Origin of the sequence: Streptomyces sp. NPDC060027 (genome assembly GCF_042737005.1) — a bacterium.
Classification (GTDB): domain Bacteria; phylum Actinomycetota; class Actinomycetes; order Streptomycetales; family Streptomycetaceae; genus Streptomyces.
On sequence record NZ_JBHWVI010000024.1, the window covers coordinates 1 to 57671 of the forward strand.

A 57671-nucleotide genomic window follows, 5' to 3' on the forward strand; every position below is an offset into this window, starting at 1 on the left:
CAGTTCGTGAACCGATCCGTCAGGGCTGCGCGGTGAGTGCGAAGCTCTGCGCGGCCGATCCGTCACAGGCGCGCTGGGTGAGCTGCACGCTGTTCGCCGCGGAGGCCGCCGCGCTCAGGCACTTGCCGCTGTGCCGGGCGGTGAAGTGGTAACGCCCGCCGCTCTCCTTCACCGGCTGCCACTGCTGGTTCTGCCCGCCCGACCAACTCCACAGCTGCAAGGGCGCGTTGTCGGCCGTCGAGCGGTCGGTGACATCGACGACCCGCTGCGGATCCGGGCGGAGCGTGATCCGTGTGTAGCCGCTGTCCGTCGAGCGGAACTGGAACTGCTGAGCCTGCGTGCCGTTGCACGCGTACTGCTGGACCGCGGTGCCGTTCGCGGTGCCGGCCGCACGGGCGTCCACGCAGGTGCCGTTGCCGGAGTCGGCCAGCGAGTACCACGTGGTCTCGGAGATCGGATCCGCCGGTGGCACCGGCGTGCCCGCCCCGCCGAGCCACTTCAGCCCGTCCAGCAGGAACCGGTTCTGTGTCGCACTGGTGAACGTCGACGACAGTGTGGTGTTCGTCGCGTAGTCCATCGCGTTGTGACCGAAGTTCGCGTACAGCATGCGGTACTTCGCGTTGGTCCACAGAATCGGGTAGTAGCCGCTGTACCAGGTCTGTGCGGGGTCCGTGCCCAGCGGGAAGCTGCTGGGGTCGATCGAGGCGAGAATCCGGATGTCCGGGTTCTGCCGCAGGTCGTTGGACCAGCTGTACCACTCGCTGACCGACGAGGTGAACGTCGTCGGCAGGTTCGCGGTGGAGGGGTGCGTCCGGTCCTCCACCTTCAGGACGGCGGTGGTCGGCCCCCAGGTGTTGGAACGGAAGTTCCCCGTGCCGAGGAACTGGTTGTGGTACCAGGGCCAGTTCTGCGCCTCGGTGGTGAACGCCGAGACATGGAAGCCCAGCCAGCCGCCGCCGGCGCGCATGTACTGCTCGAAACCGGCGCGTTGGGCCGCGCTCTGCGGCAGGTCGTCGAGGAACAGGACGACCTGGTACGCGTTCACGCCGCCGTTGCTGAGCAGGTCCCAGTTGTTGCTGGCCGTGTAGGTGAAGCCGTTCGCCGCGGCCTGCTGGGGGAACCAGTCGTTGGCCTCGTGGACGAAGCTGATGTGGGCGGCGTCCCAGGTGCCGTTGTAGAGGGCGAGCACCTTGAAGGGGGCCGCCGTGGTGCTCGCCCGCGCGGCCGGCGGTGACGCGAGGCCGAGCAGGGTCGCCAGCAGGACGAGGACCCCGAGGATCCCGCGTGCCGGACCGGATCTGCTGATGCGCATCGGACGCTCCTTCCCGTACGGGTCAGGGATAGCTGACGAGATTGGCGACATTGGTCGAGGAGTTGGACGGCCCGCCCCGGTCGTTGATCACGTGCCGGATGGTTCCCGTGCCGCCCAGGGAGACCGTCACCATGTCCTTGAAGCGCACGTTCGCGTTGCTGGGCGCCTCGATGGCGTGCTCGGCGGCGACGGAGGAGTTGACGTTGAAGTAGCAGTAGCTGCCGAAGCCGTACACCTGATGACTCGTCACGGAGGCCGCGACCTTGTAGGCGGCGTAGCCCTGCGTCGAGCCGTTCATCCACGCGGCCTGGTTCGGCGGGTCGTAGGGCATCTCGTTCTGGTAGAAGTACGTGCGGCCGCCGTTGCCGTTCCAGATGGTCTGGTGCTTCTGATAGTGCTCGACGAACAGGCCGTACATGGTCACGTCGTCACCGTTCACCACGAGCCCGGTGTCGGCCGTGTTGCTCGTCCAGCCGACTCCGCTGCCGTGGTCCGCGCGCCACAGCCACAGATGGTCGCCGATGACGTCGTCACTGTTGATCGTCAGACTGGTGGTGGCCTTTCCGACGCCCGCGCCGCCGATGCGGAAGAAGACGTCGTGCAGGGAGCTCGGATCGGCGCTGTGGTCCGCGGAGGAGCCGCTCGGCCCCATCTCCAGCAACTGCGCGGAGTTGGTGGTGCCCGCGTCGATCAGCAGCCCGGCGAGCCGTACGCCGTTCACATCGGCGACCGTCATGGCGGTGATGCCGTTGTCGGGGACGATCGTGGCGAGACCGAGGCCCAGCACCACCGTGTCGGCCCTGGTGACCTTGAGCGTCTGGTCCAGGTGGTAGACACCCGGCGTCACGAGCAGGTTCTTGCCCTGGGCCAGTGCGTCGTTCAGCTGCGCCGCCGTCGCGCCGGGCTTCACCACGAAGAAGTCGGAGAGTGGCAGGGACGTGCCCGCCGGAGTCCCCGAACTCCAGCTTGTACCAGATGAGTTGGTGCGCACGGACGGCACGAACACCTTCCAGGCGCCCGCCGTGTCGACGTACAGGAAGGGCTTCTCGCGGGACACCGGTGTCTGGTCCACCGTCGTGTACGGCGGGCTCGGGAACCTGTTCGCGGGGGCGTTCCGCGCGCCGACGAACACCATGTTCCAGTTGGAGCCCGCCCAGTTCGACCACTCGGTGTTCCGCGACAGCCACTGCTGCTGCGAACCGGAGTTGACCTGACCGTCGATCTTCGTGTCGGCCATGTAGCCGCCGCTGGACCAGCCGCCGTCGTCCAGCGCCAGGTTGCCGCGCAGATGCATCCGCCGGTACGGCGCGGCCTGCGACACCGCCCACCGGTCCGAGCCGGAGGTGGGAGTCACCGACAGGTTCTCCGCCGAACGCCAGAAGTTCTGGGTCGCGTTGCCCTGGAACCAGTCCGCCTCGGTGTGCACCGCGCCCCGGATCGTGACGTCGTCGGGGGACAGGCCGAGACCCGCCACCTGGGTGTAGAAGCCGACGTTCGCGTTGGCGCTGTAGGTGCCGGGCTTGAAGAGGAAGGCCTTGCGGGCGGTGCCGAACTGGTTGGTCTCCTGCTGGGAGAAGGCCGAGTCGAGGCTGCTCTGGATGGTGGCGGCCGGGGTCGAGGGGTCGAAGACGGTGACGTTGGGGCCCAGGTCCGGTGTGCCGGGCGGCTGTTGGGTGTCCACCGCGTTGACGTGGAAGGACTGGGCCGCCGTGCCGTTGCAGGTGTACTGGTGGAGCTGCACGCTGTCGGCGGTGGAGGCGCTCGGCACGTCGAGGCACTTGCCACTGTTGCGGTTCACGAAGTGGTAGGCCCCGCCGGTCTCCGCCACGGCCTGCCACTGCTGATTGGCGCCGCCGCCGTAGGCCCACAGCTGCACCAGCGCGTCGTCCGCGGTCGAGACGTCGGTGACGTCCCAGGCCTTCGTGGCGTCGGCCCGGTTGTCGACCTGGGAGTAGCCGCTCGACGTGGCGGCGAACTGCCACTGCTGGGCCTGGCTGCCGTTGCAGGCGTACTGCTGGACCGCCGTGCCGTTCGCGGTGCCGGCCGCGCGCGCATCGACGCACTTGCCGCTGCCCGCGTTGACGACGGTGGACCAGCCGGTCGGCACCGCGGCCGCCTGCGCGACCGCGCCGTTCCGGGCGACCGCGTCCTGCGAGGCGAGGGTCAGGCCCGACACCGTTGTCGCCACGAGGGCGGTGACCGTCAGCAATCTGAAGGTCCGGTGGCGACCGGACCTTCTTCCGGATCGGGGCAGGGGGAATCTGGACATGGGGGACACTCCTGCATGGGTGGGGGTTCATGTCTGTGAATGGCGAATGCATTCATGGAGTCGTGGTGATCGGTGAACCTAAAGGTCTGCACCAAAGTCGTCAAGATGTGAAACAAGGAACGCTTTGAAATCGGCTGACAGCGCGAGGAGTTGAACGTCCGGAGGGCGTGCTGTCCGCTGAACTCGGCCGTGTGGAAGGGGCGTTCATCGGCGCGGCGCGGTGGAGCTCGGCGTCGGCATGGTCGCCGGACCGGCCGGGCGACCCGCGCGGGGATCACGACGACGTGCGCCTTCGTCCGCGGCGGAACGCGGTTCACTTCTTGAATGGTGCGTCATGTGCGGTGTGCCGGGGCGAAGTTGCCACGGATCGGTGGTCTGTGGAGGGGATCGTCCCGTGGGAAGGTTCGGCCGTCCCGGCCCTCCGTGGCGCTCTGCCGGACCGCCCCTTCGGATGTGTGGTTCCTTACAAGGCGGTGACATGACGGCGAACCCCACCCACCTCACCCGCATCTCAGGGCACTCTGGTCCCGGGCCGGTGACTCCTGTGGCGGAGCCGCAGCGAACTCCACCGGCCACCGCGCCGACCGGCACCGCCGGTTCGTGTCCCGCGGCAAGGGAAGCGGCTGCCGCGGAACAGCGCCCCGGAGCACCTCCGGGGCGCCGTGCGTGTTCTCGCGGTGCCCGGTGCCCGGTGTGCCGTGCCCTTGTACCGCTAGTCCGTGGTCGTGCCCCGGCGTTCGGATTCGAAGCGGACGAGGGCGGCCTGCACCCGGTCCAGAATCGTCTCGGCGTCGGCCGTCGCGTCGACCCTCAGCCCGGGTTCGTCGTCGAGCAACGGCTGGAGGGTGTCGTACTGGGACTCGAGCAGTCCCTCGGGCATGAAGTGGCCGGAGCGGTGCGTGATGCGCCGGCGGGCGATCTCGCGGTCGAGGTCCAGGTGCACGAACCACACGCCGGGCCCGGCCGCACGCAGCAGCTCCCGGTAGGGGAGTTTGAGGGCCGAGCAGGAGACGACCGCGCTCCGCCGGGACCGGCTCGTGTCGCGGATCCAGTTCGCGAGCGTGTGCAGCCACGGTTCGCGGTCGGCGTCGTCGAGCGGCAGGCCCGCGCTCATCCTGGCGATGTTCCGCGGTGGGTGGAAGTCGTCGCCCTCCACGAAGGGCACATTGAGACGCTGGGCGAGCTTCGTCCCGAGCGTGCTCTTGCCGGACGCCGAGACGCCCATGACGACCACGATCGTCGGTGCGCTCCCGGGTGATGACATGCGGCGTCTCCTGGATCGGTCCGGCAGGACGTGGGTGGCCCTCGCCGGAATCCTGGGGGGAGCCCCGGGACGTCGGGCTCACGCGGCGGCGCGGTTCCCGCGGAATGCACCCGGATGGGTGCGCCGCGACGGAGGCCGGTGCCGCCCCTCGCCGTGGGCCCGTGCCCTGGCGGCCGAAGTGCCGCCGGGGCGGATCCCTGTTGAGATGCCTCCATGAGTGGTGTGGAGCGCCCGCCCGGCGGGCGGACGGCGAGGAGTCTGCTTCCCTACCGGCCGGCACAACTCGGTGCGGCCTCCGGAGCGGGGACGGAGTTCTGGGACGGAACCGGCGGACCCCCGCATCAAGACGTCCTCGACTCGGTGGAGTTCTTCGTCGTTCCCTACGGTCTGACGTCGGTGTCCGTGCCGCTGCTGCGGCGCATGCCCCGGCTGCGGGTGGTGCAGAGCCTGTCGGCGGGTGTCGACGACCTCGTGCCGCACATCCCGGCGGGTGTGACGCTCTGCAACGCCGGAGGTGTGCACGACGCCAGCACGGCGGAACTCGCCCTCACCCTGACGCTGGCGTCGCTGCGCGGTGTCCCCGGCTTCGTACGGGCGCAGGACGACGGGACCTGGCAGAGCGGCTATTTTCCCTCGCTGGCCGACCGGACGGTCCTGATCTGCGGCTACGGCTCCATCGGCCAGGCCGTGGAGGAACGGCTCGCGGGCTTCGAGTGCGAGGTCGTACGGGTCGCCCGAACCGCCCGACCGGGGCCGCGCGGGCCGGTGCGCTCCATCGCCGAACTCCCCGGTCTCCTGCCCGGCGCCGACGTCGTCGTGCTCACCCTTCCGCTCACGGAGAGGACCCGGCGTCTGGTGGACGCCGAGTTCCTCGCCGCGTTGAAGGACGGTGCCCTGCTCGTCAACGTGGCGCGGGGCGCCGTCGTGGACACCGGCGCCCTGGTGGCGGAGCTGGAGCGCGGACGGCTGGCGGCGGCCCTCGACGTGACGGACCCCGAGCCGCTGCCCGAGGGACATCCGCTGTGGCGGACCCCGAACACATTGATCACCCCTCATGTCGGGGGCAACTCGTCGGCGTTCCCGCCGCGCGCGCTGAGCCTGGTCAGGGCTCAACTGCTCCGCCATCTCGCGGGGGAGGACCTGGTGAACGTGATCCTCCCGCCTTCGTCGTGAGGCGCGCTCGCGCCGCGGGGCACCGGGCGCCGTGCGGTTGCTCCGCCCGGGGGACCCGGCTACTTCCAACGGCCGAGCGAGGCGAGTCCGCCCTCGCCGACCCCGGGCCGGAGTGCTTGCCTCGGTGCGGGGCCTGCGGACCCGAAGCCGACGTGGTCGCGGCGGGCAGTTCCCGGCAGAGGCCCCGACACCGGCGTCGTGCCGAGCGGGCATGCGCGGGGTGAGTCGGCAGGCCGGCGGCACGTCCGGTCCCGGCGACGGCGCACCGACGAATGGGAGACGGCAGTGACCTCAGGCGTGGACACGGGTGGGCAGCTTGCGGCGCTGCCGCTGCTGCGGGGCCAGAAGGCCCTGGTGACCGGGGCGAACTCCGGAATCGGACTGGCGACGGCGATCGCGCTGGGCCGGGCGGGCGCCGACGTCGTCGTCAACTACGTCGTCGGGCAGGAGGCGGCCGAGGACGTGGTCCGGCAGATCCAGGGCTTCGGCGTACGGGCCTTCGCCCATGAGGCGGACGTGTCCGACGAGGGCCAGGTCGTCGGGATGTTCGCGCGCATGCTGGAGGAGTTCGGCACGATCGACATCCTGGTGGCCAACGCCGGCCTGCAACGGGACGCGTCGGTGACGGAGATGACCCTCGCGCAGTGGCACAAGGTCATCGACGTGAACCTCACCGGTCAGTTCCTGTGCGCGAGGGAGGCCACCAAGGAGTTCCTGCGGCGCGGTGTCGTGCCGGAGGTCTCCCGCTCGGCCGGAAAGATCGTCTGCATGAGTTCCGTGCACCAGATCATTCCGTGGTCCGGCCACCTGAACTACGCCGCGTCCAAGGGCGGCGTCCTGATGCTCATGCAGACGCTCGCCCAGGAGCTGGGACCCCACGGGATCCGGGTCAACGCGGTCGCGCCCGGCGCCATCAAGACCCCGATCAACCGCAGTGCCTGGGAGACACCCGAGGCCGAGCAGGAACTCCTGCGGCTGATCCCGTACCGCAGGGTCGGTGAACCCCAGGACATCGCCGCCGCGGTGACGGTGCTGGCCTCCGACCTCATGGACTACGTGGTGGGCACGACCCTGTTCGTCGACGGCGGGATGACGCTCTTCCCCGGCTTCGCCACCGGTGGCTGAGACGGTGACGTCCGCGCTCACGTCACCTCGGTGCCCGGCACCGCCTACCGTCGGCACCAGCCAATGAGGCCCGCATGAACAAGACATTCACCCTCCTGGCGGGCACTCCCGACCAACTGCTGCCCGCGCGCGAGATGATGGCCTTCACCCTGGCCTCCCACATCATCCTCGTGCCGCTGGGCGTGGCCCTGCCGTTCATCACCCTGGTGATGCACCATCGCGCCCTGCGCAAGAACGACCCGGTCGCCCTGCTGCTCGCCCGCCGCTGGTCGGCGGTCATGGCGGTGCAGTTCGCCGTCGGCATCGTGACCGGCACCGTGCTGTCGTTCGAGTTCGGGCTGCTGTGGCCGAAGATGATGGGCACCTGGGGAGACGTCTTCGGTCTCGGATTCGGGGTGGAGGCCTGGGCGTTCTTCCTGGAAGCGGTCCTGATCGCCATCTACCTCTACGGGTGGCGCCGCCTCCCGGCCTGGCCGCACTTCTGGCTCGCCACACCGCTGCCGCTCGCCGCGCTGATGGGTGCCTTCGGCATCATCGGCGCGAACTCGTGGATGAACACCCCGCAGGGCTTCACCCTGGACTCCCAGGGCAGGCCCACGAACGTCGACGTCCGCTCCGCCGTGTTCACGCCGATGTTCGGCCCCCAGTACTGGCACTTCGTCGTCGCGATGTTCCTCACGGCGGGCTATGTGGTGGCCGGGGTCTATGCGGTCGGCTGGCTGCGCGGGCGGCGGGACCGGTATCACCGGCTCGGGTTCTGCGTGCCGTTCACCGTCGCGGCGATCCTCACGCCCGTGCAGTTCTTCCTCGGTGACAACATCGCCCGGCAGGTCTACCAGAAGCAGCCGGTGAAGTTCGCCGCCGCCGAACTGGTCTGGAAGACCGATACGCACGTTCCCGAGTACCTCTTCGGCCGGCTGCATCCCGACGGGACCGTCACGGGGGGCATCAAAATCCCCCAGCTGGACTCGATCCTCGCGGGCGGCAGCCCGGGCACCAAGGTCACGGGGCTCACCTCGGTGCCGGCCGAGAACCGTCCCACCCCGACGCAGGCGACCATCGTGCACTGGACCTTCGACATCATGGCCGGCATCGGCACCGCGCTGATCCTCCTCGCGCTCTGGTACGGCTGGTGCTGGCTGCGGCGCCGTGACCTGCCCCGGTCGCCCTGGTTCTTCCGGTGCGCGGCGATCGCCGGAGTGGCCAGCGTGGTGACGGTCGAATGCGGCTGGATCACCACCGAGGTGGGCCGCCAGCCCTGGATCGTCTACCAGCACATGCGGGTCTCCGAGGCGGTCACGCCCACCGCGGCCAGCTCGCTGTGGACGATGTTCGGCATCGTGGTGGTCGTCTACGTCCTCATGTTCGGCACGTTCCTGGGCGTCGTACTGAAGATGAGCAGACGCTGGCGTCTGGCGGGCGCGAGCCCCGTCGGCGCGACCGGACACGAGCCGGAGGCCGACACACCCTACGGGCCCCGCCGGGAGAAGGTCGACGCGACGCGTGGCGCCTCCGCGTCACCGGAGTCCGGGCCGCCACCGGAGTCCGGGCCGCGGCCGGAGCCGGGAGACCCGCGATGACCGCCACGGTGGCCGCCTGGATCCTGCTGGTGGCGACGGCCGCCTACGCCTGTGGTGGCGGCGTCGACTACGGGGCCGGGTTCTGGGACCTGGTCGCCGGCGGCACCAAGCGGGGCAGACGGCCGCGCGGGCTGATCGACGACGCGATGGAGCCGGTCTGGGAGGTCAACAACGTCTGGCTGATCTTCGTCTTCGTCCTCATGTGGACCGGCTTCCCGGTCTTCTTCGAGACGGTGTTCAGCGCGATGTGGCTGCCGCTGGCCCTGGCGGCTGTCGGCATGGTGCTGCGCGGAGCGGGGTTCGCCCTGCGCAAACCCACCCACCGGCTGGCCCAGCGCCGGATCTTCGGAGCCGTCTTCGCCGTCGCCTCGCTGCTGACCCCGTTCTTCCTGGGCGCCGCGGTCGGCGGTGTGGCCTCCGGCCGCGCCGCCCCGGGCACCACCGCCTCCTCCGACGTGTGGGCCGGTCCGACCTCCGTCGTCGCCGGTCTCCTCGCCGTCGCGGCCACGGCGTTCCTCGGGGCCGTCTTCCTCACCGCGGACGCCCGCCGTTTCGACGCCCCGGACATGATCGTGTACTTCCGGCGGCGCGCCTGGTGCGGCCTCGCCGCCGTCGGAGTCCTGGCCCTGATCGGTCTCGACGTGACGCGCGAGCACACCACGTACGTCTACCACGGCCTGACCCACGGCCTGGGGTTGCTGCTGGTGATCCTCTCGGCGGTGGCGGCGGCGGCCACCGCGTGGCTGGTCGCCGGACGCTTCGCGGGCTGGGCCCGGTTCACCTCGGTGGGCGCCGTCGCCCTGGTGATCGCCGCGTGGGGCGCCGCCCAGCGGCCCTACCTGATCCCCACGTCCCTCACGGTCCAGCAGGCCGCCGGCGCGGCAGGTTCGCTGCACTGGCTGCTGATCGTCACGGCGATCGCGATCGTGCTCGTAGGGCCCGCGCTGGTGGTTCTGTACCGCCTCGACACGCGGGGTCTGCTCGAGGCCCAGACGGACGCGGACGTCGAGGGCGGCGCGGGCGGCGCGGGCCGCCCCGACGCGGTCTGACCCGCCGACCCGCCCACCGCACCGCTGAAACGGATCGGCGATGAAGAGGACCGCCGGTCGGCCCCGCTGAACGACCCCGGCGAACAGAAGCGCCGCTCCGCCCCCTCCGCGACGAGACGACCGTCAGCCGAGTTGACCGGCAGGGAGACAGCCGTGACGGACAATCAGATCCTGGAAGGCCTCGGACTGATCGTCGTCCTGGCCGTCGGATCCCAGCTGGTGGCGAGCCGGCTGCGGATCCCCGCCCTGATCGTCCTGCTGCCCGTCGGATTCGCCGCCGGTGCGCTGACCGACATCGTCAACCCCGACAATCTGCTCGGGGACGCCTTCTCCCCGATGGTGTCGCTCGCCGTGGCGGTGATCCTCTACGAAGCCGGACTCGGCCTGAACGTGCGCAAGCTGCAGGGACACATGCGGCGCGTCGTGGTGCGGCTGATCTGTCTCGGCGTACTGATCACCTGGGCGGCGGCGGCCGTTCTCGCCGTGCCGCTGCTGGGCATGTCGAACCGTTCGGCGATCATGCTCGGCGTGATCCTCGTCGTCTCGGGGCCCACCGTCGTCGGCCCGCTGCTCAACTTCGTACGCCCGACCGAGCGGCTCCAGCGCATCCTGATCTGGGAGGGGTCGCTGATCGACCCCGTCGGCGGCATTCTCGGGGCGCTCGCGTTCCACGCCGTCGTCACGAGCGACAGCAACGGCCTGGGCGGCAAGCTCGGTCAGTTCGCGGTGAGTTCGGCCGTCGGTCTGATCGGGGGCGCGGTGGGGGCCGCGGCGCTGTGGTTCCTGCTCAGCCGCCTGCACCTGGGCGAGGTGCTGGGCACGACGGCGCAGCTCGCCGCCGCGGTGGGCGTGGCGGCCGCCTGCGACGCGATCCGGGACGACACCGGACTCATCGCCGCGGTCGTCATGGGGATGGCCCTCGCCAACCTGCCGGGCATGTCCCTCCCGGCGCGCCGCCCCTTCCTCGAGACCCTGGTGTCGCTGATCATCGGGCTGCTGTTCATCTCCATCTCGGCCACGGTCACCCCGGCTTCCCTGCGGCACGTCATTCTGCCCACGCTCGTTCTCGTCGCCGCCCTGGTCCTGGTGATCAGGCCGGTGATCGCGTTCCTCTCCACCGCGGGAACGGACGTGCCCCGCGGCGAGAGGGCGTTCATCGGATGGATGGCGCCCCGCGGAATCGTCGCCGCGGCCACCGCCTCGACCTTCTCCGCCACCCTGGTCGCCGACCACGTCGGCGGCGCCCAGAAGATCCTGCCCGCCACCTTCCTGGTGATCGTCACCACGGTGACGCTGTACGGGCTCAGCGCGCACCCCGTGGCCCGACGCCTGGGCGTGCTGCGCCCGGCGCGCGCCCGCCCGCTGCTCGTGGGCGGCGACCTCTGGGCGATCGACCTGGGACGAGCCCTTCGTGCCGCCGGCCTCGACGTCCTGATGTGGGCCGGACGAGAACAGCAACGCGACCTGATCCGGGCCGCCGGACTGCACCTGGCGCCGGGTGAACTGCTCGCCGCGGCCACCGGCGAGGGAGCGGAGCTCGAAGGAATCACCGGGGTCCTGCTGCTCACCGAGGAGGACGACTTCAACGCGCTGGCGTCGGCGACCCTGCGCGGCAGCGTCGACGGGTTCGTCCACCGGCTGGGGCCGCCCGGTCTGAGTCACGGCGTGGTCGCCCCCTACACGTCCGGCGACACCCTGTTCGGCGCCGGACTCAACCGACCGGAGCTGGCCCGCCGCTACGCGGACGGCGCCCGGATCACCTCCCGCCCCGCCGGAGAGGGCGTCCCGGCCGGGCACGCGTTGCTGTTCCTCGTACGCCCCGACGGGCGGCTGGACCCGGTCACCGGGACCCGCAGCCCTCAGCCGGGGGCCCAGGACACCGTGATCCTGCTCGGTCCGTCCCGGGCGCCCTGGACGGACCGAACAGACTGACGACGGCGGTCGGGGCCACTCGCCCGGTCCCGGCCCGGACCCCAACGGGTCAGTACGGATTGCGGTCCGCCGTGTGGCTGGATCTCATGGTTCTCATGCAGCAACAAGCCTCTGGGCCAGACGACCTCGTGCCGCCGATGGAGCGTTCGCACTGGGTGGCCTTCGCCGGAATCCTGCTGATGGTCAGCGCTCTGTTCAATCTTCTCAACGGCTTCGTGGCGATCTTCAACCACGGCTACTACTCGAAGGTGTACTCCCAGGGCAACCGGTTGCTCATCTTCAACTTCACGGCCTGGGGCTGGATCTTCGTTGTCATCGGCATCGTGATGGCCCTGGCGAGTCTCGGTGTGTTCGTGGGCTCCAGGGCGGCGCGGCTGACGGGCATCTGCCTGGCCGCGTTCTGCCTCGTCGCGCAGATGATCTTCCTTCCGGTCTACCCGTTCTGGTCGGTGTTCACGATGCTCGTCTCCCTGCTGGTCATCTACGGCCTGCTGGTCGAGCCGAAGCATGTGCACGGAGCGCGGGTCTAGCCGGATTCCGACGCCGGAAGCCGTGCCCCGCGAAGGGCACGGCTTCCGGCGCGTCACCGGCTGCAAGAGCCGGCCGCTCACAGCAGGGCGATCGGGTTGACCGGTGAGCCGGTGGCGGCCGGGAGCCGCAGAGGCGCGACCACGCACAGGAAGGACCAGCGCCGCTCCTGTGCGCAGACGTCCGCCAGGTCCTCGAACTGCAGGTAGTCGAGCAGGTAGAGGCCCAGGGCGTGGATCGCCAGCACATGGGTCGGGAAGCCGATTCCGTCGACCGGGCTCGGGGCGGTGTCGTTGTTGCCGTCACCGCCGAGCGCGGCGACCTGCCGCTCCGCGAGGAGCTCGACCGCGCCGGGATGGATCCCCGCCCGCGCCCGCGCGGCGTCCCACGGCCCGAGCTCCGCGCGCCGACGGCGGTGGCCGACGCGGACGAACAGCAGGTCTCCCGCCCCGACCCCTACGCCCTGGGCCGCCTCGGCCGCGATGAGGTCCTCCGTGGTGACGCTGTCGCCCGGCTCCAGCCAGGGCACACCGCGCAGCCTCGGGATGTCGAGCAGCACACCGCGGCCCGCCAGCCCGTCGCGGACCGCGTCCACGGTCAGTTCGGTCGCCCCCTCGGCGGTCAGCGAGGACGCCGGGACACCGCCGTGCAGGGTGCCGTCGTAGATGACGTGGCAGAGCGCGTCGAGATGGCTGTCGGCGTCGCCGTGCACGTTCATGGCGAAGCGGTCGAAGGCGAAGTGCAGTCCCGGGGCGCCCGCCTCCCCGGCGACCGGACCGGTGAGCCGGTGGACCGCGGGCTCCGGGTTGTCGGGTCCGGGCCGGGTGTCCACCGGCGCCGCCATGGTGACGGTGCGTCCGGTCCTGACCTCGCCCGCGGCGGCCCGCAGCTGCTCGGGCGTGACACGGGGCGCTCCCCGGCCGGGGTCGGCGGCGCGGTCCCGGACGCGTCGGTACAGAGCCCCGAACTCCTCGGGACTCATCCGCGGCGCGTCGGCGGGTTCGATGGGATCGGGCATGAGGGTGCTCCCGGCGGTCTCAGCCGCGCAGCCGGTCGAGTGCCTCGTCGAGCGTGGTGGCCGCCATGATCAACGACAGATGGGTGAACGCCTGGGGGAAGTTGCCCAGTTGCTCACCGCTGGGGCCCACCTCCTCCGCGAAGAGGCCGACATGGTTGGCGTACGTGTGCATCTTCTCGAACGTGTAGCGCGCCTCGGCCAGCCGGCCGGAGCGGGCCAGCGCGTCGACGTACAGGAAGGTGCACAGACTGAAGGTGCCCTCCGAGCCGCGCAGGCCGTCCGGGGAGGCGGCCGGGTCGTACCGGTAGACGAGGCTGTCGGAGACCAGCGTCCGGCTCATCGCGTCCAGGGTCGACAGCCAGGTCGGGTCCTTCGCGCCGAGGAAGCCGACCCGGGGGATGAGCAGGAGGGAGGCGTCCAGGACGCCGCCGCCGTAGTACTGGACGTACGCCCGCTCCTTGTCGCTCCAGCCGCGCTCCATCACCTGTTCAAGGATGGTGTCGCGCGCCCTGGTCCAGCGGGCGGTGTCCGCCGGCCGGCGCCATTGATCGGCCAGGCGCAGACCGCGGTCGAAGGCGGACCAGCACATCACCCGGCTGTAGGTGAAGTCCTTGCGCCCGCCGCGGGTCTCCCAGATTCCCTCGTCGGGACGGTCCCACTGGTCGGCGAGCCAGTCCAGGGTGCGGGCGACGGCCTTCCAGCCGGCGTAATCGGCCTGGAGGCCGATCTCACGACCCTGCGACAGGCCGTAGAGGGCCTCGCCGTAGATGTCGAGCTGGAGTTGGTCGGCGGCGGCGTTGCCGACGCGTACGGGGTAGGAGCCGCGGTAGCCCTCGAAGTGCTCCAGGATCTCCTCGCCCAGCAGCGGAGTCCCGTCCACCCGGTACATGATCTGGAGTGCTTCCCCGTCCTGGTCCAGGCGTTCCATCAGCCGTTCGCGCAGCCAGTGGGTGAACGCCGTCGCCTCCTCGGCGAACCCGAGGTCGAGCAGGGCACGCAGCGACAGGGATCCGTCCCGTACCCAGGTGTAGCGGTAGTCCCAGTTGCGTTCTCCGCCGACCTGTTCCGGCAGGCCCATGGTGGCCGCCGCGACCGGGGCGCCGGTGGGCGCGTAGGTCAGAAGCTTGAGGGTGATGGCGGAGCGGTGCACCATGTCGGGCCAGCGGCCCCGGTACTTGGAGGTCCGCACCCAGCGCTGCCAGTACTCGACGGTCTCCGCCAGGTTGTCGGCGGACCCGTCCACGGTGGGTGGCGGCGGTGCGGCGGCGTCCGGCCCGTCCACCGTGAACACGGCCGTCGCCATCTCGCCGGCGTTCAGGGTGACGGTGCTCCTGACGTCCTGTCCGTCCCGCTCCAGGGGAAAGGTGCTCCGCAGGAACGCGGTGATGCCCGGGCCGCGGAACACGGCGCCGTCGGGATCGAGGGCGAGTTCGTGGCCGGCCCGCCCGTAGTCGAAGCGCGGGCGGCACTCCAGGGCGAACCGCATGGTTCCCCGGACCGTCCGAACGGCCCGGAAGAGCCGGTGCCGGGCGGACGCGGTGCCGGAGCGGTCCGGCGGCATCCAGTCGAGGACCTCGCCCACCCCGTCCGGTGACATGAACCGCGTCACCAGCACCGCCGTGTCCGGATAGTAGAGCTGCTTCCAGGAGCCCTCCGGGTGGGAGGGCGCCAGCCGGAAGTAGCCTCCGCCGTCGTGGTCGAGCAGCGCGGCGAAGATGCTGGGGGAGTCGAAGCGCGGGGCGGCGAACCAGTCCACGACACCCTTGGACGAGACCAGAGCGGAGGACTGGAGATCGCCCACCAGGCCGTGCTCGGCGATGGGCGGATAGCGGTCCATGGTGATCCAATCTCGAGGATCCAGGCCTCTTCACTATCCGACATCGGCGGCATGTCCGCTTGTTCTGTCCGGTCGTCCTCTCCGGGATCCCGGATCGGGCGGTCCGCGCGGTGGTGGACGCGGCTGGATTGCCGAACACCGGCTGGCCGGGGTTACTGGAGAGGTCCGCTCGATGTCGACGAGGCGCGCACCGGTGTCCCGGGAGGTACCTGCATGGACATGATCCATGTGCGCATGGTGAGTCCCGCCCCGCTGACCGAAGCCGCGGTCGCCCTCCTCGCGGCCGACCCGAGTGTCCTCAACCTCGTGGTGCAGCCCGGCATCGCCCGGAAGCCGGACGGCGACGCCCTCGCCTGCGACGTGCTGACAGGAGGGGCGAACGACGTGCTCCGCGGTCTGCGGGGGCTGCGCCTCGACGAGGTGGGCTCCATCGTCATCGAGCCCGTCGACATGGCGTTCTCCGGACGCGCCGCGCGGGCCGGTGCCGAGCGGCTCGGGGCGCTCTCGCGGGCGCCCGTCTGGGAAGCGGTGGAGGCGCGCATCCGGGCGGAGGGCACGTACGCGCCGAGCTTCTACCTCTACCTGGTGGTCGCCGGACTGATCGGCGCGGTCGGCATCGTGACCAACTCGCAGATCCTGATCGTCGCGGCCATGGTCGTCGGACCCGAGTACGGGGCCATCGTCAGCGTCGCGCTGGGCATCGACCGGCACTCGGGGCCGAGAATCCGCAAGGGGCTGACCGCCCTGACGGTCGGGTTCGCGCTGGCCGTCGTGGCCACCTTTCTCTTCGGCCTGCTGATCCGTGGGTTCGGCCTGGAGTCCAGGGCGTTCGGCCTCGGCGTGCGCCCCGTCTCCCATCTGATCGACACGCCCGACTTCTTCTCGGTCGCGGTCGCCACGCTGGCCGGGATCGTGGGCATCGTCTCGCTGACCGAGGCCAGGACGAGCGCCCTGCTGGGCGTCTTCATCTCCGTCACCACCATCCCCGCGGCCGCCGACCTCAGCGTCTCCGCCGCCTTCGGGAGCTGGAGCGAGGCGCGTGGCTCCTTCATCCAACTCCTCATCAACGTGGCCGTGTTGATCGTGGTGGGCACGCTCGCGCTCAAGGGCCAGCGCGCCGTCTGGTGCCGGGTAGGCCGTCGCCGCGTCCGAGCCGCCGGGTGACGGACCGACGGGCACGGGAGGACGCGCGGGGCGGGAGCGTCCGGTCCGCCCGGGGGGAAGTGTCAGACTGACGCCATGGACGAGCGCGCATTCGACAGGTCGGGTCAGCATGCTTCCGTCATCGGTCTCGGCACCTGGCAACTGGGGGCCGACTGGGGCGAGGTGAGTGAGAAGGACGCCCTGGCCGTGCTGGAGACGGCGGCGGAGTCGGGAGTGACCTTCTTCGACACCGCGGACGTGTACGGCGACGGGCGGAGCGAGGAGACCATCGCGACCTTCCTGCGCGGCAGGCCGGACCTGCACGTCATGGTCGCCACCAAGATGGGCCGCCGGGTCGACCAGGTCCCGGAGAACTACGTCCTCGACAACTTCCGCGCCTGGAACGACCGCTCCCGCCGCAACCTCGGCGTCGACCGGATCGACCTGGTGCAGCTGCACTGCCCGCCGACGTCCGTGTACTCCTCCGACGCGGTGTACGACGCCCTCGACACCCTGGTCGAGGAGGAGCGGATCGCGGCGTACGGCGTGAGCGTCGAGACGTGCGACGAGGCACTGACCGCGATCGCGCGCCCGAACGTGGCGAGCGTCCAGATCATCCTCAACCCCTTCCGTATGAAGCCCCTGCGGCAGGTCCTGCCCGCGGCCCGGGAGGCGGGCGTCGGCATCATCGCGCGGGTCCCGCTGGCCTCCGGGCTGCTTTCCGGCAAGTACACCAAGGACACCGTCTTCGCCGCGGACGACCACCGGACGTACAACCGCCACGGCGAGTCCTTCGACCAGGGTGAGACCTTCTCCGGGGTCGACTTCGCGACGGGCGTGGAGGCGGCCGCCGAGTTCTCCGCCCTGGCCCCCGAGGGGTACACGCCGGCCCAGCTGGCGCTGCGCTGGATCGTCGCGCAGCCGGGCGTGACGACGGTGATCCCGGGTGCCCGTTCACCCGAGCAGGCCCGTGCCAACGCGGCGGCCGCGAAGCTGCCCGAGCCGTCGCGCACGACGCTGGACGCCATCGGGGAACTGTACGAGCGGCGCATCAAGGAGCAGGTCGAGGGCCGCTGGTAGCAACCGGCGGACCCGGCGGCGGGACCCGCCAGCTATCGAGGCCCCGCCGCCGGGCCATGTCGGTCCCCGGAGGGCCGCGGCGCCGGGAGCGCGCCGAGCTGCCGGTCGTGCAGGCGGCTCAGCAGCAGCACCGAGACGGTCGCGCCGATCAGGGCACAGAACATGTCCCACTGGGTGTCCCACACATCGCCCTGGGTCGCCAGGAAGTCGTCCGCCGCGTGTCCGCCGATCACGGCGGCGGCCCACTCGAACATTTCGAACACGGCACTGAAGGCGAGACACGCGCACACGGTCAGCGGCGCCAGCCACCGGCTGCCGCGCAGCGGTGACGTCCGGCTCAGCAGCTCCCGCACCAGGACGGCCGGCGCGAAGCCCTGCATGAGGTGCCCGAACCGGTCGTACGGGTTGCGGTCGAGCCCGAGACCGTCGCGCACCCAGTCGCCCAACGGCACCTGCGCGTAGGTGTAGTGACCGCCCGCCGCGAGCACCAGCGCGTGCGCCGCGAGAAGGCAGTACAGCAGATTCGTCAGCGGGAACCGCCGCCGGGTCAGCACCACCAGCGGCAGCCCGACGAGCACCCACACGGTCTCCAGCAGCCAGGTCGTCCGGTCGTGCGGATGCCAGGCGGAGAGTGCCGTGCCCGCGACCACCACCACGACGAGGACGGCCGGGAGGGCCCCGCGCGCGGAGCGCTCCGGAGGAGCGGGGTGCTGGGCGGGCGGGGCGAGGACTGATCCGGGCATGGCGGGCTCCTAGGTCCAGGTGGCCCCATGGTGGTGGAGGGCCGGGGCGGGCGACATGAGTACGCGTACTCACCCGACTGCTGTGTACAACAGGACGAACATGTTCGTGACGTACTTGTTCGCAACGAACATGTTCGTTACCTTGGAGGAGTGACAGAACACCCCGCCCCCCGCCCCAGCCGCCGTGAGCGCCCGGCGAAACCTGCCCTGACCAGGGACGGCATCATCGCGACCGCCGTCGCGCTGATGCGCGCCGAAGGTCTCCGGCGGGTCACCATGCGCCGCCTGGCGCAGGAACTCGACACCGGACCGGCCTCGCTCTACGTCTATGTGCGCAACACCGCCGAGCTGCACGCGGCGGTGCTCGACGACCTGCTCGGCGCCGTCGACCTGAGCCCGGTCCGCGCGGACGGCGACTGGCGCGACCGGCTCGTGCGGGTGCTCACCTCGTACACGGCCGTCCTCTTCGAACACCCGGGGCTCGCCCGCTCCGCGCTGGTGGCCCGCCCGTCCGGCGAGCGCTACCTCGACCTGGTCGAGGCGCTGCTGTCCCTGCTCGACGAGGGCGGTGTCCCCGGTGAGCGGGCGGCCTGGGCGATCGATCTGCTGCTCCAGTTCGCCACCGCCACCGCGGCGGAGCACGCGTCGGGGGAGAAGGACCCGGCCGACACGGAGGGTGAGTGGGCGGCGCTGGCCTCGGCGGTTCGCGGCGCGTCCCGCGAGCGGCACCCACGCATCGCCGCGCTGGGCGCGGACCTGCTCTCCGGGCCGGGCGAGGCCCGTCTGAACTGGGGCTTCCATGTCCTGATCGGCGGCGTCCTGCACACACCCCGGACCGACGCGCCCGAGGCACCGAGCGCGCCCACCCCACCCGACACCCCGTGAGCCCCACCGGCCCGCGCCCGTCACCACCACGCACCGTCGCCGAGAGCGACGGCTGCGCCCGCACCGGCACCCGACGGTCACCCCCGCACAAGGAGAACCAGCCATGACGAACACCCACCACCCCATCGCCGTGATCGGCGCCGGTCTCGGCGGCCTCACGCTCGCCCGCGTCCTGCACCTCAACGGCATCGAAGCCGCCGTCCACGACCTGGACGCCTCGCCGACCGCCCGCCCCCAGGGCGGCATGCTCGACCTGCACGAGGAGTCCGGCCAGGCCGCGCTGCGCGCCGCCGGGCTCTACGACGAGTTCCGCGCGATCATCCACGCCGGCGGGGAGGCCACCCGCATCGTCGACAAGGACGGCACGCTCCTGCGCGAGGACTCGGGCGAGGACGAGCTGCGCCCCGAGGTCTCCCGGGGCGCCCTGCGCGACGTCCTGCTCGGCTCGCTGCCCGAGGGCACCGTCCGCTGGGGCGCCAAGGTCACCGCCGTACGGACCGTCGACGGCGGTCGCCACGAGGTGACGCTCGCCGACGGACGCACCTTCACCGCCGACCTCCTGATCGGCGCCGACGGCGCCTGGTCCAGGGTGCGGCCGCTGCTCACCGACGCCACCCCGGCGTACGCGGGCCTGTCGTTCGTCGAGATGCACCTCGAAGACGCCGACACCCGGCACCCGAAGGGCGCGGCCGTGGTCGGCGGCGGTCTCCTGTTCGCGCTGTCCGACCGGAAGGGCTTCCTCGGCCACCGCGACCCGGACGGCTCCCTGCACGTCTACGCCGCGCTGCGGACCCCCGCCGACTGGGCCGTCTCCGGCCCTGTCGACTTCACCGACACCGAGGCGGCCAAGCGGAGCCTGCTGGAGCACTTCGACGGCTGGGACGACAGCCTGCGGTCCCTGATCGCGGAGGCGGACGGCACGCTCGTCGCCCGTCCGATCCACGCCCTGCCGGTCGGTGTGCGCTGGGACCGCGTCCCCGGTGTCACCCTCCTCGGCGACGCCGCCCACCTGATGTCCCCGTTCGCCGGCGAGGGCGCCAACCTCGCGATGCTCGACGGCGCCGAACTCGCCGAGGCCCTCGCCGCCCACCCGGACGACGTCGAGAAGGCCGTGACCGCGTACGAGGAGGCGCTGTTCCCGCGCTCGGCGCGGGCGGCGGCCGAGTCCGCGGCGAACCTGGAGGTCTGCTTCGGCCCGGGCACGCCGCAGAGCCTGCTCGACCTCATGGACTCCTACCGTCCCGACGCCGACCGACCCGGACAGCAAGGTATGTGACGGTCCGTCAAGTGCGCTGGGGGGCAGCCTCCTTGAGAGGCCGCCGGGCCCGCCGCACGGACCTGCCCTTCACCTCACCGTCACCCACGCGACGCACGGGTCCCTTCCGGCACTCCCGGGCGCCCTCTATCCTCGCGCCCGGGCCGGGGTCCGGGGCAGTCGCCGGGCGTCACCGGTCCGACTCGTCCTCGCACCACGTCCGTCGGAAGGTGACACCTCCCATGCGCCCCTCATGGCCGCGCACAGCAAGACGGTTCGGCGGCAGGTCCGCCGCCGTGCTCGTGACCACCGCCCTCGCCATGGCCGCTCCGTTCCCGGCCGACGCGGCCGTCCGTGCCGCGGAGCGGCCGGTGTCCCTCGTGGACCCGCTGATCGGATCGGCGAACGGCGGCAACACCTATCCCGGCGCCACCCTCCCGCAGGGGATGATCGGCTGGTCCCCGACCAGCACGACCGGCGATCAGACCGGCACCGGGGCCGCCAACGGCTACCAGTACGACACGACCCGCATCCGCGGTCTGAGCCTCACCCATGTCAACGGCGCCGGATGCCACCCCGGGGCCGCGGGCGACGTCCCGATCATGCCGTTCGTCGGTGACGTCACATCCTCGCCCTCGGCCGACAGCAAGGACGCGGTGTACGCGGCGAACTTCACGCACGCCGACGAGAAGGCCGTACCCGGGCGCTACTCGCTCGGCCTCGCGTCGGGCGCGTCGGCCGACCTGGCGGTGAGCAGCCGGGCGGGCGTCGCCGACTTCACCTTCCCGGCCGACCGCCCCGCCAGCGTGCTCTTCCGGGTCTCCAACTCGCTCAACGGCAGCGAGGACGCGCACGTCGACATCGACACCGCGCACCGCAAGGTGACCGGCTGGGTGCTGACCGGCGCGTTCTGCGGCCGCCGCGCCAACGGCGGCACGAACAACCGCAAGAGCTACTACCGGCTGTACTTCAGCGCGTCGTTCGACCGGGCCTTCTCCTCCGTCGGCACCTGGAAGAACGGCACTCTCTTCCCGGGCTCCACGACCGCCTCGGGCGGTGAGGGCTATGCCACCGGCGCGGACCGTGCGGGCCGCGGCTCCGGCGGGTACGTCGGGTTCGACACGGGTGCTGACAACGATGTCCACATGCGGGTGGGCATCTCGTACGTCGGTCTCGGCGGCGCGGAGGCGAACCTGCGCCGGGAGATCGCCCCGCACGCGAGCGTGGCCGATGTGGCCGACGCGGGCGCCCGGGCCTGGAACCGTGAGCTGAGCACCGTCCGTGTCGAGGGCGGCAGCACCGAGCGGCGCGCCACCTTCTACACGGCGCTTTACCACGCGCTCATGCAGCCCAACCTGATCAGCGACACCGACGGCCGCTACTACGGCATGGACGGCGCGGTGCACCGGCTCGCCCGCGGCCAGCGCGCGCAGTACAGCAACTTCTCGGGCTGGGACCAGTACCGCGCCCAGATACAGCTCCTCGCCCTGCTGAAGCCGCGCGTCGCGGGCGACTTCGCCCAGTCCCTCTACAACTTCGCGCGGCAGAACGACGGGGTCTGGGACCGCTGGGTGCACATCAGCGGCGCCACCCACGTCATGACGGGCGACCCCTCGGCGGCGACCCTGGCCACCTTCTACGCCATGGGCGTGCGCAACTTCGACTACGAGGGAGCGTTCGACTCCCTCGTACGGCAGGCCACCGTGCCACGCCCCGAAGGGCTGCTGGACGCCGGCTGCCCAGGGCAGTGCGTGGGGCAACGGCCCAATCTGGCACAGTATCTGACGTCGCATTACGCGGCGCACGACGTGTGCCACTGCTGGGGTGGCGCCGCCGAGACGCTGGAGGACGCGGTGGCCGACTCGGCGCTCGGCCGGTGGGCGGCGCTGCTGGGCCGCGACCAGGAGGCGGCGGTGTTCGCCGAGCGGGGCGCCTACTGGCGCAACGTCTTCAACCCCGCCGCCACGGCCGGCGCCGGCTACATCCAGGCCCGCAACCTCGACGGTTCCTGGGTGTCCCCGTTCAGCCCCGGCGGCGACCGCGGTTTCGCGCAGGGCACCAGTGCCACGTACACCTGGATGGTCCCGCAGGACGTCCAGGGGCTGGCCGCCGCCATGGGCGGCCGGGAGACGGCCGCGGCGCGGCTGGACGGCTTCTTCCACAAGGCCGACGGCTCCTGGTCCGTGCGCGGCGGGGACGCCCTGCGCTACGACCCCACCAACGAGCCCGGCATCCACGCGCCCTGGCTCTACAACGGGCTCGGGCAGCCCTGGAAGACGCAGGCGACCGTCCGGCAGATCCTCGACACCGTGTACGGCACCGGCCCCTCGGGGCTGCCGGGCAACGACGACCTCGGGACCATGTCGGCCTGGTACGTCTTCTCGGCGCTCGGTCTGTATCCGCAGACGCCGGGCAGCGCGAACATGCTCCTGGGTGCCCCGGTCTTCCCGCGCGCGGCGGTCCTGCGGCCGGGTGGGAAGAGCATCGCCGTCAGCGCGCCCGACGCGGACGCCACGCACGTCTACATCGAGGCCGCACGGGTCAACGGGCAGCCCACGCACCGCTCCTGGACCGGCGCCGGTCTCACGACCGGGGGCGGCACGGTGAGCTTCGAACTCGCCGAGCAGCCCGACACCCAGTGGGCCACCGGCCCCGACGACCTGCCGCGGTGACGGCGCGGCCGCGCGGGAGCCCTCGTTCCCGCGCGGCCCCGCGGCCCGCTCAGTCCCGGCCGGCCGACCCGCGCAGCGCCGCGATGGCGGTGCCGATCGCCTGCTGGAGCTCCTCCAGGCGCTGCACCATGTCGTCCTCGTAGATGTCGTCGGCGTCGTCGAACGTCAGCTCCTCGAACACCTTCGTGGCCTTCTGCAGGCTGCTGTAGAACTTCGTCCGGCGTTCCTGGACGCGCAGTTCGGGGTCGGCCTCAACTGTCTCGACGACCAGGTTCTTCATGGTGTCGTACGCCTCGGTGGCCCACTCGCCCGCGTCCTCGCCCTCGTCGAGCTCGTCGAGGAGGGACAGATGCCGCTCGGCCTCGGAGCGCAGCTCGGCCGGAGCGTCCAGGGTCTGCCCGGCCGGTGTCCGGATCTGGCCCTTCTCCGCGATCTGGCGCACATAGCCGATACGGTCGGCCGCCCTGTTCTCGGTGGCGACCGCCTTCTTCAGCTCCTCCGTGCGGGCGATGTCACGGGCCAACTCGGTCTGGAGCGCCGGGTCTTCCTTCACCCGGTCGAGCAGCGCAGACCGCGCCGCCTTGGCCGTGGAGGGGTCGGCGAGGATCGCGGCCCGCAGCGCGGTCGGGTTCTCGGCCACCTCCAGCGCCTTCGTGGGACGGATGCCCTCGGCCTCCGCGGCCTGGGTGATGGCGGTGCCGCGCTCCGACGTGCCGCTGGAACGGGAGGAGTAGTAGGTCTGCCAGGCCTCGGCGTCCGGCAGTTCGACGTCCTCGCCGGGGACCAGGGTCTCGAAGTGGGGGACCAGACCGTCGTCGGCGGCCCTGTCCCAGGCCTTGTAGTAGCGCATGACGCGCTCGGGCGAGCATCCGGCCAGTTCCGCGAACTCCTTCGCGGACACCTTGGGCGTGTCGTCGGCGGACTGCCCGCCGGGACGGACGCTGCGCGCCACCTTGAGCGCGAAGGCCCAGCCGCCGGTCCGCGCGTAGGCCCCGAAGTCGTGCGCGTCACGCTCGACGGGGTTCGGCGCGTCGGAGCGCGCGGTGGATTCTGCGGACGAGGCGATGGCTGCGGTCACCGGGAACTCTCCTGGGATGGTGCGGCGTTGATGTCACGGAGGATGAAGCATTGGCCTAAGGTCTGCGTGGAATCAAGCTGGGTGGAACGAAGCCGGCACGCGTAGACCGGAACCAGGCGGACACCCAATTAAATCCGAAATGAGTAAGCCAGAAACGACGCGATGTGATGACCTTCACCCTGATGTGGCAGAAAGTGATGAATTCCTTACGGCCGTGTCACGTACGGGTGGGTATCGACCATCGTGCGACCGCGGGAGGATCTTTCGTGCGACCGTTCACTCTCAACTACGCCCTGCCCTCAGGGCAGTCGGCCGCAGTACCCCCGTACCACTTCGACGTGTCCCTGCAACTGAACGTGCTGCCCGACGGCCGCCCGGCCGTCAGTGATCGCGCGCTGCTGATGGCGACCGGCACCACGACGTCGACGGCCGGTTCCCAGACGCACTTCGACGACTGACGAAAGTCCGCGCGCATGACGGTTCTCATACTCACGGCCGAGCAGGACGTCACCGCCGACATGGTGGTGGCCAAACTGCATGAGCGGGGCGTGCCCATGGTGCGCCTCGATCCCGCCGACCTGCCCGGCAAGGCGGTGCTGTCCGCCGACTACGCCCACGGTGACTTCGACGGCTATCTGTCGGTCAACGGCCATGTGCTCAGCATGGGAGGCCTTCGCTCCGTGTGGGTGCGCAGGCCGGGCGAGCCGGCGGCCCATGCCGCCGAACCCTCCGCGTGGCTCACCGCCGAGACCAGGCAGGCCCTGTTCGGCATGCTCTACTCGGCCTCGACCCGCTGGATGAACCACCCGCGCCGCGCCGAGCAGGCCCGGCACAAGCCCTGGCAGCTGCGGGTGGCCCACACCAGCGGATTCGCGGTGCCGCCCACGATCATCACGACCGCTCCCCGGGTGGCCCAGCAGTTCGTCCAGGAGCACCGGGACGTGGTGGTGAAGTCAGCTTCGGGGCCGCCGCCCGGCGAGCCCCCGGCGGCCCTGCCGACCACGCTGGTCGGACCCGACACGGACTTCTCCGGTGTGGCGGCGGGCCCCGCGTTGCTCCAGCGCTACATTCCCAAGCGTGCCGACATCCGGCTGACCGGCATCGGCACCCGGCTGTTCGCCGCCCGCAAGGCCGCCGAGCCCGGTCAGGTCGACGGGCGATTCGGCGAGACGGGGAACGGCTGGGAGCCCGTGCCGGTACCCGACCGCATCGCCCGTGCGGTCCACGACTACCTCGCCTTCACCGGACTCGCCTACGCCGCCTTCGACTTCGCCGAGGACGCGGAGGGCATCTGGTGGTTCCTGGAGTGCAACCAGGGAGGCCAGTTCGGCTTCGTCGAGCTGGAGACCGGGCAGCCCATCGCCGAGGAAGTCGCCCTGTGGCTGGCCCAGCGCCGACCCGACTTCCGCATCCCGGAGGGGCATTGACATGAGTCCACGCTGACGCGGGATCAATCGGCCTGCGGCTGGAAGGTCTTGAAGAAGACGTTCAGCGCCTGTCGGTTGGGTTCGGTGTCCCAGTCGTCGGCCGGGGTCGTCCAGCGCAGGGAGAAACCCCGGCTGCCGCCGATGAGGAAGCCGCGGCCCAAGGTGCGCACCTGCTCTCCCCCGGACACGGAGTACCACTCCATGTCGGCGCCCTTCCGGCCGCGATAGGTCACCGGCCGGATGTCGCCCACCCGTTCGTAACCGGTGGAGACGGCACGCAGGGCGGGCTCCAGGTCGCTCCAGACGGCGACGGGGTCCGGACCCAGCTGGGTGCTGTAGGTGACGGCCAGCGTGCGCGGATCACCGCTCGCGCCGAAGGTCACCCGGTAGGCGAGGTCGTCGGAGGACTGCGTATCCAAGGGCTTCCAGCCCCGCGGGAGGGCGACGGCGAAGCCCTGGGGTGCCCGGTAGAGGGAGAAGCCGGCCGGTACCGCGCCCGCGGTGGGGGAGGGGGACGGCGTGGCGGACGCCGAGGGCGTCCCGCCGGGGCGCGCGCCGGAACCGGTGGACGGCGCGGAGGGCGCGGGCGGCGTGGCGGCGGCCGTCCGTGACGGTGCCTGGCCGGACGCGGACGTGTCGTCGCCGCCCGGCAGTCCGCCCACCGCGGCGAGCACCGCGAGGGCGACGACCGTGACGGCCAGCGCCCCGCCCAGCACGACCGGCCGACCGGTGAACCGGCTTCGCCAGGTGTGCCCCGTACGCGGCTCGTCCGTGTCCCCCTCGCGAAGGTCCCCGTCGGGACCGGGGAACGCGGGCGGCTCCTCGGGCGGCGTGGTCTCTTCGAGGTTCTGCCGGAGGATGCGTGTCAGTGATTCGCGTACGACGGCCTCGGGCACCCGCTCCACGGGGTCCCAGCGCAGCAGCCCCTGAATGGCGGGCGCCAGCGGGCCGGCGCTCACCGGGGCCCTGACCGGCAGCCGGTCCACCGCCCGGAGCGTGGCGTCCATCTGCCCCCGGTCCTGGACGGCCGGCCGGCCCTCGACCAGCGCGTACATCATCGCGCCCAGCGCCCAGAGGTCCGCCGCGGGCGCGCCGCCCTCACCACGGGCCTGTTCGGGGGAGGCGTACGAGGGAGAGGTGACGCGCGTCGAGTCCGTGGCCGCCGTCACTCCGAACCCCGTCACCGTGACCGTGCCGTGCTCGTCGGACCACACCTGGCTCGGGCCGAGTTCGCCGTGGTGGACTCCCTCGAGATGGGCGGCGGTGAGGACATCGAGGACGCCGAGCCCGATGCGGGCCGCGCGCACGTGATCGAGCGGCTCGCGCCCGAGGAACTCGGTCAGCGGGGCGCCCGGGGGCCGCTCCGTGACGGTCCACACGAACCCGGGCTCCTCGACCACGTCGAGTACCGCGGCCACCCGGCCGGGGCAGGCCGGGCCGAGAATCTCGGCCGCCCGCATGATCCGGTCGGCGGCGGGCTCCCGCGTCCCCTCGCGCGGGTGCTCCGCGAGGCGTGTCCAGGTCAGTACGACCGGCCGTCCGAAGGCGATGTCCTCGCCGTGCCAGCAGGCCCGGCCCTCTTCCCGCAGGACGACTTCGAGCAGCCGGTATCTCCCGGCGATCAACTCGCCCGCGGAGTCTTGCGCCTTCACCATCGTCATCCCTCGCTGCGTACCCGGCCTCACCTTTCCCGGAAGTACGCACGGCGTGACGAAGAGTGTTCAACGGGAGACGGATCGAAATATCTGTTTCTGCTCGGCCGCGCCGTTGTCGCGCACTCGTACGAACAGTTCAGGCCCGTGTTCCTACTGATTCACCGCACAGTTTCTTTGCCGATGCGGGAGTCCGCGAAGGGGGCGGTCGCGGTGGATGGACGGGTGTGGGGGAGGTCGGGGGAGGCGCCCCGGCGTGATGGCGATGAACCGTCATGGATCCACATGTCGGCTTCCGGAGAAGGGAGTTGAGGCCGGAGCGGGAACGCGGGCCCGCTGTCGCCACCGGGCATGGACATGGAGGAGGGGTCCGGGAAAGATGCCACATGCAAGCAGTGTCCGTGATCACCGTGTCCAATCGCCGTTCCCCGCCGAGTCCCCCGGAGGCCGCCCGTATGAGTGCCCGTCCGCTGCCTGTCAGCCCGCCCGCCGAGCAGGGGGTCGACGCCTCGGGCATCGCCGCGTTCCTCGACGCCGTCGAGGCCGCCCCGGACATCGAACCGCACAGCCTGATGATCCTTCGCCACGGGCACCTCGTCGCCTCCGGCTGGTGGGCGCCGTACACGCCCGAGCGCATCCAGCTGCTCTACTCGCTCAGCAAGAGCTTCACGTCCACGGCGGCCGGATTCGCCGTGGCCGAGGGCCTGTTGGACCTGGACGACCCGGTGATCTCGTACTTCCCCGAGTTCGAGGCCGACATCACCGATCCGCGCAGTCGCGCCATGCTCGTCCGGCACGTCGCGGCCATGGCCAGCGGCCACCTCACCGACACCTGGACCGACGCGGTCCGGCTCGACCGGAAGGAGGCCGTACGCGGCTTCCTGCTGATCCCGCCGGACCGCGACCCCGGCACCGTGTTCGCGTACAACCAGTCCGCCACCTTCACCCTCGCCGCCATCGTCCAGCGAGTGACCGGTCTGTCGCTGACCGCGTATCTGCGGCCCAGGCTGTTCGACCCCCTGGGTATCGGGGAGACCGCCTGGACGCGGAACCGGGCCGGCCGGGAGATCGGCTTCAGCGGGCTCCACGCCGCGACCGACGCGATCGCCCGGCTCGGGCAGCTGTATCTGCGCGAAGGCGTCTGGGAGGGGCGGCGGCTCCTGCCGGCCTCGTGGATCGCGGAGGCGTCCCGCGCGCATGTCGCGAACGATGACGGCACTCCGGAGGGGGCCCGGTCGGACTGGCAGCAGGGCTACGGACTCCAGTTCTGGCGGGCACGGCACGGATACCGCGGCGACGGGGCGTACGGGCAGTTCTGCGTCGTGCTGCCCGAGCACGACGCGGTGATCGCGACGACCGCGGCGACGGACCGGATGCAGGAGTTGCTGGACCTGATGTGGCGGCATCTGCTGCCCGCGTTCGGTGCGGCGCCGCTGCCGGCCGGGGGCGAGGCGGACGGTGCGCTGCGTCGACGGCTAGCCCGGCTGGCCCTGCCGCCGGTCGAGGCGAGTCCCGAGCCCCCCGAGCCCGCGGACGCCTGGTCGGACGCGGTCTTCGTGCCGGACGGCGGCGTCTGCGCGGGCCACCGCACGCTGACGGAAGTGGTCGTGACCGAGGGCGACAAGGGCCCGCTCGTCACCCTGGTCGAGGGCGACCTGCGGTTCGAGCTGCGGCTCGGCGGAACCGGCTGGACCGTCGATCCCGGCCCGACGCCCACGGCGGTGAGCGGGGGCTGGACCGACCCGGGCACCCTGCGCGTCGACGTGCTGTTCCTGGAGACCCCGCACCGCCTGACCGTGACCTGCTCCCTTTCCGAACGCACGTTCACGGCGCGCTGGCACACGACGCCGCTCCAAGCCCCCTCCCTGGCATCTCTCCACGCACCCTCACAACCGTCGTAAACCGGCCATAGGGAATCGCCATACCGCGCCACCCTTTCCGCCACGTGGAGATATCTACCAACATGCATATGCCGAGGGCCCGATGGACAACGCGGGCCCTCGGCCCGTGCCTCCTTCCGCGCCTGCCGAGCGGAGGGGGAAGATCCCCGGGGTGATCCATGACCAACGCGATGTGGATGCAGAGTGTGGAGTGGCTCGCGGCGGCGGCCACGAATCCGAGGGCGTGCAAACGGGAGTGGGATCAGGGGAGCGGCGGTGTGCTCCTGCAGGCCGGGCGCTACTGGGACGTGCTGAGCGTGCCCGAGCAGCTCGGCCTGCTGGCCCTGGACATCCTGTGGTCCGACCCGATCCAGGTGCCCGGACCCACCCTGGTCGACTGCGCGGCCCACCGTGTCGGCTTCTTCCTGCCCCCCGACCCGGCCAGCCGGTGGGTGGGGTCGGGGCTCCGCCACCTCGGCAAGGGCTCCTGGATCGCCGTACCACCGCCCTACCGCTCCGCGGGACCGCTGGAGTGGATCATCCCGCCGGACGGGACGGGGGCCCTGCACTCCGCCCTCTCCCTCGAGCTGGCGCTGCGCCAGGCCAACGGCACCCTGGCCGTCCTGGGGCCGGCCGCGGAGTAGCGCTCACCAGCCGGTCAGGCCCCGGGGTACGGGAACCGCGGGAACGGATCCGTCGCTCTCCGTCTCCGGAACGGGGACCGCGAAGGTGGCCCACAGCACCTCGCGGGGTTCCGGGACTCCACGGCCCTCGGCCCGCCACTCCGCGACGAGCTGGGCGTAGATCGGCGGATGGGTGCCAGGCCGGCCGGGACGGCCGACCGGATCGGCGTAGGGCCTGCCGGTGCCGATGCCCATCACCGTGCCGGCGTTCCCGCTCGTGCTGGTACCGGCACCCGCACGAGCGGGAACGTGTCGCAACGCTTTGTGAGTGCTGTCCATACCGCAGCAACGTGCGCGTCCGCGCCCGTGCAACGCGCCCCCGCGACCGCCCACCGGGTCGAGTGAGAGAGCCCCCCCATTCGGAGCAACGTGACGGCCGGGCCCTCCGGGCGGTCTCCGCCCGACGCCCGGCGCGTTCCGGGCGCCCGCTATCCGGTCCCGTAGAAGTGCGCCTGGCCTCCGCGCCACTTCACCCACGCCGGATCGTCCAGCAGATCCTCCGCGTCCGGCAGACCGGCCCGGCCGAGGAACTCCATCAGATCCTCGTCCGAGAACGCCACGCCGAGGCTCTCACCCCGCGCGGTCACCTGGCGGCCACTGGTATCCAGGGCCGGATGCACAACCAAAGGAGCCCGTCCGGACATGTCTCCAGGATCGTCCTTCGCGCGGCTCCGCGCATCCGGACGGGCCGGCGCGGGCGATCCGCGCTTCGGACGACGTTCGCGCACGGCGGCGGGACGGTGGAGCGGGCGACGTGAAGTGGTTGTATTCAGTACTGAGTACACCGGTGCCGAATATGTCGGTACCGTCCGGCGTCGCCACTTCTCTGAGTGAGGAGACTGTGATGGGTGCGATGGACCTGACAGCGATCGAGGCGGAGCGTCAGCGGATCAGGGACGCCCATCTGAAGCCGGAGAGGCCGGCGAGCACGGCCCGCGGTGTGCACCATGTCGCGCTGCTGTCCTCGGACGTGGAGCGGACCGTGCGGTTCTACCAGGGCGTCCTGGGATTCCCCCTCACCGAGATGATCGAGAACCGGGACTACCAGGGCTCGACCCACTTCTTCTTCGACCTCGGCAACGGCAACCTGCTGGCCTTCTTCGACTTCCCCGGCCTCGACCTCGGCCCCTACGCGGAGGTCCTCGGCGGGCTGCACCACCTCGCCATCTCGGTCGACCCCGTCACCTGGCGCGGTCTGCGCGAGCGGCTCGACGCCGCCGGGGTCGAGTACGCGGAGGAGAGCGGTAGCTCGATCTACTTCCGCGACCCCGACGGCGCTCGCGTCGAACTGCTGGCCGAACCGCTCGGCGAGATGTACGGCAGCACGGTGCTCTGAGCCCGTCGGGGGCGGGGGTCTCAGCGCAGCGTCTCGGCCCAGTTGGCCGGAACGCGCCCCGCGGGGCCGGGTGCGGGCTGGTCCAGCGGATGGCTCACCGGGGGAGCGAGCTCGGGACCCGACTCGTACAGCTCCGAGGTGTCGTAGTCCCAGAACCAGTTCTCGCCCGGTTCGAAGCTCTGGATGACCGGGTGCCCGGTGCTCCGCGCGTGGGCGGTGGCGTGTTTGGCCGGGGAGTCGTCGCAGCATCCGATGTGACCGCACTGGGCGCAGCGCCGCAGATGGAACCACCATCCGCCGGCCGCGTCGCACTCGGTGCAACCGGTGCCGCTCGGCGGGACGGAGGGGTCGATACCGTTGGGCGTGGTCATGACGGCTCCTCGGAGGTGTCCGCGACGGTCAGGGGGAGGCGTACCTGGAAGCGGGTGTCGCCGGGCACGGACTGCACCTGAAGGCTTCCGTGGTGCTTGTTGACGACGATCCGCCAGGAGATGTCCAGGCCGAGACCGGTGCCCTCGCCCACCGCTTTGGTGGTGAAGAACGGGTCGAAGATCCGGTCGCGGATCTCGTCGGGCACCCCGGAACCCGTGTCGCGGAACTCCACCAGCACATGGTCGCCGTCGAGCGCGGTGCGTACGGTCAGCGTCCCCTCGCCGTCCATCGCCGCCACGGCGTTGTCGATGAGGTTCGTCCACACCTGGTTCAGCTCGCTCGGATAGGCGGGAATCCGGGGCAGCGTACGGTCGTACTCCTTGACGGCCTTGATCCCCGAGCCCATCTTCCCGGAGAGCATCATCAGGGTGCTGTCGAGCAGGTCGTGCACGTCGGCGACCTGGTACGGCGCGCGGTCGAGCTGCGAGTACTGCTTGGCCGCGTCCACGAGGTGCGAGATACGGGTCGTGGAGTCCTCGATCTCGTTCATGAGCAGTTCGGTCTCGACCGTGTAGTTCAGCCACCGGACGGCGCCCTCGAGAGTCGGTCCGTCCACGGCTGCCGCGACCTGGTCCAGCCAGTCGGTGTCGAGACCCGCCTGCACGAACGTCGGCGCCAGCTGCCAGCCGTTCGCGATGTCGTGGTCGTCCAGCCAGTCGCCGAGCGCGTCCTCCCGGTCGGAGGCCTCCAGCGGACTCAGCGGCGTGGCCTTGGCGACCTGTTCGGCGGTCCGCTCCTGGATCTCGACCAGCGTCTCCAGGGTGTCGCGCGCATACGGTCCCGACGCGATCACGCCCAGTTTCTGCCGCATGTGGGCCACCCGGTCGCGCAGCGCGGAGGTGGCCCGCACGGCTGCCGCGGCCGGGTTGTTGAGCTCGTGCGTGAGCCCGGCGGACAGCGAGCCGAGGGCCAGCAGCCGTTCGCGCTGCCCGATGGTCCGCTGGGTGTTCTGGCTGCCGAAGAACATGCCCTCCAGCAGATGGACGGCCATCGGGAACCAGTCCCGCAGGATGGCGGCGAACGTCGCCGCGGGCAGGACGAAGAACCGTGAGGGCTCGGTGACCCGCATGGAACCCTTGTACTGCGCGTCGCCAGGGCCGCTGAGATACGCCTGCATCGCGCCCGCGTACACCCCGCGCTTCGAGGTGCGGCTGATCTCCACGTCGTCGGCGCCCACCCGGCGCGACATCACCACCGTGCCTTCGAGGAGCACGTAGAAGCAGGTGGCCGGATCACCCTCGGTATAGACGGGCCCCGGGTCGAACTCCTCCGTCCGGCCCTCCTGGCACAGCCGGTCCAGCTGGTCGTCGTCGAGCTTCTCGAACAGGAAGAGTGTGCTGAGTTCCGCCGCGTCGCACGGCACCGGCCGCCCGCTCACGACTGCTCCAGATAACGGTGGACGAGCATGACGGCCATGGCTCCCTCTCCGACCGCGGACGCGACCCGCTTCGCCGACTCGGCGCGCGCGTCTCCGGCCACGAACACGCCGGGCACATTGGTTTCCAGGTGATACGGAGGCCGGTCCAGCTCCCAGCCCCGGGGCGGCTGCCCGTCGGGCGTCATGTCCGGGCCCGCCACGATGAATCCGCGGCCGTCCCGGAGCACCGTGCCCTCCAGCCAGTCGGTGAGCGGGGCCGCGCCGATGAACACGAACATCCACTGCGCGTCGACGAGTTCGGTGTGGCCGCTCTCCACATCGCGCAGGGTCAGCTGCTCCAGGTGGTCGCTGCCGTGCGCGGACTCGACGACCGTGCCGGTGCGGACCGAGATGTTCGGCGCCTCGCCGATCTGCTCGATCAGATAGTGCGACATCGAGGCGGACAGCGACGTGCCGCGCACCAGGATGGTGACGGACTTCGCGCCGCGCGCCAGATACATCGCGGCCTGACCGGCCGAGTTCGCCCCGCCCACGATGTACACGTCATGGCCCTGGCACGCCGCCGCCTCGGTCAGCGCCGAGCCGTAGAAGACGCCGCAGCCCGTCAGCTCGGCGAGCCCGGGCGCGTTCAGCTGCCGGTACGAGACACCGGTCGCGAGGATCACCGCGTGCGCGGAGATCGTGGAGCCGTCGGAGAAGCGGATCGTTCGCGAGGCCCCGGTGACCTCCAGCCCGGTCACCTCGCGCGCGGTGAGGATCTCGGCGCCGAACTTGGCCGCCTGCCGCCGCGCCCGTTCGGTGAGCTGCCCCCCGGAGACGCCGTCGGGGAAGCCGAGATAGTTCTCGATCCGGGAACTCTGGCCCGCCTGTCCGCCGGTCGCGGACCGTTCCACGAGCACGGTACGCAGGCCCTCGGACGCGCCGTACACCGCGGCACCGAGGCCGGCGGGACCGCCGCCGATGACGACCAGGTCGTAGAACTCCGAGGTGGGCGTCGTCGCGAGCCCGACGTGCGCCGCGATGTCGGGGTCCTCGGGCTCGACGAGCGGCGTACCGTCCGGGGTGACCACCAGCGGCAACCGCTGTCCGTCCTGCCCGGCGGCGCTCAGCAGGCGCTGTCCCTCCGGGCTGTCGGACGAGTACCAGCGGTAGGGCACCTGGTTGCGGGCCAGGAACTCCCGTACGCCCGACGAACGCGCCGACCACCGGTGCCCGACCACCTTGCAGGCCCCCACGGGCCGGTAGTCGCTGGCCCGCCACGCGTCCAGGAGATCGTCGACGACCGGATAGAGCTTCTCCTCCGGCGGATCCCAGGGCTTGAGCAGGTAGTGGTCGAGGTCGATCACATTGATCGCGTCGATCGCCGCGTTGGTGTCCGCGTACGCGGTCAGCAGCACCCGGCGCGCGCCCGGGTACACGTCGAGGGCCTGCTCCAGGAACTCGATGCCGTTCATCTGCGGCATCCGGTAGTCGGCGAGGATCACCGCCACCTGGTCACCGCGCAGCTTCAGCTCGCGCAGGGCGTCGAGCGCCGTCTCCCCGGACTCGGCGCGCACGATCCGGTGCGCCTCGCCGTAGCGGCGCCTGAGGTCACGCGCGACGGCGCGCGACACTCCGGGGTCGTCGTCGACGGTCAGAATGACGGTCCGCGCCGGACTGGCGGCCTGGGTCATACCTCTCCCACCCCGAGCAGGTCAGTTGCGTTCCGGCCGCGCGGACGCCGCGAGGCGCCGCGGGGCGGGTACACAGCCAATCGTATGTACGATCGGTCACCTTTGCTCAGGAACCGGGTACGCGCGGGTCGCCTCCGGTGCTTCCGCGGGGACCGGCAGGGGGTCGCGGCCTTTGGGGAGGATGGTCGTGACGTAGTCCTCGACGGCCGTCTCCAGGCCGATGTCGTGCTGCGCGCGCTCGGACAGGAACCAGCGGTGTTCGAGGAGCTCGTGGTAGAGCTCGGCCGGGTCCATCGGTCCGCGCAGGTCCGGGGGCACCGCCCGGACCGTCGGCCGGAACACGTCCCGCACCCAGCGGTGGGCGAGGACCTCCGGCCGGGCGGCACGGGGGTGCTCTCCGCCCGAACCGGGCCGGGAGCCCGCAGGAGGGACACCGGGTGCGTAGTCCTCCTGGGTGGCCATCCAGCTCTCCAGGTCGTTCAGGAGTCGGCGCGCCTGGTTCTCCTCGGTGTCGAGGCCGGTCAGCCGCAACAGCTGGCGCTGGTGATGGCCCGCGTCGACGACCTTGGGCACGAAGGTGACGGTGTCGCCGTTGGAGGAACTGGCGATCTGCATCTCGGCGACATCGAAGCCGAGGTCGTTGAGGCGGCGTATGCGGCGGTCGATGTAGTGGTACTTGCCCGCGGGGTAGACGGAGGTGCGGGTCAGCTCCTCCCACAGGCCCTTGTAGCGCGCGCAGATCTCCTGGCCGAACTCGATCGGGTCCACCGAGGGGTGCAGGGCGCCGGCCGCCTCCAGGTCCAGCAGTTCGCCGCTGATGTTCACGCGGGCCAGATCGAGGTCGTACTCCCGCTGACCGGTGCTGAGCCGCGGGTGCAGATCGCCGGTCTCGGCGTCCACGAGGTACGCGGCGTACGCTCCCGCGTCGCGCCGGAACAGCGTGTTGGACAGCGAGCAGTCGCCCCAGGCGAAGCCGGCCAGGTGCAGCCGCACCAGCAGGACGGCCAGCGCGTCCATGAGCCGGTGCATGGTGGCGGGCCGCATGGTCGTCTCGAACATCGACCGGTACGGCAGTGAGCCGCCCAGGTGCCGGGTGATCAGCACGGACTCCAGCGGCTCCCCGGCCGGGTCGGTGCGGCCGGTGACCACGGCCAGCGGGTCGACCGCGGGGATCCTGAGGCGGTCCAGGCCCAGGAGCAGCTCGTACTCGCGCACCGCCGGCCGCTCGGCGAGTTCCTTGACGGCCACCACCTCGTCGCCGGCGCGCGCGTAGCGCACCACGTGCCGGGAGATGCCGCGGCAGCGGCACGAGAAGGTGCTCGGGCCACTCCTCCAGGGGCAGCCGCCACGGCAGTTCGAGCAGGAGCGCGGGATGCTCCGGGTTGGTCGCGCTGATCTGAAAAGCCATGGCCGGGCTGCCCTCACCTCAAGGTCGAACGCTGTTCCGGCCCCAGCATCTACGAATGATCGGGAAGGCGGAAGACGCGCCGGGCGTTGCCCGACAGGAACAGCGCGGTGGCCTCTTCGTCCAGGCCCAGTTCGTCGAGGTGTTCCAGCGCCCGACTCGGTTCGATCATCGGGTAGTTGGAGCCGAAGAGGACCTTGCGTCGTCCCCGGCCGCGCAGATACGCGACCAGTTCCGGGGGATAGCGGCGGACGGTGTAGGCGCTGGTGTCGATGTACACGTTCGCGTGCTTGTCGGCGACCGCGATCATCTCCGTGGTCCAGGGGTAGCCGATGTGCCCGCAGACGACGGTCAGTTCGGGGAAGTCGAGCGCGACCTGATCGATGTACGGAATGGGCCGGCCGGTCTCGGAGGGGCGCAGCGGTCCGGTGTGACCGACCTGGGTGCAGAAGGGGACGCCGAGTTCGACGCAGGCGGTGTACAGCGGATAGTAGAGCCGGTCGGTGGGCGGCAGTTGCCACAGCCACGGCACGATCCGCAGGGCCACGAAGTCCAACTCCTCGACGGCCCGCCGCAGTTCCCGCACGGCCGCGACGGGGCGCGTCAGGTCGACGCCCGCGACCCCGCGGAGCCGGCCTTCGGACCGCGCGACGAAGCCGGCGACCTCGTCGTTGCTGATCAGGGCGCCCTGGGGCCCGTACCAGGCGGAGGACAGGCCGGTGTCCACGCCGGCCGCCGCCATCGCGGCCACCGTGACCCCGACCGGCATCTCCTCCTCCAGCACCTTCATGCCGGTCCAGCGGCGCAGTGACGCGAACATCTCGTGGTTGGAGTGACGGAGAGTGGGGTGCTGCATCCACGCGTCGACGACCGGCATGGTCTCGTGCCCTCCCTGAAACGGATGACTGAGCGTTTGCTTACCACCGACCCTAGGATGCGCCGCGCTCCAGGGCCACCCTCCCGCGGCGCCGATGCTCCAGGGCCACCCTCCCGCGGCGCCGATGCTCCGGGGCCACCCGCCCACGGCGCCGATGCTCCGGGGCTACCCGGTCACGGCGTCCACGAGCGTGGTCAGGGCCGTGACAAGGCGCGAGAATCCGGGGCTCACCGGGCCTCCCGGCTCCGTCATGTACGTGTCCCGCCGGATCTCCACCATCAGCGCCGCGACCTCCGGCTCCCGCTCGTAGTACCGCAGGGGGACGTACGCGCCCGCGAACGGGCTGTCGATCCCCACCCCGCCGAGCCCGGCGAACGCCTTCTCCGCGAGGGTGACCAGTTCCGGCGGTGTGTGGAAGGAGTCGGTCCCCAGGCAGATCGGCGGACGCGGCCCGTCACCGTGCAGTTCGTACGGCAGCCGGGCCGTCGGATACGAGTGGACGTCGATGACCACGGCCCGCCCGGTGGCGGCCAGCCGGTCGGCGACCGCGGCCGTCATCGCCCGCGCGTACGGATGGAAGTAGCGGTCGATCAGCGGCCGCGGGTCGGTGTCCGCGGGCCGCAGCGGCGCCCGGTGCGTCGTCCGTGTGTAGACCGCGCCCATCCCGACCGCCAGCATCTCCTCCCGCTCGTCGGGAAAGCGCTCGGGATCGACGACCAGCCGGGACAGCCGGTTGACGAACCGCCACGGCGTCAGCCCGGCCGCCTCGGCCACGGCCGCGGCCAGCTCCGCCGTGTGCGCGTCGGTGATGTGGTCCAACTCGCTCTCCAGCGCCGCGTCGCCGAGGAGGATGCCGTCGCGGACCGGCGCCGGGACCTGCCGTGAGGAGTGCGGCACGTGCAGGATCACGGGCGAGTGGACCGCGCCGGGCAGGATCGCGAAGGAGTCCGGGGCGTCCGCGGCGTCCGGGGAATCGAGGATGTGGTTCATAAGAGATCACTGTCCCAGCCGGGTCTGACAACAGCCGTGTCCGGCGGCGGGACCGGCTGCCGGTTTCCGGCCGGGTGCCCTCAGCTGCTGCCCCCGTGGCGCGCGTAGTGCTCGATGAGCGCCGCCCGGGTCGTTTCGAGACGGTGGGCCAGGATGGCGCCGATCGTCCGGGTCAGCGACAGCTCCAGCGTCGGATCCTGGTCGAACAGGCCCCGCACCTCGGCGGCGTCGAACTCGTAGGCACGCACCGGGCTGAAGGCCTCGGCGCCGAAGTCCCAGGTGTGCGGGCGGAACAGCCATGACCAGCCGAGCAGGTCACCGGGCCCGAGCTGCGCGACGGTGATCCGCCGGTCGGCGACGACCTGCTGGTACAGGGAGACCGTTCCGGAGCGGACCACCCAGAAGCGGTCGGCGGTGCCTCCCGCGTCGAAGATCGGCCCGTCCGCGGGAAAGGAGACCTCGCGGGCCACGCTCATCAGCCGTTCGCGGTGTTCGGGGGAGAGGGCGGGCAGGAGCCGGAGAGCAGTGGGCATCGCGGACCTCCATCGGGTCGCCGTGAGACCGCGGGGGTCGGCGGCGACTGTCGTACCGGTGGTATCCCGTCATCCTCTATTGGAGCCCGAACGGCGTAATCCGTCGCGTCGTGGGCCGGGACACGTCGCCGCGGGCGGGTCGCGGGGGCTCCGTTCGCGGGGTCATCCGGCGGCCCGGGAGGTCACCGTGAAGCGTGCGCCGTCGGGGTCGGTGAGGGCTGCCTCCATCGAGCCGATCCCCTGCTGATGGGCGGTTCCGCCGTGCAGGCGCGCCGCGCGGACGCAGGCCTCCACGTCGTCGACCGCGAAGTGGATCTGCCAGTGCGGCCGAACGGTGGGATCGGGGGCGGCCTCCACCGCGCCGGAGTGGATCCGGGCCACCACGTCGCCGCGACTGCGCAGGACGACCTCGTTCTCCTCGTAGTCGACCTGGCAGGAGTCGGGGTCCGCGGAGGCCCAGCCCAGCACCTCCCCGTAGAAGATGGCGGCGTCGAAGGCGTCCCGGGTGTGCAGGCGTACGAAGGAGGGGGCCGCGTTGCGCCAGCGTTCCCAGCCGGCCACCAGGTCGCCCTCCCAGATACCGAAGACCGCGCCGTCACGGTCGGCCAGCAGGGCGGCGCGGCCCGGTGGCAGCGAGATCGGTCCCACCGCGGTCGTCCCGCCGCGTTCCTGGCTGCGGGAGACGGTCTCGTCCGCGGAGGCCACGGCGAAGAACGGGGTCCAGGCGACCGCCGTTCGCGCCACGAAGTCGACCTCGGCGACTCCGGCGACCGGGACCCGGTTGACACGGGCGATCCGGTACTGGTCGCCCATCCTGGCGCCCGAGGACCATTGCCAGCCGAGAACCGCGGTGTAGAAACCCTCGGCGGTCCGCAGGTCGCGTGTGGTCAGGCTGACCCAGCACGGCGCGCCGAACACCGACTGACTGGTGACGACACCGGGGTGGAGTGTTCCGTCGCTCTTCATCGCCGTCCGTCCTGACCTCACTGGCCGGCAGCGGTCGCGCGGGTGCGGGGACCTGGTCGGGCCCCGGAGATCAGCTCAGCCGTGAGAGGCCTTCCGTGCCGGAAGGCCTCCGACGGCGTCAGTAGCACCTGCGGATCCGCTGTCCCATCATCAACAGCATCTCCCGCCTCGGCGCCGCGCGCACCACACGACCGCTATCCGCGTGGCCGTTCCAGGGTGAGCAGCAGCCCCTCCACGGCGCCGGGACCTATGCGGCCCTTGACGTCGGCGGACGTGATCGCCTTGAGAGCCCACCCGTCCTCGGCGTGCTTGTTCAGGACCTTCTCCAGCTTGTCGCTGTCCAGCGCGTCGCCGATCAACGACTCCCGGAACGTGACGACCTTGTATTCGTAGGTGTAAGGGTTGCTCATGGCTGCGGAGCTCTCCTGCGTGTTGGATGGCATGGCCGGGGCTCACCCAATCACTGTTCGCGGACGTGGCACAGGGGTGAACCGGACCGCACGGATACCTTTGTTGAAATTTCATGAAGTGCCGGGCCGTGGCAGGGGCTTCCGCCCGGCCGGGCGGAGGGGACAGCATGGAAGAGGCACAGGCCGACCCGCGCACAGCGGGCACCGCACAGGCGCCGGCGAGCCTCGCCGACCTGCGGGCGCGCGAGTTCGGCTATCTCGACGAGGGCGGGCACACCTATCTCGACCACACGGGTGCCGGACTGCCGCCGCGCTCCCTGGTCACGGGCAGCGCGGAGCGGATCACGGGCGGGTTGTTCGGCAACCCGCACTCCGACAGTCCGGCCTCCCGGGCGTCCGGGGTCCTGCTCGCGGAAGCCCGCCGAGCCGTACTGCGGCACTACGTGCCGGTCAGCGGAGCGGGCCTCCAGATGGACGAGAAGCGACTGCGGGCCGCGCTCGCGGCACGCGGCCGGATACCGGGCACCGGACCGCGGGCCCGCGCTCCACTGCCGGGGGGCTTACGGGGCTTGTTGCGCGGACCGGTCCGGGCCCTCGTGCAACACGCGCCCGGCCCCCCGTACTTCCTGACCGACGCGACGCGCCTGAACGCGCAGACCGCCGACCGGTGTGACGGGTCTGTCCGCGGCGACGGGGAGGCTCGGCTGCGTGGGAGCCGGCATGGGGGCAGCATGCCAGGGGAGCGGCGGGCGTGACCCGTCGTCCGCCGCGAAGGGCCGGGAACCATGTCCGGACGGCCGTCGTGTCCATGCCGGGCACGGTCGTGCGGCGTCGTAGCGTGGGCCCGGACCTCGGGATCGGGACGGCGGACGCAGGGTGGAGCGATTGCTGGAGCGCGACGGCCGATCTGGCGGCCGGTGCCGGTGCCGGTGTCGGTGTCGCCGCGGTCGGGGTGGCCTGTGTCCTCCGGGCGCGACGGAGGGAGGATCTCCCGCTGGCCGCCCTGCCGTTGCTGCTCGGCGCCCACCAGATCGTCGAATCCTTGGTCTGGGACGCCGGGGGCGGTACGGGTCCCGCCACCGTGGCCCGGGCGGTGATCGCGCTCCCGCTGCCGGCGGTGTGGGTGCCGCTGGGTGTGCTCTGGGCGGCACGGCGCCAGGCCCGGCGCCGGCTGACGCTCCCGCTCGCCGCCGGCATCGTGACCGCGGCTGCGCTCGCGTACGCGCTGACGGCCCACCCCGTGAGGGCGGAGATCCGCGGCCACACCATGGGCTATGTCGTCGACCTGGCCCAGCCCGAACTGGTCATCGCGGGCTGCCTTTTCGCCACCGTCGGCGCGTTGCTGATCTCCGGCGACCGCGGGCTGCTGCTGCTCGGTGTCCTGGTCGCGGCTGGTGCGGTGATCTGCTGGTCGCTGTGGGAGCTGGAGTTCGTCTCGACGTGGTGCGCCCTCGCGGCGGTCGGTTCGGTGGCCCTGCTGGTCTGGGTGAACTCGCGTGCGGCCGTCGCCTCGCTCGAGCCGGCGGCGCACCGATGACGTGACGGACCACGCCCCGGCCGCCGGACCGCCGCCGATCCCCGGAGCACGGGTGCTCCGCCCCGGCACCGGTGATCGGGCGCAGCCTGGGTACTCGGCGATCTGTGAAAGACCTGATGAGTTCCTCATATGTGTCGGTCAGGGCCGACGCATGATCAACCCCGTACACCGTGTTCCGGCGGCGATCGTCGTCGCCTCGTTCCTGATCGCCGGCTGCGGCGGCGGCACGGCCGAGACGCTCGGCGGCCAGGGAGCCGGTGGTTCCTCGGCGCGTCAGGGCGTGGCGGCACCGGCCCCCGCTCCGACCGCCTCGCCCGAGGCGGCACCGCGACGACTGCCGGGCCTCGGCCCCAGGACCTGGGCAGCCGTCCCGTCGCGGACCCGGCAGGCCGTCGTGGTGACCGGCCGGGGCAAGAACTCCCCGCTGTCCACCGTGGTGTTGTACGAGCGTACGGAGGCGGGCTGGGAGGCGGGCCCGAGCCGGCCCGCGCGCAACGCGCTCAAGGGCTGGACCGACCACCACCTGGCCGGTGATCTGCGTTCCCCCATCGGGGTCTTCGGCCTCACGGACGCCGGTGGGCTGCGTCCCGATCCCGGCACCCGGCTCCCGTACGACCGCTCGGGTGCCTTCACCTCACCCGGCACGGGCTTCGACGGGGAGTCGCTGGCGGGCGCCTTCGACTATGTGGTCGCCGTCAACTACAACCGCCGACCCGGCACCACACCCCTGGACTGGACCCGGCCCCTGGGCTCGGCCCGCGGCGGAGGGATCTGGCTGCACGTGGACCACGGCGGTCCCACGCACGGCTGCGTCGGTCTGCGCGAGGGCGACCTGAAGGAGCTGATGCGTGACCTGGACCCCGACCGGCATCCCGTGGTGGTCATGGGGGACGCGGCCTCGCTGGCACGGTGAAGGCCCGTCTCCGTCGCGAGTGAGGTCGGCGGCGGCTCGGTCCTCAGCCTGCGGCTACCCTGGGCGGACTTCAGCCTGCGGCTACCCTGGGCGAAGGCGCCGCGCCCGCATCGACCGCCGCCGCGTCATCCGCCGCCGGGTCGGGCCGAGGATGCCGACCGAGGGCGCCGGGCTATTCCCGCTGATGGTGGTGGAGCCGGTACCAGGACCGGTGGTCCTCCTCCCAGGAGAGATCTGGTCGCTCCGGCGGGCTCGGCGCAAGGTGGACGCATGAACATCACCGATCAGCCGGAAACCAGGAGCCGCGTCACGCCGTTGAGGTCGCTCCTGGGAGGCACCTACGTTTCGCGTCGCGCCGTCGTCCGCCCGTTTCACCGGAAGACGCTGTCCGAGTCGTCCAGGATCGACGGCTCACTGAGCGCGGACTCCCGTGGCACCCGCGACGAGGTCTGATACATCGCCTCGATCTCGGCCGCGTACCGCTGGGCGATCGCGTCGCGGCGCAGTTTGAGCGAGGGCGTCAGCAGTCCGTTGGAGAGGTCGAAGGGCTCCGGGAGGACACGGAAGACCCGGATGGACTCGGAGCGGGACACGGTGCTGTTGGCCGCCGCGACCGCGCGTCTGACCTCCTCCCGCAGCTCGTTCTCCTCCCGCGCGTCCCGGGCGGGGGTCTCCCCCTTGGCCCGGGACGCGCGCCAGTGCGTCACGAACTCGGGGTCCAGTGTGATGAGGGCGCCCACACAGGGCCGGTTGTCGCCCACGACGGCCGCCTGATGGATGAGGGGGTGGACCCGCAGCCGTTCCTCGAGGGCGGAAGGGGCCACGCTCTTGCCCCCGCTGGTGATGATGATGTCCTTCTTGCGCCCGGTGATCGTCAGGTATCCGTCGGTGTCGACCTGGCCGATGTCCCCGGTCGCCAGCCAGCCGTTGCGGAACGAGGCGCGGGTCGCGGCGGTGTCGTTGATGTAGCCCTGGAACACGGAGGGCCCCCACACGAGGATCTCCCCGTCGTCGGACACCTGGACCTCCGTGCCCGGCAACGGGCGTCCGACGGTGCCGAACTTCTCCCCCCCGACCGGCTGCGCGGTGATGCCGCCGCTGGTCTCGGTGAGCCCGTATCCGTCGTGCACGAAGATCCCGATTCCCGCGAAGAACAGGGCGAGTTCACGGTTCAGCGGCGAGCCTCCCGACACCGCCCCGCAGACCCGCCCGCCCAGCGCGGCGCGCAGTCTCTTGTACACGGTCTTCTCGTAGAGGGAGTGCTGGAGCCGCAGATCGAAACCGGGACCCGTGCCCGTGCCCAGCCGCCGGCTCTCCTCGGCCAGGGCGAAGTCCTGCGCCGTGCGCACGGCGCGCTCGAACAACGCGCCGCGACCGGCTCGTTGGGAGGCCCGCAAGAAATTCTTGTAGATCCTCTCGAACACGGAGGGGACGGCGTACAGATAGGTCGGCCGGAAGGAGAGCATGGCCTCGGACAGCGCGTCCTCCCGCAGGTCCGGCTCGTGCCCCATCAGGATGCCGCCGCGCAGGCAGATTCCCTGGATCATCAGGCCGTAGGCGTGGGAGAAGGGCAGGAAGGCGAGGACGGCCGGCTGCACGCCCGGCGGAGCCGCCGTGTGTCTCCAGCCTTCGAGCAGGGTGTCGCAGGGGCTCGCCAGGCCGCGGTGCGTCAGGGCGCAGCCCTTGGGCTGTCCCGTGGTGCCGGAGGTGTACGCGATGACGGCGGTGGAGTCGGCGAGCACGATCCTGCGCAGCGAGTCGACCGCCGTCACGGGTATCGCCCGGCCGCGCTCCACCAGCTGCGTGATCGCCCCGGTGTCCAGTTGCCAGACATGGCGCAGGAACGGGAGGGCGGCGCACGCCGAGCCGACTGTCATGACCCCCTGCTCGTCCTCGACCACCACGCCCACGCAGTGCGCGTCCTGCAGGATCCAGGCGACCTGCTCGTGCGACGACGTCGGGTAGATCGGCACGATCTCGGCACCGATCGACCACAGGGCATAGCTGAGCACCGTCCACTCGTAGCGGGTGCGGGCCATGATGGCCACGCGGTCGCCGGGCCGGATGCCGGACCGGACGAACCCCCGCGCCACGTCGACCACTTCGCCCCACAGCTCGGCCGCCGTCAGCTGCGTCCAGCCGCCCGAGCGGCCCTCGGGGCGGCGCGCGACCTGCGGCAGATCGGGGGTGCTGAGCGCCGTCTCGTGGAGGCTGTCGGCGAGTCCCCCCTGCATGCGCGCCGCCGGTGCTGGAGGAAGGTGGGACTGGTGCATTCGCCGCTCCGGAGTTCTCCTCGACGTGGCCTCGCCCCCGGAGGCGCCGATGCCGAGGATTCCCGAATGTAGCCCACGCGGGCGACGGCCGCGTCCAATTCCGGCAGCCGTTCGCCCGCCGCGGAGTTTCCGGTCCCCGGGCGTTCTCCGTCGCCCCGTGGAGGGGCCAACAGCTACCCGTCCGGCTGTCGTTGACGCCTGTCGTCCTTCGCGGGCACCGCGGGACCGATTCCGGACAAGACGGACGGCCCTCGCGCGTGATCGGGAGGCGTCGCACCCCTGGCAGCCGCCTCGCGGGCGCGCGTCGCCGGATCGTGGTCCTGGATGCAGAGACGCAGCTCCCGCAGCCGCCTCACGGGCGCGTGTCGCCGGAGCGCCGGCCGCCGCCCGCGCCGGTGGCGGCCCCTGGGCGTCGATCCACGGCGCCGGGCGGATCGACGGGCCTCACGCGGTCGAGGGGCCGTCGTCGCGCTCGGCCTGCCGGGCGATGGACGCGAGCAGACGGCGCATGCCCCGCGCGTGCCCGCCCGTTCCCACGACGAGCCGACGGTAGACGGCTCCCGCCGGGCCGGGGAAGGCCGCCCGGCTCTCGGCCCGCAACCGCGATCGGTCCGGGCCGACCCGCTCGACGCGGAAGATCAGGGCGTAGGACGAGAAGCGGTGGCGGCCTCGGAGGACGAGCTCGCTCCCCGGGACGGCGGCGGTCACCCGGAACCCCGGGATCGTGGAGCCCTCGGCGAAGGGGCGGGGCCCCGACGCCGTGCGGTCGGAGCACCCGACCAGTCTCGCGTATCCGGACGCGCCGGGCCGTGCGGCGGAGCGGTCGAGGACCTCGCCCAGGCCGCGCCAGAGGTCGCCGGTTCCCGCCGCGACGACGGTGGTGTGCTCATCGAGATACGGCAACGCGTCGATCTCCACAGAGGCCTCCAAGAGGCGGGTTCCGGGCTTTTGGGAACCATGATGGCGCGGTCGCGAGGCGTCCGGCTCGGGGGGCCGGGGGTGGCACGGGGAGTCGTCGCGCCGTCGTCGCTGCGCCGACTGGTCACCCGTTCACCCTTTCGGGGAGAGGCCTCGGGCTGACAGACTCCGGAGGTGCGCGACTTCGACATGCTTGTCATCGGATCCGGCCCGGGCGGCCAGAAGGCCGCCATCGCCGCGGCCAAGCTCGGCCGTCGGGTGGCCGTCATCGACCGCCCCGACATGGTCGGCGGGGTCTCCATCCACACCGGAACCATCCCCTCCAAGACTCTGCGGGAAGCGGTCCTGTATCTCAGCGGCCTCAGCCAGCGGGATCTGTACGGCCAGAGCTACCGCCTGAAGGAGGACATCACCGTCGCCGATCTGACCGCGCGCACCGAGCACGTGGTCAATCGCGAGGTCGACGTCATCCGCAGCCAGCTCTCGCGCAACCACGTGTCCCTGTTCGCCGGCACCGGCCGCTTCGTGGACGACCACACCGTCGCCCTGGTCGAAGTGAACGGCAACGAAAGGCTGTTGAGCGCCGAACACATCGTCATCGCCACGGGCACGCGTCCGGCGCGGCCCGACACCGTCGAGTTCGACGGGCGGACGATCATGGACTCGGACAACGTCCTGAACCTGGAGCAGGTGCCGCGCTCCATGGTCATCGTCGGCGCCGGGGTGATCGGCATGGAGTACGCCTCCATGTTCGCGGCCCTCGGCTCCAAGATCACGGTGGTCGAGAAGCGCGCCGGGATGCTCGACTTCTGCGACGTCGAGGTGATCGAGTCGCTGAAGTACCACCTGCGGGATCTCGCCGTCACCTTCCGGTTCGGCGAGACCGTCGCCGCCGTCGAGCGCCACCCCCGGGGCACGCTCACGGTCCTGGAGAGCGGCAAGAAGATCCCCGCCGACGCGGTCATGTACTCGGCGGGCCGACAGGGCCTCACCGACGAACTCGACCTCGACAAGGCGGGGTTGTCCGCCGACCGGCGCGGCCGGATAACGGTCGACGAGCACTACCGCACCGAAGTGCCGCACATCTACGCCGTCGGCGACGTCATCGGCTTCCCGGCTCTCGCGGCCACCTCGATGGAACAGGGCCGTACGGCGGCGTACCACGCCTGCGGAGAACCGGTGAACCGGATGCACGACCTGCAGCCCATCGGCATCTACACCATCCCGGAGATCAGCTTCATCGGCCGGACCGAGGATCAGCTCACCGAGGAATGCGTGCCGTTCGAGGTGGGCATATCCCGCTACCGCGAACTGGCCCGGGGGCAGATCATCGGCGACTCGCACGGCATGCTGAAGCTGCTGGTCTCGCCCGACGACCGTAAACTCCTCGGCGTCCACTGCTTCGGTACCGGCGCGACGGAACTCATCCATATCGGCCAGTCCGTCATGGGCTGCGGCGGCACGGTCGACTATCTGGTCGACGCCGTCTTCAACTACCCGACCCTCGCCGAGTCCTACAAGGTCGCCGCCCTGGACGCGACCAACAAGATCCGGCAGATCGACCGCCTGCGGGACTGATCACCGCGAGGAAGCTCCCGGGTGGGCGGGGACGGCAGGCCCGACGGCGCCCCCGCCCCGCCGGGCGAACAGGCCCCCGGCAGGCCCCGCCGCCGGGCGCCCCGCGGAGGGAGCCGCGTCAGGACAGCGGAATGGTCACCTCGTCCTCGACGGGCGGATCGATCTCGTGGTCGAGGGTGCCGGTCGCCGAGTGGCAGCGCAGCTGGACCGAGGACGGGGTGACGTCCAGGCGCAGGAAGCACTTGAAGAACGGCGGACTGTACGTCGCCGAGCCGGGCGAGAAGAGCTGGGTGTACGCCTTGCGGACCGGGAGCCGCAGCCGCGAGGTCCGGTCGGGGCGGCCGCCGGCGCCCAGCAGACCGGCGACCAGACGCGTGCGCGGGGTGACGCGAACGGGCGTGCCCTGGGCGCGCGTCGGAGGGATGCCGAGCCGCTGGGCGATCACCGCCGTGGCCTCGGCCTCGGTGAGCGTGAAGAAGCGGCGCATCCGCAGTCGGCGCCCGTAGAGCCTGCTGTAGAAGGCCAGCGAATCGCCTCGCAGCGGATAGCAGCGGAAGTCCTCCTCGGCGACCTGGGCGACACGGACCCGGGGGATGGTGTGGGTGGCGTGCATGAACGCCCCGCCGCCACCGGCGACGACGTACTGGATCGTGCGCCCGCCGTCCACCCGTACCGGATAGCGCTGGTAGTTGTGGATGTCGCCCCCGATCGCGGCGACATAGTGATGACCGGGGTCCCGCACGATGTCGTCGACCGTGCCGCCGCCCTCGATGGCGCACGGGTGGTGCTCGCCGTCCACGTACAGCGGGGAGCCGGTGATCAGGATCTTGGGCCTGTCCCCCTGGGAGACCTCGCGCAGCCAGCGCCCCTGCTCGGCGTCGATGCTCCCGAGCAGGCCGGTGTCGATGCCTATGATCCGCACCGGTCCGGCGTCGATCGCCCAGTACGGGCCCGGCTGGACGGCCTGTTGGGACGGCGCCGAACGCAACTCCCGCGCCTCGGCCAGCCGTTGTTCGTCCGCCGCGCCCGGCCTGTGCCACAGCAGCGACCGCAGCCAGGCCCGCGTCGGGCGGCGCGGGGCCGCCTCCGGAGCCAGCGGCGGCGCCGCGCAGAACACCCGCATGAAGCCGTGCAGGTCCTCGTACCAGTCGTGGTTGCCGGGTATGGCGTAGATGGGGGCCCGGTAGTCCCGGTAGGGGCGGAAGAACTTGCTCCCGTAGTCGTCCGTGCCGCCGACCGGATAGATCACGTCACTCGCGAGGACGGCGAAGTCCGTTCCCTGACTTACCCTCAGAAACCCGGGAACCACGGCGTATTGCGGATCGTCCCCCTCGCCCGTGTCCCCGATGACCATGAAGGAGAAGTGGTCCGCGTCCGTGCGCCGGATCACCGCGTCGGCGGGCGCCCCGGCAGCCGCCCGCTGCGCCACCCAGCGGGCCCGGGTACGGCCCGTGGGGTCCCCGAACCACGACGCCAGCACGCCGTTGCGCGCGGGCCACAGGGTCCTGGGGTCGAGCCACGAGAGCTTCTCCACCCGGGACGGCATCAGCCGCTTGTACTCCCCGGGTCGGTGATCGCCCCAGCCGGCGCCCTCGGCGGTGTCGCGTGAAGAGTGAGCCACCGGTGCACCGTAACAACGCTCTTCAGACGGCCGGTCGCCACCCCAGCGCCGGGCCCAGCTTCGTGGCGATGTCGGTGAGGATCTGGACGTAGTCCTCGTGGTCGAAGGTGAACGGCAGGGCGAACGCCACCTCGTCGATCTCCCTGAACGCGGCGTGCGCGTAGAGCTGTTCGGTGATGCGGTCGGAGCTGCCGACGAGGTCCGGCGCGAACATCAGACGCGCGGGCCCCTGCGGTGCCGCCGTGCGCGGCAGCCGCCCCCGGGCGTACGCCTCGTACTTCGCGCACTGCGCGGGCGAGGCACTGTCGGTGGGGATCACGACGAGTCCCTGTGAGACGCGGGCACGGTCGCCGTCCGGGTGCCGGGCGCGGAAGGCCCGTACATGGGAGAGCTGGATCTCGGCGAAGTCCTCCGACTCCTCCGCCTTCACGACACTGCTGGTCAGGAAGTTCATCCCGTGCTCGCCCGCCCAGTGCGCCGACCGCAGGCTGCCGCCGCCGTACCACATACGGCGGCCCAGGCCGGGGGAATGCGGCTGCACGCGGTCCGAGTAGACCTCGAAGCCCTCCATCCCGCTGAAGTCGGAGGCGGGCTTGCCGCGCACGAAGTCCAACAGCCGTTCCACGCGCGCGTAACCGAAGTCCTCGGCCTCGGCGGTGTCGGGATAGAGGGCGTGCTTCACCTGTTCGTAGTGCTGGGGCGGGCCGACGCTGACTCCCGGGTTGAGGCGGCCCTTCGCCAGTACGTCGACCGTCGCCAGGTCCTCGGCGAGCCGCAGCGGGTTCTCCCAGCCCACGGGGATGACCGCCGTCCCGAGCTCGATGCGGCGGGTGCGCTGCGAGGCGGCCGCCAGAACGGCCACGGGCGAGGAGATGCCGTACTGGAGATGGCGGTGACGCAGCCACGCGCTGTCGAAGCCCAGCCGCTCGCCCAGCTCGATGATGCCGAGCGTGGACTCGTGCCCGCGCCCGGGGTCGTCCTCGTCGAACAGGCCGATGGTGAGGAACCCCAGCTTCAGCAAGGGGTGTGAGGGCAGCGGCACGGTCTCCTCCATCGTTCGCGGCACACTTCGTCGAACACGGGCGCTACCCCGCCGATTGTCGCAGGCGATCACCGTGGGTCGAAGGGGAGGGCCGCGCAGGTCAGCGGGGCCGGCGTGGAGCGTCAGCCCCGCGTGCCGGGCCGGACTTCGCGAAGGTACTGCGCGAGACGGGCCGTGCATGGCACCGTGTGCGGAGGGTCTGGCCCGTCGCTCCCCCCGTGGTGACGGGTCAGACCTCTCCGTCGGCCGACGCCTCCCCGAGGCCGGCCGGAGGGGCGCTGCCGGGTGGGCGGAGCCACCACGCCCCGCGGTCCTTGACGACACAGGAACCGGCCCGGCCGCCCCACCTTTCGACGAGCTTCGAACCGTCCGGGCCACGCGGCGCTCCCGGGACGCAAGGGTTTCCCGGGGCCTCCCGCTACCGGTCCGTGGGCGTCGTCACACGTGACAGCGAGGGTGAACAAGCGCTTAGATAGTCAGCCCGACCTCGTCTGCGCGCGCTGGAGGCCCCGTTGCTGTTCACATCCGTCGACGACGTCTCCGCACGCCTCGCCGAGACGGGCTATCTGGCGTCGCCCGCCGTGGCCACGACGGTCTTCCTGGCCGACCGCCTCGGCAAGCCCCTCCTGGTGGAGGGCCCCGCGGGCGTGGGCAAGACCGAACTCGCCAAGGCCGTCGCACAGGTCGCCGGGGCCCGGCTGGTCCGCCTCCAGTGCTACGAAGGCGTCGACGAGTCACGGGCGTTGTACGAGTGGAACCACGCCAAACAGCTGCTGCGCATCACCGCGGGCCGTGACGAGACGTGGGACGAGACGCGCACGGACATCTTCAGCGAGGAGTTCCTGCTGGCGCGCCCGCTGCTGACGGCCATCCGCGGCGACGACCCGAAGGTCCTGCTCATCGACGAGACCGACAAGGCCGACGTCGAGGTGGAGGGCCTGCTGCTCGAAGTACTCAGCGACTTCCAGGTCACCGTCCCCGAACTGGGCACGATCGCGGCGACCAGCCGTCCCTTCGTGGTGCTGACCTCGAACGCCAGCCGCGAGCTGTCCGAGGCGCTGCGCCGCCGCTGCCTCTTCCTCCACATCGGCTTCCCGGACGAGGAGTTGGAGCGCCGGATCGTCCGGCTGAAGGTGCCCGGACTCGACGAGGCGCTGACGGAGTCCGTGGTGCGGGTCGTCGGGGCGCTGCGGGAGATGGACCTGCGGAAGGTCCCGTCCGTCGCCGAGACCATCGACTGGGCCCGAACGCTGCTCGCCCTGGGCGCCGACACCCTCGACGAGAACGTCGTACGCGACACCCTCGGCGTGATCCTCAAGCATCAGGACGACGTACTGAAGGCGGCCGCCAAGCTCGACCTGGGCGCCGTGTGAACGCCGCGGTGCCGACGGCCGGAGTCGCGGACCGGCTGACGGGACTGGTCGGCGCGCTGCGCTCGCACGGCGTGCGGATCGGCACCGGCGAGACCGTGGACGCCGCGCAGGCGGTGGAGGCGCTGGGCTTCGCGGACCGTGACCGGCTGCGCGAGGGGCTGGCCGCCACTCTGCTCCACAACCCGGGACAACGACGGGTGTTCGACCCCGTCTTCGACGTGTACTTTCCGCGGGGCGTCGGCGCACCGGACGGTACGGCTCCCGCGGACCGGGACGGTCTGCGGGACCGGCTCGCGGCCGCGCTGGCCGCCGACGACCGGTCCCTCATGGGCCAGTTGGCGATGGAGGCGGTCGACGGCTTCGGCGGCTACGGAGGCACGACGGCGACGGACGGCTGGTCGTCGTACCAGACGCTCGACCGGCTCCGGCCGCAGACGCTGATGGCCCGCGTGCGGGACACGGTCCGCGCCGGGAGCGGCGCGGACGGGTTCACCGACCGGCTGCTGGAGGACGAGATCCGGCGGCGCATCGAGGTGTTCCGCCGGCTGGTGGCGACGGAGGCGCGGCGCCGGATCGCCGAGCGGCGCGACCGTGACGAGATCGCCCGGCGCGCGGTGGCCCCGACCGCCGACCGTGTCGACTTCCTGTTCGCCGGACGGGACCGGCTGGCCGAACTGCGCAAGGTCGTACAGCCGTTGGCGCGCAAGCTGGCCACCCGGCTGGCCGCGCGCCGCCGCCGTGCCAGCCGGGGCAGCATCGATCTGCGGCGCACGCTGCGCGGATCGCTGTCGACCGGCGGGGTGCCGATGCGCCCCGTGCTGCGCAGGCGCCGTCCCGTGCGGCCCGAACTGGTGCTGCTGTGCGATGTGTCGGGGTCGGTGTCGGGCTTCTCGGACTTCACGATGCTGCTCGTGCAGGCGCTGCACGACCAATTCAGCAAGGTGCGGGTGTTCGCCTTCGTCAATCGGGTCGACGAGGTGACCGGGCTGCTCGTGCAGGGCGCCGCCGACGCCGACGGGCTGAGCGCCCGGATCCGCTCGGAGGCGACGCTGACGGGCTGGCACGGGAGCAGTGACTACGGCGTCGTGTTCGGCGAGTTCGCGGAGCGGTACACCGGGGCGGTCGGTTCCCGGACGACCGTCTTCGTGCTCGGGGACGCCCGGACGAACATGAGCGATCCGAATCTGCCGGCCGTCCGGCAGCTCACGCGGCAGGCCCGCCGCGCCTACTGGCTGAACCCCGAGGCGCGCTCGCAGTGGGGCACGGGCGACTCCGCGGCCCTCGACTACGCCGAGCTCGTGGAGATGTACGAGTGCCGCAACGCCCAGCAGCTCAGCGCGCTGATCGGCCGTCTCCTGCCCGTCTGAACGACCGCGGCGCGCGGACCGTGCCGCAGCGTCACGGTGCGAGGAGCCTGCGCAGCCAGGTGACGCGGGCGGCACGGGCGGTCCGCGACAGTGCGGTGTGCGGGGCGAAGGAGTCGAAGCCGTGGAAGCCGCCGGGCCACACGTGCAGCTCGGCCACTCCGCCGGCCTGCCAGATCCGCGAGGCGTAGTCGACGACCTCGTCCCGGAAGGTCTCCGCCGAGCCGACGTCGAGAAAGGCCGGGGGGAGACCGGACAGATCCACGGCCCGGGCCGGGGCGGCGTACGCGGGCACGTCCGGGCCGCCGCGGGCGTCGCCCAGCACGGCGGTCCAGGCCGTCTCGTTGGCTGTACGGTCCCAGGCGCCGACGCCCGCCATCTGGTGCGCGGAGGGGGTGTCGTTGCGGTCGTCGAGCATCGGGTACATCAGGACCTGACCGACCGGCCGCGGTCCCTCGCGGTCCCGGGTGAGCAGGGCGAGCGCCGCGGTCAGGCCGCCTCCCGCGCTGGCGCCCGCGACGACGATCCGCTCCGGGTCGCCGCCGAACTCCCCGGCGTGCCGCGCCGTCCACAGCAGACCGGCGTAGACGTCCTCCACCCCGGCCGGATAGGGGTGCTCGGGAGCCAGCCGGTACTCCACGGACACCACGACCGCGTCCAGTTCCTTCGCCCATTCCAGGACGACCTCCACTCCGGCCCGGTTGGTACCGAGGATCATGCCGCCGCCGTGGGAGTGGTAGATCACCGGGCGCGGCCCGTCCCGCGGGGGCGCGAGAGGCCTGACGACGAAGAGCGAGATGTCGGGAGCGCCCTGCGGTCCCGGAACCGTCAGGTCCATGGTCTCGAAGGTGCCGCCGTCGGTGAGGTCGTACGCGGGTACCGCCAGTTCCGGTCCCGCGCGCAGGGCGGCGACGTCCTCCAGACTCAGCCCGGACGGCATCGACGGGCCCACCGCGGCCAGCGCGACGCTGAGTTCGGGGTCGAACGGGGGCGGTACCAGCAGCATGACGTCTCCTCGTGCTGAGCCCGGCGGCTCACTCGACCATGATCGGCGCCGTGTTCCCGGACCGGGAGCCGCCGTGTGGCGGAACCTGCCCCCGACCTGGCGGGCCATGCGTGCGCGCCGCTGGGCTTCGCGGGAGGAGAGTGCGGTGTTCGGCGGGGCGTCGGCGCGGTGCTCCGGCCGGGAGCGGTGGTCCTCGATCCCCGCTCCACCGCGGCGGCTCGCCGCGATGACGCCCGAAGGCGCCACCGCGGTGAGCCGGTGAGCCGTCAGCCGTCGATGCGATGGGTCGTCCAGAACGACGTCAGGTCCGTGGTCGTGGCGGCCTGGGCGGCCGCCTTGAACTCGGCCGTGGTCGAGACGCCGTACCAGTGCGAGGTGGCGTAGTCCTTGAGGAGCTTGGCCATGACGGTGTCGCCGAGCACGCGCCGCAGGTCGTGCAGGGCGCACTTGCCGTAGCCGTAGACGACGGTGGAGTAGCGGGACGAGTGTGCGTCCCAGTACGCCATCGAGTTGGTGATCTTCTCCGCGGTCGAGGCCCAGGAGACGCTGCTCCAGCAGCTCGCGCCGGTCTTGCCCTGTGCCAGGTCGGTGGCGTAGTCCGTGAACGACTCGTCGAGCCACGGGCTGGTGTACTCGTCGTCGCCGACGATCCCGTAGAACCACTGGTGGGCGATCTCATGGGTGAGTGCCGTGGTGCTGACCAGGTCGAGGACGAACCCGGGGTACTCCATGCCGCCGAACCAGAAGTTGTTGTCGATCACCGCGTCCAGCTCGCCGTACGGGTACGCGCCGAAGCGTGCGGCGTGGGCGTCCACGGCGGACTTGGCGGTGGTGAGCATCGACTGGGCGTTGGCGGAGCTGATGCCCGAGACGGAGTAGACGTTGATGGGGGTGCCGGAGGTGGAGGTGCCGGAGATCTTGCTGAACGGGCCCGCCGCCCAGGCGAAGTCACGGACCTTGGACGCGGTGGCCGTGGTGACGGTGCGGCCGCTGGAACCGGGGGTGTCGACCGAGGTGCCGGTCGCCGGGACGAGCAGGCTCGTCGGGTGGTCGAGGGTCACCTTGAAGTCGGAGGCCAGGGAGTAGAAGGACTCGCCGTTGTTCGTGTACGGGTCCAGGTGCCAGCCCGCGCCGTCCTTGACCGCGAGCACGGGCAGAGCGTTGCCGATGAAGCTGAACGCCCCGTCGTAGCCGAACCGGTCGGCGCCGCTGGGCACGGTGATGCCCAGGTCGAAGCCGATCGTCGTGCTCTGGCCCTGCGCCAGCGGGGACGTCAGGGTGATCTTGAGGGCCGTGCAGCCCACCGAGAGGGCGCCCAGAGTGCCGCCGCTGACGTTGCTGACGGTGATGGGCATCGCGGAGCAGGTGCCGTGGTAGTTGTCCCACAGCCTCAGGTACACCTCGCTGAGCGCGGTGGAGGAGGCGTTGGTGAAGGTCGCGCTCTCGTGGCCGGTCCAGACGGTGCCGCTCGTGTTGCTGCTCAGACTGACCGTGTACGCGGGGGCGGCGGGCGTACGCGTGGAGTCGGCGGGCGGGGCCGTGTCACCGGAGGTGTTCAGGGCGATGTCGTCGAGGACGAAGCTCGTCTGGAGGCTGGAGTCCTCGGTGCCGGTGAAGGCGACGGTCACGGTCTGGCCCGCGAAGGCCGACACGTCGAACGACTTCTGGGCGTACCCGGACGCCTTGTTGAGGTTCGAGTACGTCGCCAGCGTCGTGCTGCCGATCTTCGCCGTGAGCTTGTCGTAGGCCGTCGACGAGGTCGTCTCCGTCGTGTCGATGTGCAGCCAGAACGTGAGGGAGGCGCTGCTGCACCCGGAAGGGATCGTGACGCTCTGCGAGAGCGTGTCGGTGTGGGTGCTGCCGACACCGTCCAGCCAGGCGAAGCTGCTGCCGCCGTGGGCGGTCTGGCCCGAGCGGCTGGTGATCACGGTGGTCGAGGACTGGGTCCAGGGCGAAGTGCCGCTCTCGAAGCCGCCGTTGGTGACCACCTGGGCCGGGGTGCAGGCGGCGGCCGCAGCCGGTGCCGTGTGCGGCGCGGCCGCCACGGGGGTACTGGGGAGCGAGACTGCGGCCAGGGCGGCGACGGCGAGGACGCGTGTCGCGATGGCCTTGAGGGGGGTCGGTCTCACACGAATCTCCTTTGAGGCGGCCGGGATTCCGGCCTGCTCGGTGGCCGCCCGGACGACTGGGGTGCGCCGGTGGGCGGCCGCGGGCCGCGCGCGGGTGCGCGCGGTCGCTTGGTGAGATTTCCGTGCCGTCGACCTGGGGTCAGGGCGACGGCACTCGGAAGCCTGGCAGATTTGACCGAGACATGCCATCAAACCGTTGCAAAGGAGGTCGGGGGATGTGTGCCGCTCGTTACTCCGGTTCGCTGAGGGCGGTCGTCAACCGCGACCAGGGGTTGGGGAGTTCACCCGTCACCGGCCCGGCCACCGCCGCACCGCGCTCACGCGCGGTGCGGACGGCGAGCGGAACGAGCGCCTCGGGGACGCCGTAGACCAGATGACAGAACCGCTCGGGCGGATGCCGCGCGGTCCACTCCGGTCTGCTGAACGCCGACACGTACGTGGACCAGTGGCCCTCGAACGTGACCAGCAGATCCGCGACTCGGGCGTACCCCGGCGCGGGGTGGACGCCCGTGTTCAGCACGACCGGAGCCGCGCCGAGCCGCCGCACGCTCTGCACCAGCCGCTTGCAGGCGGGCAGCGCCGCAGGGGTCGGCGCCACCCGGTCGAGGAAAAGGCCCTGCGTCCCGTACCAGTCCCGGTGCCGCAGGACCTCGTCCGCGATGTCGTCCGGATCGCGGGCGCCGTAGTCGGTGTCGACATAGCCGAGCAGCCGGGCGCCCGCCGACCGCAGCGCCTCGGCCGCCGCGGTGAACGCCGGGTCCGGGTCCGTGCCCGGTCCGTCGGCCGGGTTGACGACGACCCCGTACGTCTGGTCGGCCGACCTGATCAGACGGTGCCAGGCGCCCGGATCCTCGCCGGGATGGACGTACAGCGGAATCAGCAGACTCATGGCGCCCGGTCGCCTTCGAACGGGGGGACGGGAGCCGTCCTCCCGACCGCGGTCCAGAGCGCGGCCAGTGAGTCGTCGAGGGTCAGGGACGGCCGCCAGCCGAGGGCCTCCCCGGCGGCGGTGATGTCGGAACACTGCCACGACACCTCGCCCGAGCGGGCGGACCCGCCGCCGTTCTCCTCGATCCGCCCCCGGAACCCGGCGACGCGCGCCAGCCCGCTCACCAGGTCGCGCACCGGAACGGCCTTTCCGCCCCCGATGTTGAGGACCCGCGGCAGGGTCCCCGGCGCCGTCGCCGCGGACACCGCTGCCCGCGCCACATCGCGTACGTCCACGAAGTCGCGGTACGCCGACAGGTCGCCCAGCCGGATCACCGCGTCCGGGTCCCGGCCGGCCTCGCGGAGCAGTCCCGCGATCCGGCCCGGCAGTCCGGCGGCCGGTGCTCCGGGCCCCACCGGGTTGCCGACCCGCAGCACCACCGCGTCCAGGCCGGAGGTGCTGACGGTGACCGTGCCGGCGAGCTTGGTGGCCCCGTACGGGGCGAGCGGACGGGTGGCCGCCGACTCCGTCACGCTGATGTCCCGGACGCCGGGACCGTACTCGGCGGCCGAGCCCAGATGGACCAGCCGGGCGGCCGGTGCCGCCTCGCGCAGCGCCGCGCACAGAACGGCGGGGCCACGGGAGTTGACCTCGGCGAGGGTCACGGCGTCACCACCGGTCGCGCCGGCGCAGTTGATCACGGCGTCGGGTGCGGCCGCCGCCAGGGTCGGGACCAGCCGCTCCTTGCGGGCGGTGGCCAGGTCGATGCCGAACTCCGCGGCGGGCGAGCGGCCGCCGCCGAGCACCCGCACGCCCGGAAGGGTGTGCAGGTGCTCGACGACATGGCCGCCCAGATAGCCGGTGAAGCCCAGGACGAGAATGCGCATGCGGTGGTCAGGCTCCCTTGAGCAAAAGCGACTTGCGGGTGGTGAACTCGGCGTTGGCCCGGTCGTAGTCGTCCGGACGGCCGATGTCGAGCCAGTACCCGTCGAAGTCGTAGGCGTGCGGTTCGTTCCGGCTCCGCAGCAGATCGAGGACCAGCTCGTCGAAGCCCAGCGGCAGTCCCGGCGTGTAGCCCTCGAGCGTGGACCGCGACAGACCGTACACGCCCATCGAGACGCGGTAGTCGATGCTCGGCTTCTCCGTGAAGGCCACCACCTTGCTGTCGTCGGTGGTCAGCACACCGAAGTCGATGTGCACCTTGCGCGCATACGTCGCGATGGTCAGCGGCGCGCCCGAACTCCGGTGCTGCACAAGGACGTCGGCGAAGTCGAGATCGGTGAGCACATCGCCGTTCATCACGAGGAACGACTCGGGCAGCCGGTCGCGCATGGTCAGCAGCGGCCCCATGGTGCCGAGCGGGCTCTCCTCGGTGGCGTAGTCGACGGCCATGCCCCATTGGGA

At 71.5% G+C, this 57671-nt stretch carries 49 protein-coding genes and 1 pseudogene (1 of these 50 running past the window's edge); 22 read left to right on the forward strand and 28 right to left on the reverse strand.

Translation table 11 applies throughout. From position 1 onward, the window contains the following. Window positions 1-19: 19 nt before the first annotated feature. The 3 genes from ACFWBT_RS08915 to ACFWBT_RS08925 all read right to left on the reverse strand — a co-directional run bounded on the left by ACFWBT_RS08915 (window position 20) and on the right by ACFWBT_RS08925 (window position 4845). Window positions 20-1312: a ThuA domain-containing protein gene (locus tag ACFWBT_RS08915; protein WP_385697517.1), complete on the reverse strand. Its 1293-nt coding sequence runs from the start codon at window positions 1310-1312 to the stop codon at window positions 20-22. A gap of 22 nt (window positions 1313-1334) precedes the next feature. Further along, on the reverse strand, window positions 1335-3581 hold the full coding sequence (locus tag ACFWBT_RS08920) for an RICIN domain-containing protein (protein ID WP_385697519.1): 2247 nt from the start codon (window positions 3579-3581) through the stop codon (window positions 1335-1337). Window positions 3582-4293: 712 nt separating this feature from the next. Continuing rightward, on the reverse strand, window positions 4294-4845 hold the full coding sequence (locus ACFWBT_RS08925) for a gluconokinase (RefSeq protein ID WP_385697521.1): 552 nt from the start codon (window positions 4843-4845) through the stop codon (window positions 4294-4296). A 213-nt stretch (window positions 4846-5058) separates the two neighbouring features. On the opposite strand from ACFWBT_RS08925, the gene ACFWBT_RS08930 reads away from it, so the two are divergent. The 6 genes from ACFWBT_RS08930 to ACFWBT_RS08955 all read left to right on the forward strand — a co-directional run bounded on the left by ACFWBT_RS08930 (window position 5059) and on the right by ACFWBT_RS08955 (window position 12234). Next, entirely contained in the window at window positions 5059-6018 is a 960-nt protein-coding gene (locus ACFWBT_RS08930; RefSeq protein ID WP_385697523.1) for a 2-hydroxyacid dehydrogenase, read from the forward strand. A gap of 330 nt (window positions 6019-6348) precedes the next feature. Further along, on the forward strand, window positions 6349-7143 hold the full coding sequence (locus ACFWBT_RS08935; protein WP_385697597.1) for an SDR family oxidoreductase: 795 nt from the start codon (window positions 6349-6351) through the stop codon (window positions 7141-7143). A gap of 74 nt (window positions 7144-7217) precedes the next feature. Next, window positions 7218-8723: a cytochrome ubiquinol oxidase subunit I gene (locus tag ACFWBT_RS08940; RefSeq protein ID WP_385697525.1), complete on the forward strand. Its 1506-nt coding sequence runs from the start codon at window positions 7218-7220 to the stop codon at window positions 8721-8723. Then, on the forward strand, window positions 8720-9772 hold the full coding sequence (locus tag ACFWBT_RS08945) for a cytochrome d ubiquinol oxidase subunit II (protein WP_385697527.1): 1053 nt from the start codon (window positions 8720-8722) through the stop codon (window positions 9770-9772). Before ACFWBT_RS08940 ends, ACFWBT_RS08945 begins: the two co-directional genes overlap by 4 nt. A gap of 153 nt (window positions 9773-9925) precedes the next feature. Then, entirely contained in the window at window positions 9926-11704 is a 1779-nt protein-coding gene (locus tag ACFWBT_RS08950) for a cation:proton antiporter (RefSeq protein ID WP_385697529.1), read from the forward strand. A 137-nt stretch (window positions 11705-11841) separates the two neighbouring features. Further along, window positions 11842-12234, forward strand: coding sequence for a hypothetical protein (locus ACFWBT_RS08955; protein WP_385697530.1), 393 nt, complete (start codon window positions 11842-11844; stop codon window positions 12232-12234). 77 nt (window positions 12235-12311) lie between these two features. Here ACFWBT_RS08955 and ACFWBT_RS08960 read toward each other — a convergent pair whose 3' ends face one another. Further along, window positions 12312-13250: a cyclase family protein gene (locus ACFWBT_RS08960; protein ID WP_385697531.1), complete on the reverse strand. Its 939-nt coding sequence runs from the start codon at window positions 13248-13250 to the stop codon at window positions 12312-12314. 19 nt (window positions 13251-13269) lie between these two features. After that, a complete protein-coding gene (locus tag ACFWBT_RS08965; RefSeq protein WP_385697599.1) occupies window positions 13270-15093 on the reverse strand; it encodes a glycoside hydrolase family 15 protein in 1824 nt (607 codons plus the stop codon). Window positions 15094-15300: 207 nt separating this feature from the next. Between ACFWBT_RS08965 and ACFWBT_RS08970 the strand changes: the two genes are divergently transcribed. Both ACFWBT_RS08970 and ACFWBT_RS08975 read left to right on the forward strand, forming a co-directional pair. Then, complete coding sequence (locus tag ACFWBT_RS08970; RefSeq protein WP_385697532.1) at window positions 15301-16251, forward strand: DUF389 domain-containing protein; 951 nt, start codon at window positions 15301-15303, stop codon at window positions 16249-16251. 75 nt (window positions 16252-16326) lie between these two features. Beyond that, a complete protein-coding gene (locus ACFWBT_RS08975; protein WP_385697533.1) occupies window positions 16327-17310 on the forward strand; it encodes an aldo/keto reductase in 984 nt (327 codons plus the stop codon). A 32-nt stretch (window positions 17311-17342) separates the two neighbouring features. Here the strand turns inward: ACFWBT_RS08975 and ACFWBT_RS08980 are convergent, their stop codons facing one another. Then, window positions 17343-18053 carry a DUF2238 domain-containing protein gene (locus ACFWBT_RS08980; protein ID WP_385697534.1) on the reverse strand — a complete coding sequence of 237 codons (711 nt, stop codon included), beginning with the start codon at window positions 18051-18053 and terminating at the stop codon, window positions 17343-17345. A gap of 150 nt (window positions 18054-18203) precedes the next feature. Here ACFWBT_RS08980 and ACFWBT_RS08985 point away from each other — a divergent pair, with 150 nt between their 5' ends. From ACFWBT_RS08985 to ACFWBT_RS08995, 3 genes are all read left to right on the forward strand, one after another. Further along, window positions 18204-18938: a TetR/AcrR family transcriptional regulator gene (locus ACFWBT_RS08985; RefSeq protein ID WP_385697536.1), complete on the forward strand. Its 735-nt coding sequence runs from the start codon at window positions 18204-18206 to the stop codon at window positions 18936-18938. A gap of 103 nt (window positions 18939-19041) precedes the next feature. Beyond that, window positions 19042-20214 carry an FAD-dependent oxidoreductase gene (locus tag ACFWBT_RS08990; RefSeq protein ID WP_385697538.1) on the forward strand — a complete coding sequence of 391 codons (1173 nt, stop codon included), beginning with the start codon at window positions 19042-19044 and terminating at the stop codon, window positions 20212-20214. 221 nt (window positions 20215-20435) lie between these two features. Continuing rightward, entirely contained in the window at window positions 20436-22865 is a 2430-nt protein-coding gene (locus ACFWBT_RS08995) for a GH92 family glycosyl hydrolase (RefSeq protein WP_385697540.1), read from the forward strand. A 49-nt stretch (window positions 22866-22914) separates the two neighbouring features. On the opposite strand, the gene ACFWBT_RS09000 is transcribed toward ACFWBT_RS08995, so the two are convergent. Further along, window positions 22915-23943, reverse strand: a complete 1029-nt coding sequence (locus ACFWBT_RS09000; protein WP_385697541.1) for a hypothetical protein — start codon at window positions 23941-23943, stop codon at window positions 22915-22917. A gap of 266 nt (window positions 23944-24209) precedes the next feature. Here ACFWBT_RS09000 and tgmA point away from each other — a divergent pair, with 266 nt between their 5' ends. After that, window positions 24210-24401 carry a putative ATP-grasp-modified RiPP gene (gene tgmA, locus ACFWBT_RS09005; protein WP_266764475.1) on the forward strand — a complete coding sequence of 64 codons (192 nt, stop codon included), beginning with the start codon at window positions 24210-24212 and terminating at the stop codon, window positions 24399-24401. 15 nt (window positions 24402-24416) lie between these two features. Then, a complete protein-coding gene (gene tgmB, locus ACFWBT_RS09010) occupies window positions 24417-25370 on the forward strand; it encodes an ATP-grasp ribosomal peptide maturase (RefSeq protein WP_385697543.1) in 954 nt (317 codons plus the stop codon). Between the two features lie 23 nt (window positions 25371-25393). Here tgmB and ACFWBT_RS09015 read toward each other — a convergent pair whose 3' ends face one another. Continuing rightward, window positions 25394-27031, reverse strand: a complete 1638-nt coding sequence (locus tag ACFWBT_RS09015) for a serine/threonine protein kinase (protein ID WP_385697544.1) — start codon at window positions 27029-27031, stop codon at window positions 25394-25396. A 446-nt stretch (window positions 27032-27477) separates the two neighbouring features. On the opposite strand from ACFWBT_RS09015, the gene ACFWBT_RS09020 reads away from it, so the two are divergent. Together ACFWBT_RS09020 and ACFWBT_RS09025 are read left to right on the forward strand one after the other, a co-directional pair. After that, window positions 27478-28923 (forward strand): serine hydrolase domain-containing protein, encoded by a 1446-nt coding sequence (locus tag ACFWBT_RS09020; RefSeq protein ID WP_385697546.1) that lies wholly within the window; start codon window positions 27478-27480, stop codon window positions 28921-28923. A 158-nt stretch (window positions 28924-29081) separates the two neighbouring features. After that, complete coding sequence (locus ACFWBT_RS09025; protein WP_385697547.1) at window positions 29082-29546, forward strand: hypothetical protein; 465 nt, start codon at window positions 29082-29084, stop codon at window positions 29544-29546. Between the two features lie 3 nt (window positions 29547-29549). Here the strand turns inward: ACFWBT_RS09025 and ACFWBT_RS09030 are convergent, their stop codons facing one another. Further along, entirely contained in the window at window positions 29550-29864 is a 315-nt protein-coding gene (locus ACFWBT_RS09030; RefSeq protein WP_385697548.1) for a hypothetical protein, read from the reverse strand. A 149-nt stretch (window positions 29865-30013) separates the two neighbouring features. Next, complete coding sequence (locus ACFWBT_RS09035) at window positions 30014-30172, reverse strand: hypothetical protein (RefSeq protein ID WP_385697549.1); 159 nt, start codon at window positions 30170-30172, stop codon at window positions 30014-30016. A gap of 257 nt (window positions 30173-30429) precedes the next feature. Between ACFWBT_RS09035 and ACFWBT_RS09040 the strand changes: the two genes are divergently transcribed. After that, a complete protein-coding gene (locus tag ACFWBT_RS09040) occupies window positions 30430-30921 on the forward strand; it encodes a VOC family protein (protein ID WP_385697550.1) in 492 nt (163 codons plus the stop codon). 20 nt (window positions 30922-30941) lie between these two features. Here the strand turns inward: ACFWBT_RS09040 and ACFWBT_RS09045 are convergent, their stop codons facing one another. The 9 genes and pseudogenes from ACFWBT_RS09045 to ACFWBT_RS09085 all read right to left on the reverse strand — a co-directional run bounded on the left by ACFWBT_RS09045 (window position 30942) and on the right by ACFWBT_RS09085 (window position 39585). Further along, window positions 30942-31292, reverse strand: coding sequence for a UBP-type zinc finger domain-containing protein (locus ACFWBT_RS09045; protein ID WP_385697552.1), 351 nt, complete (start codon window positions 31290-31292; stop codon window positions 30942-30944). Next, on the reverse strand, window positions 31289-32731 hold the full coding sequence (locus ACFWBT_RS09050; RefSeq protein ID WP_385697554.1) for an ATP-binding protein: 1443 nt from the start codon (window positions 32729-32731) through the stop codon (window positions 31289-31291). Before ACFWBT_RS09050 ends, ACFWBT_RS09045 begins: the two co-directional genes overlap by 4 nt. Then, on the reverse strand, window positions 32728-34404 hold the full coding sequence (locus ACFWBT_RS09055; protein ID WP_385697556.1) for an FAD-dependent oxidoreductase: 1677 nt from the start codon (window positions 34402-34404) through the stop codon (window positions 32728-32730). Before ACFWBT_RS09055 ends, ACFWBT_RS09050 begins: the two co-directional genes overlap by 4 nt. A 96-nt stretch (window positions 34405-34500) precedes the next feature. Beyond that, a pseudogene (locus ACFWBT_RS09060) lies at window positions 34501-35812 on the reverse strand (DUF4032 domain-containing protein). 49 nt (window positions 35813-35861) lie between these two features. Continuing rightward, window positions 35862-36686, reverse strand: a complete 825-nt coding sequence (locus tag ACFWBT_RS09065; protein ID WP_385697558.1) for an amidohydrolase family protein — start codon at window positions 36684-36686, stop codon at window positions 35862-35864. Window positions 36687-36851: 165 nt separating this feature from the next. Next, window positions 36852-37676, reverse strand: coding sequence for an N-formylglutamate amidohydrolase (locus ACFWBT_RS09070; RefSeq protein WP_385697560.1), 825 nt, complete (start codon window positions 37674-37676; stop codon window positions 36852-36854). A gap of 80 nt (window positions 37677-37756) precedes the next feature. Continuing rightward, window positions 37757-38209: a Crp/Fnr family transcriptional regulator gene (locus ACFWBT_RS09075; RefSeq protein ID WP_385697561.1), complete on the reverse strand. Its 453-nt coding sequence runs from the start codon at window positions 38207-38209 to the stop codon at window positions 37757-37759. 162 nt (window positions 38210-38371) lie between these two features. Further along, window positions 38372-39175 (reverse strand): VOC family protein, encoded by an 804-nt coding sequence (locus ACFWBT_RS09080; protein WP_385697563.1) that lies wholly within the window; start codon window positions 39173-39175, stop codon window positions 38372-38374. A gap of 194 nt (window positions 39176-39369) precedes the next feature. Continuing rightward, on the reverse strand, window positions 39370-39585 hold the full coding sequence (locus tag ACFWBT_RS09085; RefSeq protein ID WP_385697565.1) for a DUF4177 domain-containing protein: 216 nt from the start codon (window positions 39583-39585) through the stop codon (window positions 39370-39372). Window positions 39586-39752: 167 nt separating this feature from the next. On the opposite strand from ACFWBT_RS09085, the gene ACFWBT_RS09090 reads away from it, so the two are divergent. From ACFWBT_RS09090 to ACFWBT_RS09100, 3 genes are all read left to right on the forward strand, one after another. Then, entirely contained in the window at window positions 39753-40340 is a 588-nt protein-coding gene (locus tag ACFWBT_RS09090; protein ID WP_385697567.1) for a hypothetical protein, read from the forward strand. Next, a complete protein-coding gene (locus ACFWBT_RS09095) occupies window positions 40337-41122 on the forward strand; it encodes a DUF6629 family protein (RefSeq protein ID WP_385697568.1) in 786 nt (261 codons plus the stop codon). Before ACFWBT_RS09090 ends, ACFWBT_RS09095 begins: the two co-directional genes overlap by 4 nt. A gap of 151 nt (window positions 41123-41273) precedes the next feature. Further along, window positions 41274-42035, forward strand: a complete 762-nt coding sequence (locus ACFWBT_RS09100) for a L,D-transpeptidase family protein (protein WP_385697570.1) — start codon at window positions 41274-41276, stop codon at window positions 42033-42035. A gap of 371 nt (window positions 42036-42406) precedes the next feature. Here the strand turns inward: ACFWBT_RS09100 and ACFWBT_RS09105 are convergent, their stop codons facing one another. Next, window positions 42407-44308: an AMP-dependent synthetase/ligase gene (locus tag ACFWBT_RS09105; RefSeq protein WP_385697572.1), complete on the reverse strand. Its 1902-nt coding sequence runs from the start codon at window positions 44306-44308 to the stop codon at window positions 42407-42409. A gap of 444 nt (window positions 44309-44752) precedes the next feature. Continuing rightward, a complete protein-coding gene (locus tag ACFWBT_RS09110) occupies window positions 44753-45226 on the reverse strand; it encodes a hypothetical protein (protein ID WP_385697574.1) in 474 nt (157 codons plus the stop codon). A 174-nt stretch (window positions 45227-45400) separates the two neighbouring features. On the opposite strand from ACFWBT_RS09110, the gene sthA reads away from it, so the two are divergent. Continuing rightward, window positions 45401-46804, forward strand: coding sequence for a Si-specific NAD(P)(+) transhydrogenase (sthA, locus tag ACFWBT_RS09115; protein WP_385697575.1), 1404 nt, complete (start codon window positions 45401-45403; stop codon window positions 46802-46804). Between the two features lie 118 nt (window positions 46805-46922). Here sthA and ACFWBT_RS09120 read toward each other — a convergent pair whose 3' ends face one another. Both ACFWBT_RS09120 and ACFWBT_RS09125 read right to left on the reverse strand, forming a co-directional pair. Continuing rightward, window positions 46923-48425 (reverse strand): metallophosphoesterase family protein, encoded by a 1503-nt coding sequence (locus ACFWBT_RS09120; protein WP_385697577.1) that lies wholly within the window; start codon window positions 48423-48425, stop codon window positions 46923-46925. A 22-nt stretch (window positions 48426-48447) separates the two neighbouring features. Beyond that, window positions 48448-49467, reverse strand: coding sequence for an LLM class flavin-dependent oxidoreductase (locus tag ACFWBT_RS09125; RefSeq protein WP_385697578.1), 1020 nt, complete (start codon window positions 49465-49467; stop codon window positions 48448-48450). 515 nt (window positions 49468-49982) lie between these two features. Here ACFWBT_RS09125 and ACFWBT_RS09130 point away from each other — a divergent pair. Next, window positions 49983-50840 (forward strand): AAA family ATPase, encoded by an 858-nt coding sequence (locus ACFWBT_RS09130; RefSeq protein ID WP_385697600.1) that lies wholly within the window; start codon window positions 49983-49985, stop codon window positions 50838-50840. Beyond that, entirely contained in the window at window positions 50837-52207 is a 1371-nt protein-coding gene (locus tag ACFWBT_RS09135) for a VWA domain-containing protein (protein WP_385697580.1), read from the forward strand. The genes ACFWBT_RS09130 and ACFWBT_RS09135 overlap by 4 nt, the downstream gene beginning before the upstream one ends. 31 nt (window positions 52208-52238) lie before the next feature. Here ACFWBT_RS09135 and ACFWBT_RS09140 read toward each other — a convergent pair whose 3' ends face one another. The 5 genes from ACFWBT_RS09140 to ACFWBT_RS09160 form a co-directional block, all read right to left on the reverse strand. Then, the gene (locus tag ACFWBT_RS09140; protein WP_385697581.1) at window positions 52239-53210 is read right to left on the reverse strand and encodes an alpha/beta hydrolase; all 972 of its coding nucleotides are present in this window, start codon (window positions 53208-53210) and stop codon (window positions 52239-52241) included. A gap of 266 nt (window positions 53211-53476) precedes the next feature. Then, window positions 53477-55339: a M1 family aminopeptidase gene (locus ACFWBT_RS09145; protein ID WP_385697583.1), complete on the reverse strand. Its 1863-nt coding sequence runs from the start codon at window positions 55337-55339 to the stop codon at window positions 53477-53479. Window positions 55340-55568: 229 nt separating this feature from the next. Beyond that, a complete protein-coding gene (locus ACFWBT_RS09150) occupies window positions 55569-56228 on the reverse strand; it encodes a spherulation-specific family 4 protein (RefSeq protein ID WP_385697585.1) in 660 nt (219 codons plus the stop codon). Further along, window positions 56225-57154 (reverse strand): NAD-dependent epimerase/dehydratase family protein, encoded by a 930-nt coding sequence (locus ACFWBT_RS09155; RefSeq protein WP_385697586.1) that lies wholly within the window; start codon window positions 57152-57154, stop codon window positions 56225-56227. The genes ACFWBT_RS09150 and ACFWBT_RS09155 overlap by 4 nt, the downstream gene beginning before the upstream one ends. Window positions 57155-57161: 7 nt before the next feature. After that, window positions 57162-57671 carry the 3' portion of an NDP-sugar synthase gene (locus ACFWBT_RS09160; protein ID WP_385697588.1) on the reverse strand. Its footprint extends 204 nt past the window's final position, so the window shows 510 of its 714 coding nt (coding positions 205-714); its start codon lies beyond the right edge, outside the window — the gene reads right to left on this strand; its stop codon occupies window positions 57162-57164.

Bases quoted from the DNA above. Each gene is read 5' to 3' on its own strand.
- ACFWBT_RS08995 (WP_385697540.1), top strand. From the start codon at position 20,436: ATGCGCCCCTCATGGCCGCGCACAGCAAGACGGTTCGGCGGCAGGTCC.
- ACFWBT_RS09055 (WP_385697556.1), bottom strand. From the start codon at position 34,404: ATGACCCAGGCCGCCAGTCCGGCGCGGACCGTCATTCTGACCGTCGAC.
- ACFWBT_RS09105 (WP_385697572.1), bottom strand. From the start codon at position 44,308: ATGCACCAGTCCCACCTTCCTCCAGCACCGGCGGCGCGCATGCAGGGG.
- ACFWBT_RS08990 (WP_385697538.1), top strand. From the start codon at position 19,042: ATGACGAACACCCACCACCCCATCGCCGTGATCGGCGCCGGTCTCGGC.
- ACFWBT_RS09155 (WP_385697586.1), bottom strand. From the start codon at position 57,154: ATGCGCATTCTCGTCCTGGGCTTCACCGGCTATCTGGGCGGCCATGTC.
- ACFWBT_RS08930 (WP_385697523.1), top strand. From the start codon at position 5,059: ATGAGTGGTGTGGAGCGCCCGCCCGGCGGGCGGACGGCGAGGAGTCTG.
- ACFWBT_RS09015 (WP_385697544.1), bottom strand. From the start codon at position 27,031: ATGACGATGGTGAAGGCGCAAGACTCCGCGGGCGAGTTGATCGCCGGG.
- ACFWBT_RS09100 (WP_385697570.1), top strand. From the start codon at position 41,274: ATGATCAACCCCGTACACCGTGTTCCGGCGGCGATCGTCGTCGCCTCG.
- ACFWBT_RS08975 (WP_385697533.1), top strand. From the start codon at position 16,327: ATGGACGAGCGCGCATTCGACAGGTCGGGTCAGCATGCTTCCGTCATC.
- ACFWBT_RS08970 (WP_385697532.1), top strand. From the start codon at position 15,301: ATGGACATGATCCATGTGCGCATGGTGAGTCCCGCCCCGCTGACCGAA.
- ACFWBT_RS09140 (WP_385697581.1), bottom strand. From the start codon at position 53,210: ATGCTGCTGGTACCGCCCCCGTTCGACCCCGAACTCAGCGTCGCGCTG.
- ACFWBT_RS08915 (WP_385697517.1), bottom strand. From the start codon at position 1,312: ATGCGCATCAGCAGATCCGGTCCGGCACGCGGGATCCTCGGGGTCCTC.
- ACFWBT_RS09040 (WP_385697550.1), top strand. From the start codon at position 30,430: ATGGGTGCGATGGACCTGACAGCGATCGAGGCGGAGCGTCAGCGGATC.
- ACFWBT_RS08955 (WP_385697530.1), top strand. From the start codon at position 11,842: ATGGAGCGTTCGCACTGGGTGGCCTTCGCCGGAATCCTGCTGATGGTC.
- ACFWBT_RS09045 (WP_385697552.1), bottom strand. From the start codon at position 31,292: ATGACCACGCCCAACGGTATCGACCCCTCCGTCCCGCCGAGCGGCACC.
- ACFWBT_RS08920 (WP_385697519.1), bottom strand. From the start codon at position 3,581: ATGTCCAGATTCCCCCTGCCCCGATCCGGAAGAAGGTCCGGTCGCCAC.
- ACFWBT_RS09090 (WP_385697567.1), top strand. From the start codon at position 39,753: ATGGAAGAGGCACAGGCCGACCCGCGCACAGCGGGCACCGCACAGGCG.
- ACFWBT_RS08925 (WP_385697521.1), bottom strand. From the start codon at position 4,845: ATGTCATCACCCGGGAGCGCACCGACGATCGTGGTCGTCATGGGCGTC.
- ACFWBT_RS09150 (WP_385697585.1), bottom strand. From the start codon at position 56,228: ATGAGTCTGCTGATTCCGCTGTACGTCCATCCCGGCGAGGATCCGGGC.
- ACFWBT_RS09020 (WP_385697546.1), top strand. From the start codon at position 27,478: ATGAGTGCCCGTCCGCTGCCTGTCAGCCCGCCCGCCGAGCAGGGGGTC.
- ACFWBT_RS09025 (WP_385697547.1), top strand. From the start codon at position 29,082: ATGACCAACGCGATGTGGATGCAGAGTGTGGAGTGGCTCGCGGCGGCG.
- tgmB (WP_385697543.1), top strand. From the start codon at position 24,417: ATGACGGTTCTCATACTCACGGCCGAGCAGGACGTCACCGCCGACATG.
- ACFWBT_RS08940 (WP_385697525.1), top strand. From the start codon at position 7,218: ATGAACAAGACATTCACCCTCCTGGCGGGCACTCCCGACCAACTGCTG.
- ACFWBT_RS08960 (WP_385697531.1), bottom strand. From the start codon at position 13,250: ATGCCCGATCCCATCGAACCCGCCGACGCGCCGCGGATGAGTCCCGAG.
- ACFWBT_RS08945 (WP_385697527.1), top strand. From the start codon at position 8,720: ATGACCGCCACGGTGGCCGCCTGGATCCTGCTGGTGGCGACGGCCGCC.
- ACFWBT_RS09080 (WP_385697563.1), bottom strand. From the start codon at position 39,175: ATGAAGAGCGACGGAACACTCCACCCCGGTGTCGTCACCAGTCAGTCG.
- ACFWBT_RS09085 (WP_385697565.1), bottom strand. From the start codon at position 39,585: ATGAGCAACCCTTACACCTACGAATACAAGGTCGTCACGTTCCGGGAG.
- ACFWBT_RS08980 (WP_385697534.1), bottom strand. From the start codon at position 18,053: ATGCCCGGATCAGTCCTCGCCCCGCCCGCCCAGCACCCCGCTCCTCCG.
- ACFWBT_RS09030 (WP_385697548.1), bottom strand. From the start codon at position 29,864: ATGGACAGCACTCACAAAGCGTTGCGACACGTTCCCGCTCGTGCGGGT.
- ACFWBT_RS09070 (WP_385697560.1), bottom strand. From the start codon at position 37,676: ATGAACCACATCCTCGATTCCCCGGACGCCGCGGACGCCCCGGACTCC.
- ACFWBT_RS09065 (WP_385697558.1), bottom strand. From the start codon at position 36,686: ATGCCGGTCGTCGACGCGTGGATGCAGCACCCCACTCTCCGTCACTCC.
- ACFWBT_RS09075 (WP_385697561.1), bottom strand. From the start codon at position 38,209: ATGCCCACTGCTCTCCGGCTCCTGCCCGCCCTCTCCCCCGAACACCGC.